Origin of the sequence: Clostridium ragsdalei P11, assembly GCF_001675165.1 — a bacterium.
Lineage (GTDB): Bacteria > Bacillota > Clostridia > Clostridiales > Clostridiaceae > Clostridium_B > Clostridium_B ragsdalei.
Map to the genome: position 1 here is coordinate 1 of NZ_LROS01000012.1, position 57671 is coordinate 57671.

General features: G+C 30.6%; 48 protein-coding genes (1 of these 48 running past the window's edge). 5 read left to right on the forward strand and 43 right to left on the reverse strand.

Going from position 1 to position 57671, the window contains the following annotated elements:
- Positions 1 to 480: 480 nt before the first annotated feature.
- The 5 genes from CLRAG_RS06895 to hflX form a co-directional block, all read right to left on the reverse strand.
- Positions 481 to 1221: a YebC/PmpR family DNA-binding transcriptional regulator gene (locus CLRAG_RS06895; protein WP_065077738.1), complete on the reverse strand. Its 741-nt coding sequence runs from the start codon at positions 1219 to 1221 to the stop codon at positions 481 to 483.
- 124 nt (positions 1222 to 1345) lie between these two features.
- Positions 1346 to 2002: a YigZ family protein gene (locus tag CLRAG_RS06900; RefSeq protein WP_065077739.1), complete on the reverse strand. Its 657-nt coding sequence runs from the start codon at positions 2000 to 2002 to the stop codon at positions 1346 to 1348.
- A 54-nt stretch (positions 2003 to 2056) separates the two neighbouring features.
- Entirely contained in the window at positions 2057 to 3478 is a 1422-nt protein-coding gene (pdxR, locus tag CLRAG_RS06905) for a MocR-like pyridoxine biosynthesis transcription factor PdxR (RefSeq protein ID WP_065077740.1), read from the reverse strand.
- A gap of 142 nt (positions 3479 to 3620) precedes the next feature.
- Entirely contained in the window at positions 3621 to 4517 is an 897-nt protein-coding gene (locus CLRAG_RS06910) for a nucleotidyltransferase domain-containing protein (protein ID WP_065077741.1), read from the reverse strand.
- 155 nt (positions 4518 to 4672) lie between these two features.
- Positions 4673 to 6460, reverse strand: coding sequence for a GTPase HflX (gene hflX / locus CLRAG_RS06915; RefSeq protein WP_065077742.1), 1788 nt, complete (start codon positions 6458 to 6460; stop codon positions 4673 to 4675).
- 336 nt (positions 6461 to 6796) lie between these two features.
- On the opposite strand from hflX, the gene hpt reads away from it, so the two are divergent.
- Complete coding sequence (hpt, locus tag CLRAG_RS06920; protein WP_065077743.1) at positions 6797 to 7318, forward strand: hypoxanthine phosphoribosyltransferase; 522 nt, start codon at positions 6797 to 6799, stop codon at positions 7316 to 7318.
- 51 nt (positions 7319 to 7369) lie between these two features.
- Here hpt and yunB read toward each other — a convergent pair whose 3' ends face one another.
- The gene (yunB, locus tag CLRAG_RS06925; protein ID WP_242872103.1) at positions 7370 to 8083 is read right to left on the reverse strand and encodes a sporulation protein YunB; all 714 of its coding nucleotides are present in this window, start codon (positions 8081 to 8083) and stop codon (positions 7370 to 7372) included.
- Positions 8084 to 8164: 81 nt separating this feature from the next.
- Between yunB and CLRAG_RS06930 the strand changes: the two genes are divergently transcribed.
- Positions 8165 to 10516 (forward strand): transglycosylase domain-containing protein, encoded by a 2352-nt coding sequence (locus tag CLRAG_RS06930; protein WP_065077744.1) that lies wholly within the window; start codon positions 8165 to 8167, stop codon positions 10514 to 10516.
- Between the two features lie 78 nt (positions 10517 to 10594).
- Here CLRAG_RS06930 and sigF read toward each other — a convergent pair whose 3' ends face one another.
- The 4 genes from sigF to CLRAG_RS06950 all read right to left on the reverse strand — a co-directional run bounded on the left by sigF (position 10595) and on the right by CLRAG_RS06950 (position 14338).
- Positions 10595 to 11350: an RNA polymerase sporulation sigma factor SigF gene (gene sigF / locus CLRAG_RS06935; RefSeq protein ID WP_065077745.1), complete on the reverse strand. Its 756-nt coding sequence runs from the start codon at positions 11348 to 11350 to the stop codon at positions 10595 to 10597.
- 9 nt (positions 11351 to 11359) lie between these two features.
- Positions 11360 to 11788, reverse strand: coding sequence for an anti-sigma F factor (spoIIAB, locus tag CLRAG_RS06940; RefSeq protein ID WP_065077746.1), 429 nt, complete (start codon positions 11786 to 11788; stop codon positions 11360 to 11362).
- 14 nt (positions 11789 to 11802) lie between these two features.
- A complete protein-coding gene (spoIIAA, locus tag CLRAG_RS06945) occupies positions 11803 to 12138 on the reverse strand; it encodes an anti-sigma F factor antagonist (RefSeq protein ID WP_065077747.1) in 336 nt (111 codons plus the stop codon).
- Positions 12139 to 12574: 436 nt separating this feature from the next.
- Positions 12575 to 14338 carry an Eco57I restriction-modification methylase domain-containing protein gene (locus CLRAG_RS06950; protein WP_065077748.1) on the reverse strand — a complete coding sequence of 588 codons (1764 nt, stop codon included), beginning with the start codon at positions 14336 to 14338 and terminating at the stop codon, positions 12575 to 12577.
- 154 nt (positions 14339 to 14492) lie between these two features.
- Between CLRAG_RS06950 and pdaA the strand changes: the two genes are divergently transcribed.
- Both pdaA and CLRAG_RS06960 read left to right on the forward strand, forming a co-directional pair.
- A complete protein-coding gene (gene pdaA / locus CLRAG_RS06955; RefSeq protein ID WP_065077749.1) occupies positions 14493 to 15359 on the forward strand; it encodes a delta-lactam-biosynthetic de-N-acetylase in 867 nt (288 codons plus the stop codon).
- 134 nt (positions 15360 to 15493) lie between these two features.
- The gene (locus CLRAG_RS06960; RefSeq protein WP_065077750.1) at positions 15494 to 15907 is read left to right on the forward strand and encodes an RrF2 family transcriptional regulator; all 414 of its coding nucleotides are present in this window, start codon (positions 15494 to 15496) and stop codon (positions 15905 to 15907) included.
- 65 nt (positions 15908 to 15972) lie between these two features.
- On the opposite strand, the gene CLRAG_RS06965 is transcribed toward CLRAG_RS06960, so the two are convergent.
- The 21 genes from CLRAG_RS06965 to CLRAG_RS07065 all read right to left on the reverse strand — a co-directional run bounded on the left by CLRAG_RS06965 (position 15973) and on the right by CLRAG_RS07065 (position 41624).
- Entirely contained in the window at positions 15973 to 16686 is a 714-nt protein-coding gene (locus tag CLRAG_RS06965; protein WP_065077751.1) for a WecB/TagA/CpsF family glycosyltransferase, read from the reverse strand.
- Between the two features lies 1 nt (position 16687).
- A complete protein-coding gene (locus CLRAG_RS06970) occupies positions 16688 to 17341 on the reverse strand; it encodes a sugar transferase (protein ID WP_065077752.1) in 654 nt (217 codons plus the stop codon).
- Positions 17342 to 17446: 105 nt separating this feature from the next.
- Positions 17447 to 18454: an acyltransferase gene (locus CLRAG_RS06975; protein ID WP_242872104.1), complete on the reverse strand. Its 1008-nt coding sequence runs from the start codon at positions 18452 to 18454 to the stop codon at positions 17447 to 17449.
- Between the two features lie 25 nt (positions 18455 to 18479).
- Positions 18480 to 20030 carry a murein biosynthesis integral membrane protein MurJ gene (gene murJ, locus CLRAG_RS06980; RefSeq protein ID WP_065077753.1) on the reverse strand — a complete coding sequence of 517 codons (1551 nt, stop codon included), beginning with the start codon at positions 20028 to 20030 and terminating at the stop codon, positions 18480 to 18482.
- 14 nt (positions 20031 to 20044) lie between these two features.
- Positions 20045 to 21148 carry a glycosyltransferase gene (locus CLRAG_RS06985; protein ID WP_065077754.1) on the reverse strand — a complete coding sequence of 368 codons (1104 nt, stop codon included), beginning with the start codon at positions 21146 to 21148 and terminating at the stop codon, positions 20045 to 20047.
- Between the two features lie 205 nt (positions 21149 to 21353).
- The gene (locus CLRAG_RS06990) at positions 21354 to 22613 is read right to left on the reverse strand and encodes an O-antigen ligase family protein (protein ID WP_065077755.1); all 1260 of its coding nucleotides are present in this window, start codon (positions 22611 to 22613) and stop codon (positions 21354 to 21356) included.
- Between the two features lie 34 nt (positions 22614 to 22647).
- Positions 22648 to 23700, reverse strand: a complete 1053-nt coding sequence (gene wecB / locus CLRAG_RS06995; protein ID WP_065077756.1) for a non-hydrolyzing UDP-N-acetylglucosamine 2-epimerase — start codon at positions 23698 to 23700, stop codon at positions 22648 to 22650.
- A 20-nt stretch (positions 23701 to 23720) separates the two neighbouring features.
- Entirely contained in the window at positions 23721 to 24470 is a 750-nt protein-coding gene (locus tag CLRAG_RS07000; protein ID WP_065077757.1) for an acyltransferase, read from the reverse strand.
- Positions 24471 to 24539: 69 nt separating this feature from the next.
- The gene (locus tag CLRAG_RS07005) at positions 24540 to 25643 is read right to left on the reverse strand and encodes a Gfo/Idh/MocA family protein (protein WP_065077758.1); all 1104 of its coding nucleotides are present in this window, start codon (positions 25641 to 25643) and stop codon (positions 24540 to 24542) included.
- Between the two features lie 36 nt (positions 25644 to 25679).
- Positions 25680 to 26996 carry a nucleotide sugar dehydrogenase gene (locus tag CLRAG_RS07010; protein WP_065077759.1) on the reverse strand — a complete coding sequence of 439 codons (1317 nt, stop codon included), beginning with the start codon at positions 26994 to 26996 and terminating at the stop codon, positions 25680 to 25682.
- An 81-nt stretch (positions 26997 to 27077) separates the two neighbouring features.
- A complete protein-coding gene (locus CLRAG_RS07015) occupies positions 27078 to 28283 on the reverse strand; it encodes a sugar ABC transporter substrate-binding protein (RefSeq protein ID WP_065077760.1) in 1206 nt (401 codons plus the stop codon).
- A gap of 40 nt (positions 28284 to 28323) precedes the next feature.
- Complete coding sequence (murJ, locus tag CLRAG_RS07020) at positions 28324 to 29865, reverse strand: murein biosynthesis integral membrane protein MurJ (RefSeq protein WP_065077761.1); 1542 nt, start codon at positions 29863 to 29865, stop codon at positions 28324 to 28326.
- Between the two features lie 180 nt (positions 29866 to 30045).
- Entirely contained in the window at positions 30046 to 31026 is a 981-nt protein-coding gene (locus CLRAG_RS07025; protein WP_065077762.1) for an acyltransferase family protein, read from the reverse strand.
- A gap of 51 nt (positions 31027 to 31077) precedes the next feature.
- Positions 31078 to 32367 (reverse strand): O-antigen polymerase, encoded by a 1290-nt coding sequence (locus CLRAG_RS07030; RefSeq protein WP_065077763.1) that lies wholly within the window; start codon positions 32365 to 32367, stop codon positions 31078 to 31080.
- A gap of 38 nt (positions 32368 to 32405) precedes the next feature.
- A complete protein-coding gene (locus CLRAG_RS07035; protein WP_065077764.1) occupies positions 32406 to 33407 on the reverse strand; it encodes a glycosyltransferase family 2 protein in 1002 nt (333 codons plus the stop codon).
- A gap of 32 nt (positions 33408 to 33439) precedes the next feature.
- Positions 33440 to 34552 carry a glycosyltransferase gene (locus CLRAG_RS07040; protein WP_065077765.1) on the reverse strand — a complete coding sequence of 371 codons (1113 nt, stop codon included), beginning with the start codon at positions 34550 to 34552 and terminating at the stop codon, positions 33440 to 33442.
- A gap of 7 nt (positions 34553 to 34559) precedes the next feature.
- On the reverse strand, positions 34560 to 35741 hold the full coding sequence (locus tag CLRAG_RS07045; RefSeq protein WP_065077766.1) for a glycosyltransferase: 1182 nt from the start codon (positions 35739 to 35741) through the stop codon (positions 34560 to 34562).
- Between the two features lie 18 nt (positions 35742 to 35759).
- On the reverse strand, positions 35760 to 37598 hold the full coding sequence (locus CLRAG_RS07050) for a nucleoside-diphosphate sugar epimerase/dehydratase (RefSeq protein ID WP_065077767.1): 1839 nt from the start codon (positions 37596 to 37598) through the stop codon (positions 35760 to 35762).
- A gap of 239 nt (positions 37599 to 37837) precedes the next feature.
- On the reverse strand, positions 37838 to 38755 hold the full coding sequence (gene galU, locus CLRAG_RS07055; protein ID WP_065077768.1) for a UTP--glucose-1-phosphate uridylyltransferase GalU: 918 nt from the start codon (positions 38753 to 38755) through the stop codon (positions 37838 to 37840).
- A 35-nt stretch (positions 38756 to 38790) separates the two neighbouring features.
- Positions 38791 to 39873 carry a tetratricopeptide repeat protein gene (locus CLRAG_RS07060; protein ID WP_065077769.1) on the reverse strand — a complete coding sequence of 361 codons (1083 nt, stop codon included), beginning with the start codon at positions 39871 to 39873 and terminating at the stop codon, positions 38791 to 38793.
- 23 nt (positions 39874 to 39896) lie between these two features.
- On the reverse strand, positions 39897 to 41624 hold the full coding sequence (locus tag CLRAG_RS07065; RefSeq protein WP_154104956.1) for a phospho-sugar mutase: 1728 nt from the start codon (positions 41622 to 41624) through the stop codon (positions 39897 to 39899).
- A 264-nt stretch (positions 41625 to 41888) separates the two neighbouring features.
- On the opposite strand from CLRAG_RS07065, the gene CLRAG_RS07070 reads away from it, so the two are divergent.
- A complete protein-coding gene (locus CLRAG_RS07070; protein WP_065077771.1) occupies positions 41889 to 43349 on the forward strand; it encodes an aminotransferase class I/II-fold pyridoxal phosphate-dependent enzyme in 1461 nt (486 codons plus the stop codon).
- A 487-nt stretch (positions 43350 to 43836) separates the two neighbouring features.
- Here the strand turns inward: CLRAG_RS07070 and CLRAG_RS07075 are convergent, their stop codons facing one another.
- The 12 genes from CLRAG_RS07075 to pheT all read right to left on the reverse strand — a co-directional run.
- Positions 43837 to 44736 (reverse strand): permease prefix domain 1-containing protein, encoded by a 900-nt coding sequence (locus CLRAG_RS07075; RefSeq protein WP_275507571.1) that lies wholly within the window; start codon positions 44734 to 44736, stop codon positions 43837 to 43839.
- A gap of 352 nt (positions 44737 to 45088) precedes the next feature.
- Positions 45089 to 46690, reverse strand: a complete 1602-nt coding sequence (locus tag CLRAG_RS07080) for an FtsX-like permease family protein (protein WP_065077773.1) — start codon at positions 46688 to 46690, stop codon at positions 45089 to 45091.
- On the reverse strand, positions 46680 to 47450 hold the full coding sequence (locus CLRAG_RS07085; RefSeq protein WP_065077774.1) for an ABC transporter ATP-binding protein: 771 nt from the start codon (positions 47448 to 47450) through the stop codon (positions 46680 to 46682). The genes CLRAG_RS07080 and CLRAG_RS07085 overlap by 11 nt, the downstream gene beginning before the upstream one ends.
- A gap of 118 nt (positions 47451 to 47568) precedes the next feature.
- The gene (locus CLRAG_RS07090) at positions 47569 to 48396 is read right to left on the reverse strand and encodes a sensor histidine kinase (protein WP_167351558.1); all 828 of its coding nucleotides are present in this window, start codon (positions 48394 to 48396) and stop codon (positions 47569 to 47571) included.
- Between the two features lie 175 nt (positions 48397 to 48571).
- Complete coding sequence (locus tag CLRAG_RS07095) at positions 48572 to 49243, reverse strand: response regulator transcription factor (protein ID WP_065077776.1); 672 nt, start codon at positions 49241 to 49243, stop codon at positions 48572 to 48574.
- Positions 49244 to 49448: 205 nt separating this feature from the next.
- Positions 49449 to 49994, reverse strand: coding sequence for a GrpB family protein (locus CLRAG_RS07100; RefSeq protein WP_065077777.1), 546 nt, complete (start codon positions 49992 to 49994; stop codon positions 49449 to 49451).
- Positions 49995 to 50380: 386 nt separating this feature from the next.
- Complete coding sequence (locus CLRAG_RS07105) at positions 50381 to 51397, reverse strand: alpha-hydroxy-acid oxidizing protein (RefSeq protein WP_065077778.1); 1017 nt, start codon at positions 51395 to 51397, stop codon at positions 50381 to 50383.
- Between the two features lie 140 nt (positions 51398 to 51537).
- Positions 51538 to 52002: a 2-thiouracil desulfurase family protein gene (locus tag CLRAG_RS07110; RefSeq protein WP_065077779.1), complete on the reverse strand. Its 465-nt coding sequence runs from the start codon at positions 52000 to 52002 to the stop codon at positions 51538 to 51540.
- A gap of 14 nt (positions 52003 to 52016) precedes the next feature.
- Complete coding sequence (locus tag CLRAG_RS07115; RefSeq protein WP_065077780.1) at positions 52017 to 54377, reverse strand: endonuclease MutS2; 2361 nt, start codon at positions 54375 to 54377, stop codon at positions 52017 to 52019.
- Positions 54378 to 54433: 56 nt separating this feature from the next.
- Positions 54434 to 56803 carry a U32 family peptidase gene (locus CLRAG_RS07120; protein ID WP_065077781.1) on the reverse strand — a complete coding sequence of 790 codons (2370 nt, stop codon included), beginning with the start codon at positions 56801 to 56803 and terminating at the stop codon, positions 54434 to 54436.
- Positions 56804 to 56885: 82 nt separating this feature from the next.
- The gene (locus tag CLRAG_RS07125) at positions 56886 to 57485 is read right to left on the reverse strand and encodes a cell division protein ZapA (protein ID WP_065077782.1); all 600 of its coding nucleotides are present in this window, start codon (positions 57483 to 57485) and stop codon (positions 56886 to 56888) included.
- 163 nt (positions 57486 to 57648) lie between these two features.
- Positions 57649 to 57671: the 3' portion of a phenylalanine--tRNA ligase subunit beta gene (gene pheT, locus CLRAG_RS07130; RefSeq protein WP_065077783.1), read on the reverse strand. 2359 nt of this gene lie beyond the right edge of the window; only the last 23 of its 2382 coding nucleotides appear in the window; its start codon lies off the right edge, out of view; the stop codon is at positions 57649 to 57651.

The following is a 57671-nucleotide window of genomic DNA, read 5'->3' on the forward strand; positions in this document are numbered from 1 at the left end:
CTTAGTTGTGAGATTATAATAATTGATATGGTACTGAAAATCAGCACCATATCAAAAATGAAATTTTAAGAATTAGCTAGTATTTGAATGAATTATTCCCATTTGCGGGGGCCAATCCGATAGTGAAAGATGATTTTTAGCTATCGCAAAAAATCTTTAAACTTATATAAATAAGCAATGTTTCGCTTTAGCGAAACGAGTGATGAAAAGCTTAATCAAAGATTTTTTGTAGTATAACGGAAAAAAATCTACATTAACTATTAATTCTTCATTCTTAACTATTAATTAAAAATATTGCTTCGCATTATTCTTAAACTGCGAAAGCTAAGTTAATAACAAAAAACCACTCCTCATGTAAATTTCATATATATCACACGAGAAATGGTATCCTTAATCAAATAAGTATTAAAACTTGAACGTTCATATGTAGTGATGGAATATATACGGAATTTTAAGCACACTTAAATGCCTTAAAATCCTTTATTCCTCAAATTCCTCCGGGAATTCAGCGTTGTGGTACACGTCCTGAACGTCATCGTCTTCTTCAAGTTTATCTACAAGTCTTTGAACCTTTCCTGCAGTTTCCATATCAACGGCTACAGTATTATCTGGTATCATTGTAATATCTGCAGACAGGAATTCAAAACCCTGTTCCTCTAATTTTTCCCTTACTGTACCAAAGTCTTCTACAGCAGTAATTACCTCAAAGACTTCTTCTTCAGCAGTAAAATCTTCAGCACCTGCATCCAATACCTGCATCATTATTTCGTCTTCATCCATGTCTTCTTTTCTCTCTATTACTATCTGGCCTTTAGCCTGGAACATCCATCCTACACAGCCGTTAGCACCTAAATTACCACCATGTCTTGAAAATGCTGCCCTTACATTGCTAGCACTTCTATTTTTATTATCAGTTAAAGCTTTTACTATCATAGCAACTCCACTTGGTCCATAACCTTCATAGGATATTTCCTCGTAGTTTACTCCTGTAAGCTCTCCTGAACCCTTTTTAATTGCTCTCTGTACTGTATCCTGAGGCATATTATTTGCCTTAGCTTTTGCTATAACATCTCTTAATTTTGAATTGGAATCCGGATTTGATCCGCCTTCTTTAGCAGCAATTGCCAGTTCCTTACCTATTTTAGTAAATATCTTACCTCTTTTTGCATCTGCTTTACCTTTTTTTGCTTGTATATTATGCCATTTTGAATGTCCTGACATACAAATTTCCCCCTAACTTACGGTTATAATTATTTATATTAATTATGCAAATTGTATTATATCATATAAAAGCTGTTAAACACAAATGTACCCTACTTGCAATTAGCCATTTAGGAGTCCAATGTTACTTCGCTATTTGTTCTTTAATAAGCCTTGAATCCATCTTAAAATAAAACTCCTCATCTCCAACTATCACTTCACATTTTCCATTTGTCAGTTCTATAATCTCATTTATTAATTTATCTACATCTTCCGAAATGTAGTTTATCGACACACAAATCTTCTCCGTATATTCTATATTTTCTATGTGAATCGACTTTTGTTCAAACATGTATTGTAATTTTCCCAAAGTATCATACTCTATAAATATATCCAACTGACATCCTTTTACTTTCTCCACTATTCCAGATTCATCAATTGAGAGAGCAGCAGACTTTGTGTAAGCCTTTACTAATCCTCCTTTACCTAGAAGGGTTCCTCCAAAATATCTAGTAACTACTATTACCACATCTGTTATTCCCTTTTTCTTTATGACATCTAGTACTGGTATTCCTGCAGTTCCCTGAGGTTCTCCATCATCACTGTATCTTTGTATATTCATTTTTTCTCCAATTACATAAGCATATACATTATGTGTTGCTTTAATATTTTTTTCCTTTACTTTACTTATAAATTTTTTAGCCTCGTTTTCAGTATAAACTCTTTTTATACTTCCTATAAATATAGACTTTTTCTCCTCAAATTGACAACTAGCTTCATCCTTTACTGTAAAGTAACTCACAGATAACCCACCTTTCAAAATATCCCTCTAAACTATTTTAATATATACTACAAATTACATAATTATAAGTTCACTTAATATTTGAATTCCACTTTCTATATTCTTTTCATCCACATGTGAAAAACCAATTTTAAAGTACTTTTTACCTTCTGAAGGTACTTTATAAAACAATGTACCTGGTGTAATTAGAACTCTTCTATTTTTTGATTTTCTAAAAAGCTCTATAGAATCTATAACTATGTTCTGGTTTATTTTTAAATAAAAATGCAGTCCTCCACCTGGTTCTACAAACTCTACCTGATTTTTTAAATATTTATCTATACATTTTTTCATATATACATATCTTTTTTTATAGACTACATTTAAATCATTTATATAATTTCGCCACAAACCTTTTCTTATATATAAATCCAGAGCCCTTTGCATAAGACTGGATGTAGATATATCTGTATTTATTTTTGAATTTTGAATACTTTCTTTAAATTTCTTAGGAGGTATCAAATATCCAATTCGTATTCCTGGCAAAAATATTTTTGAAAAGCTTTTTATATAAACAACCCTGTCACTACTATCTAAGCTTTTAAAACTATTATATTTTATGTTATCATCATAAATTAACTCTGAGAGATAATCATCTTCTATTATATAAAAATCATATATATCGGCTAATCTAAGTATTTGCCTTTTCTTTTCATTGCTATAGCTTATCCCAGTAGGATTTTGAAAATAACTCATTGTATAAAAACATTTCACTTTGTTTTTTTTAAGTATTTTTTCAAGGTTGTCTATATTAATTCCATCTTTTTCAATAGGAGTTTCGATTATTTCAGTTCTCCTCCATTTAAATACAGATAGTGCCCCACTGTATGTTGGTTTTTCGACTATTACAGTATCATTTGTATTTAAAATAGCCTTTGAAACTACATCTATACCTTGCTGCGCTCCTGAAACTATAAGTATATCATCCTTATCTATATTTCCATTCCAGAACACATCACTTATACTATTTCTGAGTCCATCATATCCGAGGGATTCTTGACATATCAAAGCCGATGAGCCATCCCTATCCAGAACCTCATTTAAAACACCTTTAAAGAAACTTATTTGAAAAAATTCACCACTTGGAGTTTCTCCGGTAAAATCTATATAATTTTCTACTTCATTGCTAGATATCTTTTTCAGAACCTTTGAGTATTCTCTACTAAAGTTCTTATTTATATCCCTCTTTTTAGCATAAGTTCCACTGCCAATTTTTTGAGCAGCATAGCCTTCAGCTTGAAGTCTTTTATAGGCATTTACCACAGTGATTTTATTTACATTTAAAAATTCTGCCATTTCTCTTATAGAAGGTAGTTTCTCCCCGTCTTCAATTTTATTTGTATCTATCAACTTTTTTATATGTTTTTCTATTAATAGATATTTAACAGTTTCTTCTCTATTTAGATTCACAAAATATTTATTAGAAATAAAATTCACTTCCCTGCTATAATTTACAATAGATAATTGACAGTTGTCAATTGTTAATTGTCAACTGTCAATTATCACAAAACATTCCTAGTGCTAAATTCTATTTTATAACAATAACTGCATTATGTTAATACAAATTTAATTTATCCAATTAAATAAAATATACATTTTCCTTAAATAATACAGTTCCATCCTTTAACTTATAGTTTCTCGTTTCTTTTTTTAGTATATTCCTTTCCCATAACTTATTTAATATTTCTTCCATATTTATGTTGTAATGATAAAATAACTCATCATTTTTTATATCTTCTGAACTTAAAAAACAATCCTTTTCTCTCATATAATTTAATAATAACTTAGTCGTATTTCTTATATCTCTATTTACATTTTCTGTTAAATAGTCTATAGTGCTATTTATAGAATCAACTATATTTTCATTTTTAAAAAATAATTTGTCTACACATTTTTTAAAGTTGTCATTTAAATTCATAGAAATAGTCATAGAATCTTTACTTATCATATGTCCTGAAGAATTTACATATAATTTAGAAAACTCTTCAACAGAACGTACTGCAGCAATATATGCAGTATATACATTGTCATTTTGAAGATATTTTTTACATATGCCCATACTTTTAAATAACTCTCCAATATAATACATATTCCATCTTTCTCTATCTAAATCTGAATAATATCTTCCAGTATCATATTTTGAAGTTATTTCCTTATCCTTTGAAAATACCAGTCTGGATGAAGATATTATTCTAGATATAAATCCACCCTTTAAATTTTTTTCAGGCATCTGCAGGAAGTTACTCTTGCTTACAAGTTTAACATGAATTTGAATTCCCTTTTCCTCAGTGTATATGTTTTTAATACTGCCCCTTTTATTATCAAACACTACAAGTAAGTCGATATCAGATTCATCCCACAAATCGCCAGTGACCATACTTCCAAAAACCATAACTGCAAGGACAAAATCATTTGCTTTAAGTCTATCAATGGTACTGTTAAAAGCCTTTTGATATTGTAATATAGTTTTTTCCAATTTAGTGTCCCCCTTTTGAACTTTATCAACTTGAATTTCTATATATTATATAATATATTTTTATAAAAATACAATGGTAAAATTATTTTTTTGCTATTTTACCAAAAAAGAGCATCTAATATTTTCATACTAATACTCTCTTTTTAAATGTGCAATTATTTTTCGTTAATTATAAACTTCTTAAATTTATTGTATGTTTTTTCATCTACAAGTGCATTTACATAGGTACCATCTTCCCTATAATCTTCGTTCTTTACCTTACAATGTTTGTGAATAAATGACACTGCAGACTGTTCTGTATAAGGAATTAAATATTCTGCTTTTTTTATGCTGTTAGGAAGCATTTCCAATATCTTTTTCAAAAGCTCATTTAAATTCATACCATATTTAGCTGATATAAATATTGCATTTGAATTTTTATATTTATCTTTTATACTGCTCAATTTAGTATCTTCCAATTTGTCAATTTTGTTTAGCACGATAAGTACAGGTTTATCATTTACTTCTAGTTCGCTCAGTACTTCATTTACTGCATCTATCTGTTCTTCTGCATAATCGGATGATGCATCTACTACATGTAATAATAAATCAGCATATTGTACTTCTTCTAAAGTAGATTTAAATGCTTCTACCAAATCATGAGGAAGTTTTTTTATAAAACCTACGGTATCTGTCACTGCAATTGTTCTGCCATCTTCCAATTCCACAGCCCTAGTAGTAGTGTCCAAAGTAGCAAATAACATATCTGCTTCAAATACCTTTTCCTTATTTACATTTTCTCTAGTGACAGCTACTTCACACAATTTATTTCTTAAAGTAGATTTACCTGAATTAGTATACCCCACCAGTGATACCTTGTTTATCTCATCTCTCTTCTTTCTTTGAGTTTTTCTAACCTGCTTTATTTTTTTCAGTTCTTTACTAATTTCATATATCTTTTCTCTTATATGCCTTCTATCAGTTTCTAACTTCTTTTCACCAGGTCCTCTAGTACCTATTCCTCCTCCAGTCCTTGAAAGAACTATACCGAGTCCTGAAAGCCTAGCTAACCTGTATTTTAGCTGTGCAAGTTCCACCTGTAACTTAGATTCCTTACTCCTTGCCCTTGAAGCAAATATATGAAGTATGAGAGTAGTTCTATCTATTACTTTTATTCCTAGGTTTTCTTCTAAGTTTCTAACTTGAGAGCCAGATAATTCATCATCAAAAATTACTATATTTGCACCACTGAGCTGTGCAATTAATGCTATCTCACTTACTTTTCCCTTTCCTACGTAAAAAGCAGTATCTATAGTATCTCTTTTTTGAAGTATTTTTTCTAATGCAGTGACATTACAAGCTTTTGCCAATTCTTTTAATTCATCCAAGCTATCTTCAGTATCTGTGCCTACAAGTAATGCTCTCTCTCCTTCTTGTTGCAGTACATATTCATCATTCATCGACTTTTCTATTTCATTTACTTTTTGTACTATATTAAAGTTAACTGCGTCCTCTAAAGTAAGCTTTTCTGAAATTTCACTTATAACTTCTCCATCTTTTACCTTACAAAATCCTATGGTAATACCTGTAATGCCATCCTCGTCAACCCCTATAGCTGCTATGCAATCCAATCTTAATTTTACTAAGGCTGAAATATCAATTTCGGAAAGTCTCGAATCTCCATTAGGATGGGTATGTACTATCCTAATACCACAGAGTTTATTTTGGTTTCCCTCAATTTCAGTAATACTTACAGTACTACTATCTCCAACAGATATGCTTACAATTGTTCCTCTTTTATCAATTGCTAGGCTTAATTCTCTATTTAAATAAGTAGTAATTCTAGAAAGCATTTCTACAATCTCCCTGCTGCATATGCTTTCTTTTGAAACTCTTATATCATAAATCTTTTCCAATTCATCTAATATCGAATTTTTTATTCCTTCTGTATTTCCATATATCAAAATATCATCTCCATATCTATCAATTCACAATTCACAGTTTGCAATGCACAATTTCAGTAGATTTTCTGTGACAACAGAAAATCGTTCTTAATTATGTATTATGAATTGTACATCGTGCATTACAAATTGATTACTTCATATTATTTTTATATTGAATCAAAATTTCGTATACACAAAAATTGAGTTTATAGCTATCGTATAATTCTATACTAAATAAAAAACATTGTAAACACATTACTCCAAGTCATTGAAAATTTACAGAAATCTTGCTAATATTGATAATATAATTTTATATTATGGCAATCATTAATTTAATATACACCATGGAGGAATATTATGGAAAATAAATCAAAAAACATATTGATAACTCAAGAGCGAATTGGAAAGAGAATAGAAGAAGTAGGTAAAATAATAACCACTAAATATAAAGATAAAAATTTATATGTATTATCACTTTTAAGAGGAAGTTTCATATTTACAGCAGATTTAGTAAGACAAATAAAACTTCCCGTAAAAATAGGATTTATGACAACTTCAAGTTATGGAAATTCTGAAACATCATCTGGTAAAATAAAAATTGTAAATGATATATTAGACGACATGAAAGGGTATGATGTTTTAATTGTAGATGACATAACAGACACAGGTATTACTATGGACTTTGCTATAGACCATGTAAAATCTCTAGGTGCTTCCAGTGTAAAATGCTGCGTTCTTCTAGACAAGCCTGATAGAAGAAAAATTTCATTGACCCCAGATTTTTGTTGTTTCGAAATTCCCGATGTATTTGTTGCAGGTTATGGATTAAATTATGGAGATTATTATCGGAATGTACCTTACATATTTAACTGGGAATAATTTTGTTTAAAAAATGGCAAAGCTCTTTTTAACATTGAGCTTTGCCATTTTTTAATTACCGGATTTTAACTTAACTCCAGTTTTATCAAGGCCTAAATCTATGGCCGTTTCTGGTACTTTTCCCACTATAATTGTTTCTGATATAGGTACTTCATTTTTTACCTGTATATCTTCACTTCCAAAGGGAATCATCACCCTCATGTTTGTCTTTACCTGTACACTTATTTTATGTCTAGATTGATTTATACCTGCACTTTCAAAGCTTGACAAATATTTAGTCTCTATGTAACCTATAGGCTGCATCCTAATTGTAATGCTAGGTCCAAAAAACGCTAGCAAATTGTTTTTCATTATATATCCCATGGGAATCTTCAAGCCAACTTTTCCTACATTTCTTAGCTTGTTTTGGGATTCCAATGCCACATCACAAGCTATTTTATTCATTTTTAGTGTATCTGCTCTAACCATAACTATATTATCTTCCTTATCTTTTTCCACCTGTATAATGTCTTTATAAGTAAATTGTTTTGAATACTCCTGCATTATAACTGAATTTATAGTTTGTGTAACTACAGCTCTGATTTCTACATTTGAAGCTGCAATTATAGCAGGGGTTATCCTTGAATTTACAAAATAAAGACACATTACTGTGGATAAAGTTATAACAGATATTATTAATACAATTTTCATTTTCTTAATGGGAACTTTAAATTTTTTTATCTCTTCCACATCCTTATGATTTGATACATAATATATATATGACAATAACCTCGTGTATTTACCTAAAGATTTAATTTATGTTATAATAATTTAAAAAATGTACACTTCAAAATAAGGAGGAAATTTATGGTCAAAAAGCGTAAAAAGGCTCGAAAAAAGGTTTTTAAACATGGAGCTGCAATTTTATGTGGATTATTAGCATTGGTATTTGCTGCAGCATTGGGTTTAACTGCAGCTGTTATAAAAAATTCTCCTCCACTAGACATAAGCCAAATATCGAATTTAAACGAACCTTCCGTTCTATATGATGATAAAAATAATTCAATGGACGTACTAGTTACCCCACAGCAAAGGACGGTAATACCTTTTAGCAGTATGCCCCAAAATTTAAAAAATGCTTTCGTAAGTATAGAAGATGAACGATTTTATAAACATAAAGGCATAGACTTAAAAAGACTCATAGGTGTAGTATTTATAGATATTAAAAGCAAATTTAGTGGAAATACTGGAATTCAAGGTGCATCTACCATAACCCAACAATTGGTTAGAAATATATATTTATCTTCTCAAATATCTTATAAGAGAAAAATGCAAGAAATATATCTTTCCTTAAAACTTGAAAAGAAATTGAGTAAAACTCAAATACTTGAGGCTTACATGAACACAATTTATTTAGGAGGAAGAGCATTAGGTGTTGAAGCCGCTGCCAAACAGTACTTTGGCAAATCAGCAAAAGATTTAAACTTAATTGAGTGTGCTTTTATTGCAGGTATGCCTCAAAGTCCTTCTGTATATTATCCTTATTCTCCTACAGCTAAAAAAAATCCATCTATATATTTAAATAGAACTACTACTGTAGTAAAAAAAATGTATGAGAATGGATATATATCAAAGGATCAGTACACAACTGCTGTAAATGACATTGCAAATGGTAAACTGGATATAATGTCTCAACCTACTGTAAATAATGGATATAACAATGAATGGTTTACTGTACCTGTTATAAATGCAGTAAAAAAAGATCTAAAATCTAAATACAAATATACAGATGAGCAGATTGAGAATTTACTTATGTATGGTGGTTTAAAAATACATACTACTATGAATAAAGACTTGCAGGAAAAAACTGAAAATACCTTAAATAACGACAGTATTTTTAATTCTTCATCTGCAGATAAAAATGGAATAATTCAACCTCAGGCTTCTGCTGTAGTCATGAATTATCATACAGGTGAGGTAAAAGCGTTAATTGGTGGAAGGGGAAGCCAGCCTGCCAGATCTTTTAACAGAGCTGCATCTGAAAAATATTTAAGGCCTTCAGGTTCCAGCATAAAGCCTTTAACTGTATACAGCCCTGCTGTAGATTCAAAGCAATTTACTGCAGCTTCTACAGTAGATTCTTCTCCATTATCACCTGAACTTGCAAACAAATATGCTTCTAATGGAGAACCTTATGACCCTAAAAATGATGAATCTACTGATTTCGGAACTGTAACTTTAAGAACTGCCTTAACTAAATCCTTAAATACAGTAGCAGTCAAAGTAGAAGATAGAATGGGTTTAAAAACCGGAGCTGATTATGCAGAAAAATTTGGTATAACTTTAGACGAGCATGATAGATCCAGTATAGCAGCACTTTCTCTTGGAGAGCTCCATCACGGTACAAATACACTTTTGATGTCTGCTGCTTATGGAACTTTTGGAAATTCTGGAAAATACACTACTCCAAAACTTTATACTACAGTAGTAAATAGAAATGGTACAGTTTTACTTGATAATAAAACCCAAACTAAAAAAGCACTTTCTCCACAAAGTGCATATGTGCTATATCAGATGTTAAAAGGCCCTGTAAGTGCAGAAGGAACTGGTAGCAATGCTAACTTAGGAGGCATGCCTGTAAGTGGTAAAACAGGTACTTCTGAAGATAGAAAAGATCTGTGGTTTGTAGGACTAACTCCTTATTATTCCGCTGCAGTGTGGATTGGTAATGATGATGATTCTGTATTAGATGGCTCCTTAAGCAGTAACTCTGCAGCCCAGCTTTGGGCTAACATAATGTCTCCTTTCCATCAAGGTTTAGAGGCAAAAGATATTGAAATTCCAGATGGAGTTGTAACTTCTTCTATATGTTCCAAATCAGGAAAACTTCCTGTTTCAGATTGTCATACAGATCCTACAGGTAATAAAGTTTATACTGAATATTTTATAGATGGAACAGTTCCCTCAGATTATTGTAATGTATCTCATTCATGGAATGCACTTGATAACTTACCTGGGAGCAAAAGTAAAAAAAATAGCGCTACTAATAAAAATAACTGGAATTCTGATAGTAATACAAATGATAATCCTAATAATACTAATACAAACAATGATGCAAATACTGATACAAACACTAAAGATAAAAAAGACACTACCAACGATGAAAACTCAAAGGATGTTAACAATTTACCTACTAAAGTTCCTAGTACAGGAAATTAACTTTATATTAATTTAATTTAAAGGGGATGTTGCAAGGCAATTTTTTAAATTGCTTTGAACATCCCCTTTTATCTGATGTTAACCTGTTAAAATTTCTCTCATAGTTTTTAACACTTTTTTTTCAATTCTAGAAACCTGTACTTGATTTATACCTAACATCTTTGCTACCTGTACCTGAGTTTTATCTTTAAAATATCTCAGCATTATAATTTGTCTCGACTTCACATCTAAATTATTCAAAGCTTCCTTAAGTGCAATTTTATCCACCATCTCTACATCTTCCTTTGGATTTTCACTTATCTTATCTATCAAAAGCACTGGTGAACCATCATCTTGATGTATAGTATCATACAGATACTGCAAACTGCTAGCAGACTCTGTGGCAAAAATCAGTTCTTCTACTTCTACTCCAGAATACTCTGCTAATTCTTGTATTGTAGGTTCTCTATTTAATTTTTTAGTAAGTGCTTCTCTGTCATAGTGGAGTTTTTTTGCAGTATTTTTTACACTTCGACTTACTTTTATCATTCCGTCATCCCTTAAGAAGCGCTTTATCTCCCCTAATATCATTGGTACAGCATATGTAGAAAATTTTACATTGTATTCTTCATTGAAATTATTTACTGCTTTCATAAGTCCCATGCAACCTATTTGAAATATATCTTCATACTCGTATCCCCTGTTTAAAAATTTTTTACTTATAGCCGCCACCAATGGTAAATTCAATTCTACCAATTTATTTAGGGCATCCTTATCTCCCTTTTTTGCATATTTAATCAATTCCAAATTATCATTATAACTATATTTTAATTTTTTTGCTGTTTCCTCACTCATATTATTCACCTAACTTAATGAATTAAAAACTTTTTTCATAGTTAATCTTGTCCCTTTGTTTTTTTCAGATTCTACTTTAAGGGAATCCATAAAGGTTTCCATTACAGTAAATCCCATGCCTGATCTCTCAAGATCAGGTCTTGAAGTATAAAGGGGTTGTCTAGCGAGTTCTATATTTTCTATACCTACACCTTGGTCCTCTACTATCAATATAAGTTCTTTTTCTTTAATAAAGGCTTGAATTTTAACTACACCTTCTTTATTTTCATAACCATGAATAATAGAGTTTGTAACTGCCTCTGAAACTGCAGTTTTTACATCTGCCAATTCCTCCACTGTAGGATCAAGTTGTGATACAAAAGCTGCTACTGAGACCCTGGCAAAGCTTTCATTTTGTGATTTACTAATAAACTCTATTTTCATACTGTTATCGTACATAATTTATCCCCCCATTAAATATTCTGAACTGCTTCCGCAACGTTGTCATAAAGTCCTATAATTTTAAACATACCTGAGATTTCAAATACTCTTTTTACTGAATTGATTGCACCTACAATACATACGCTACCATCTGCAGAATTTAGTTTTTTATACCTTCCTATTACCACCCCTATTCCAGAGCTATCCATAAAACTTACTCCTGAGAAATCCATTATCAGCTTGTTTAAACCCTCTCTATCCAATCTATCATCTATTTTATTTCTCACTTCTTCTGCACTATGATGATCTAGTTCTCCTCTCATATAAACTATAAGTTTATTGTCCTTTACATTAAATTCCAAATTCATATATTATCTAAAGCTCTACTAAAGCTATACTAAATAAGATACCTGCCATATATAGCCTCAGCGTTAAAATCTCAATTTTAACTTTAATTTACCATATAACAATAAAGGCATATTGTTATATGACTGAAATTCATACTAAGAATTTTAGTCATATGCATAATAATGCATAGTCCGAGCCAGACACTTTTACCCCCCTTCTTTCATTTTTAATCTAGAGTTACAATAAACCAAAAATATGTAAATATAGTTGTAATTTTTAATTAGTAACCCTCCATAAAGTCAAAACCTGTACTTTAATACTATTCTCCGTTTGGAATAATTTTCCTTCTTTTTTTATTAGTAATTTTATTATTTATTTTTACCACCTATTATATTTTTAAACACATATTGATAATTTTTTTAGTAAAATTTAAAAAGATAATTGCCAAATATGAACTCAGCAATTATCTTTTATTTTTTCTACAATCTGAATTTCCTTATCTGTCAGCCCAAAAAAATCATACAACCTTTTTTCTACATTATTTTCTTCTCGAAAACCAATAGAAGGAATACACAATTTCATCAGATTATTAGGATAATACTCATATAGATTTTCTCCTAATTTTTTCCCGAAAGTTTTAAAGTAAAATTCATACAAAGAACTATTTAATATATTTAAAAGCATTTCATAGGTAAAAGGTACATTTTTTTTTAATACTAAAGAATATATATCTGCACTAAAATAGCTTCCCTTATCAAGAGCAAATCTATTATCACACGATTTGTATGGGAATACAATTTTCTTTTCTTCGAAAATTTCCGGTTTTCTCCCCCATTGAAGCTCATACCACTTTCTCGTTCCTTTTTTACATTCTCTTCTTTCCATAAGCTTTTTTTTGTACTGCTCTATATACTTTATAGCATTAGGACATTCTATCTCATTTTCTATTAAATTTGAGTATATAATAAATTTTTCACCTTTAATTACTTCGTTTTTTCGTATATGGCTGCTTTTCACCCAGGGTTTTATTAACCTTAATTCAATTTTTCTACTATTTATTGTGTCTCTATCAACTATAAAAGCCCTATCACATCCCGTTATTATACCCTGATAACTATGGCATATATCCTTTAAAATAAATTCACTTTTTGCTTCTATTTTATCCATTATATTTTTCTCAACTTCATTAACAAATACCCATCCATCACTATTTATAGACTTTTGAGGAATAGAAAATTTTTTGTATTTTTCAGATTTATCTAAAAGCAAAGAATCAAGGAATTTATTTTTTTCATCTTTTCCACTTTTATTGGGTCTTATGATTTCTATATTATTGTCCCAATTTTTTGTTCTTACTAAAAATATTATCATTGGATCTATACCTACTCTTTTAAAAGGTCTTATACCATAAAAATCTATAATTTTATAAATAGAGGTATTTTCAATTAAAAACTTTCTAAGTTCTTTTCCGCTGCAAGATTCGCAAAAATATCTGGAGGTAACAAAAAGTAATTTTCCTCCCTCTTTTAAGCACTTTAATGATTTTTGAAAAAAACAGTAAGATATGTCTCCTTTATCTCTATATATACTTCCATATATTTTCCTTAAAATATATGAATAACTGGAATCTACAGATTTATGTCCTATATATGGGGGATTTCCTATAAACACATCAAATTTTCTATCTATATTTTCCACTAGAAAATCCTTTACTTGAAAATTTTTTTCACTAAACTGATTGCTAATCAAAAATAAGTCTATTTTTAAAACTTTTATTGCAGTTTCATCTACATCAAATCCAAATAGATTGTTATGTACTATATGGTAACTTATATCTTTTAGTTTCAAATTTAAATTATTTTTACTATTTATAACTTCAATATTTTTAATGAATATTTGATTTAAGTATAGAAAGCACTTACAAATTAAATTTCCAGATCCACAGGAAGGATCTACTACTTTTATAAATGGATTTTCAATTACATCATTGACATTTATCAAGTTTTTAACCATAAATGCTGCCATTTCCGGAGGAGTATACACTACTCCGTTTTTTCCATTCATAATTTTCTGTTTATAGTATTCTTCTGAAAAGCTAATTTCTTTCTTCATATTAAGTCTTTGCCTATAAGTTTCTATAAAATGAATATTCTCTTCTACATCTGTATTTTTTTTAATAAAATTATAAATTTCTTCAATATCTTCAATAAAATTATTCATATTCCTATCTCCGTGCTGAATATATGCATTACAGGGAAACATCGCTATACAACGTTTCCCTGCTATAATTTTCTTACAATCTCTATTAATCTCAAGTATAAATTATTAAATTAAGTATACCATAAAATATATCTTATAAGGTAGGTGATTATATTTGAACAAAAAATTTATGTCTATATTTCTCCTATGTACAATTTTTCTATGTCCTTATAGTGTTAAAGGCTACCAGGTAGGAAAAACTACTTTAACAAATGCAAAAAACATAACTACTCTAGATGATAATAATGCTTCTTCTAGGTTAAAAAATCTAAATACTCAAAACTTAGATAGAAGAGAAAAAAATTGGTTTTTCAAACCTAATAATTCTGGTATGCCTTCAGAGGAACCTGCAGATATACTAAAACTCCTAAACAAATACTCTGGATATTATTTAGGAGATACCTCAAAGAAAATACTTTATCTTACTTTTGACGAAGGTTATGAAAACGGATATACTTCTAAGATCTTAGATATATTAAAATCCAACAACGTTAAGGCCGCTTTCTTTGCTACTACCCCTTATATAAAAGATAATGCGGAACTTGTAAAAAGAATGGTAAATGAAGGTCACCTAGTGTGCAATCATTCAGAAAAACATCCTTCAATGGCAGATGCTGCAAAAGATCCTATAAGATTTGAAAGAGAATTTACAGTGACAGAAAATACTTATAAAGAAATTACAGGTAAAGAAATGCCTAAATTCTTTAGACCCCCTATGGGGAAATACAGTGAGTTATCCTTATTTTATACCAAGCAATTAGGATATAAAACCATATTTTGGAGTTTTGCCTACAATGATTGGAATAGACAAAAACAGCCCTCACCTGTGGAAGCAAAAAAAATGATAAATCGCAGGACTCATAATGGCGCCATTATTTTACTTCATGCAGTATCAAAGACAAACTCTGAAATACTGGATTCACTTATAAAAGACTGGAAAAATGAAGGGTATGTTTTAGAAAGTTTGGATAAATTACCTTAAAAATATCTTTTCCAAAACATTATACTTTATAATGTTCTGTAAATTAGGTATAATTAACTTGTATATAACTGTATGTTATACCTAATTTGCGTTATTTTGAACTAGGTAAATATATTTATGTTTGGGGAGATATTATGAAAATTACACAGGAATCAGATTATGGATTTAGAGTTGTACTTTACTTGTCAAATTTAGGATACGGTAAAAAAATTGAAGCCAAAACCATAGCTAAAGATCAAAATGTACCTCTAAGATTTCTTCTTAAACTTTTAAGGAAACTGACTCAGGCAGGTATAGTAAAATCTTTCAGAGGAGTTAATGGAGGCTATGCTTTAAATCGTATGCCTGAAGATATTACTTTAAGACATATTATTGAGGCCATAGACGGGCCTATTTACTTAAACAGATGCCTATACGATACAGAGCATTGCAATGCCCATAAAAAAGGACATTGTGGTGTGCACAATGCTCTTTCAAAGGTACAGGGCACTCTAATTAAGGAACTAGAGAGTATTAATTTCAAAGATATAATGGAAGATAAAATTTAAAATTTTAAGGCCATTGATAACTAAATATCACACAGCCTTAAATATAACTTTTCATAATTTAACATTTACTTTTTATTATATTCTGCAACCTTCAATAAAAACTTGGGTATAGAAGAAAGTCTCTTTATTCTATAAGGTTCCTTGCAAACTCTGTACAACCATTCAAGTCCTAGTTCTATCATCCATTTTGGAGCCCTTTTAGTTTTTCCCGCCAAAACATCAAAACTTCCTCCTACACCCATATACACCCTACACGGAAGTATGTCCATATTCCTTGCTATAAATATATCCTGTTTGGGAGCACCCATAGCTACAAAAAGTGCATAAGCATTGCTTTTCTTTATATCACACACTATATCTTCGCAATTTTCTAGATCAAAATATCCATTATGACTTCCGGCTATGTTAATCTTAGGATATTTCCGTTTTAGATTTTCTTTACATCCTTCAAGTATTTCCTGCTTAGCACCTAAAAGATATATAGGTTTATTTTCCATACTACATTTTTTTATTACTTCTTCCATTATTTCTATACCTGCTATTTTTTCTTTTATAGGCACTTTCACCATTTTAGAAGCCAAAAGTGTTCCAACTCCATCTGGAATTATTACACTTCTACTTGCCGTAAAACTAGTCAATAATAAATTATCCTTAAGTCCATTATAGAGTACTTCTGGATTACCAGAAACTATGTTTACTTTAGAAAACTTCTCTATATACTCCATGAGCTCCATCTTACTTCCATTAAATACATTATATTTTAACAATCTTGTAAACATATTAAAATGCACCTTCACTTTTAAATACAGATGAGACTGTCCTTAGTAAGATTTTTATATCCATCCACAGCGAAAACTTTTTTATATACATCAAATCATAATATACGGTCTTTCCAAGTTCTATTTCTCCTCTTCCGCTTACTTGTGCCAATCCCGTTATTCCTGGTGTTACAAGTAATCTTTGTTTATACGAATCAGGATAAAATTTAACTACATCTGGTATTTCAGGTCTTGGTCCAACCAAGCTCATATTTCCAATAAATACATTAAAAAGTTGTGGAATTTCGTCCAAACTTGTTTTTCTTAAAAAAGCTCCTGATTTAGTCACTCTATTATCATTTTTACTTTGAAATACAAAATTTTCTAAGTCACCGGGATCAATGTCTAATTCTCTCTTTTTTTCCGCATTTACTACCATAGTTCTAAATTTATATATGGTAAAATTCTTTCCATTCTTACCCACTCTAACCTGTTTGAAAATAGCAGGGCCCTTCGAATCCAATTTAATCCATATAGCCAATATTACAAATACTACGCTAAGTATAATTATTCCTAGAAGAGATAATATAAAATCAGCTATTCTCTTGAGAAATAATTGAAAGGATTTACTTTTTATATCTTTATCCACATCTATTTTTATATCTTCTGTCTGCATAATTTTATGATCTGTAAATTTAAACCTACAAATCAGTTACTTCACCTGCCTTATTATATTTTTACTTATTATATCATATTGCATATACTTTATCCGTCTATCTCTTTATAAAAGTTTTTTTATCTCGTTGAGTGCTATGGATCCTATCAATGTAACTGCAAAAGCTTTTACACCAAAGCTTAAATTATCCACATGCACATATCTTCCTATATAATATTGAGTATACAAATATAGTATACCTGCCTGGGATAAATAAATATCATAAGAAGTATTTGATATATACCTTATAATTTTCATAAACAATCCTTTCTTCCATTCAAAACTGAATATAAAAATCACAAAAAATGTAGAATAAAAAATTACTGAGGGGCGCTGAAAAGTCGTAATGTAGTCTATACTTTTACCGTACTGATTTCCCGTTATAAAACTATACAGCAGTGTAAAAATTGAAAGTAAAAACATAACACACACTATAGGTCCAATTTTCTTTAATTTCTGGGATATATTATCTAGATTTTTTCCCATATATCCTCCTAATGAGAAATAAAAGATCCAGTAAAATAAATTTTTTTTATTCCAAAACCACTGATCTGGAGTCACTACTTTAAAGTAATAGGTATATATAATGAAAAATGATGTCATTAAAAAACTAAGTAATAGCCACCACTTTTTTTCCATGAATTTGTATATGAAAGGAAATATTATGTAAAGCTCAATAATTAAAGGTACAAAATAAAAGTGATAAAATACATTTCCATATACTATGTTGTTTAAATCAGTATGTATGTTAAAATCCTTAGTTATAATGATTATATATAGTAAGCACCACACTATATACTGTGGTACTACTTTTAAAAATCTTCTAATTATAAATTTAAAGTAGCCGCATCCTTCTTTATAACTTATAGTGAGTCCCATTCCAGAAATAATTATAAATGCAGGAACGGAAAACCTTGAAAACTGATTCAATATAAAGTTAGCATTGTAAGTGATAGAATAAGGTGTGCTCCTATACAGTATAGTTGCAGAAACATGTAATACTATTACTGCAACTATAGCAAGTGCTCTTATTACATCCATCTCCAAAACACGTCTTTTTGTAATGTCTGCCACCTTCCTTGTACAAAATATTTAATACCTACCTTGTAATTTTATTTTTAAGCCCATTTATTAGGTTCCTATACTCTTCTAATCCAGTAAAATACAAACATATAAAGTAGACTACACTGCCAAATACAAAAGATATGAAAATTGAAATCATACTTTGCTGCATAATAGATGAAATCTTATTCATACAGAAATTATTTATAACATATATAACTATTCCCATAATAGCAGAAGAACAAACTATTTTAACAAAACTTAAAACAAGTTTTCTAATATTCATTCCTTCCAATTTTTTATTCAAGTTCCACATCATAAGCAAAGTAGTAATGACTGCAGAGATAGTTGTAGCTAAAGCAAGCCCTGAAACCTTCATATATTTTATTATAATTATATTTATAATTATATTTATAATTATGCCCACAAAACTGTTTGACATAGGGGTTTTTGCATCTTTAACAGAATAAAATGCTTTGTTTAAAATATCCCTTACTCCATAGGCAATCATTGCAGGGCAGTAAAATAATAAGGCACTGGAAGTTAAATTTGCAGCTTGTGCTGTAAATGCCCCTCTCCTAAAAATTAAGTTTATAAGTGGATCTCTTAAAACTCCTATAGCCACTGATGCAGGTATCATTATTATCATTATGGTATTTATAGCACTTATAAGGGATTTCTTATACTTTACAACATCCTTTTTAACTGCTAGTTCAGATAAAGTAGGATATACAATCATAGCTATGCCTATGGCAAAAACTTCATAAGCCAAGGTACTTACTTTATTTGAATAGTCCAGGACTGTAACTGCTCCAAAATATATATTATTTGCAAAACACCTATTTACAAACAAATTTAATTGAACTACTGAGGTACTTATAACTATAGGTATCATTAGCTTAAACATCTGATGTACATCACTATTTTTAAAGTCCAATATAAATTTATATCTATACTTAAGTTTCCTATACCTTGGCAAATTTATTACAAATTGAGCGAAAAATCCTATTACTGTAGCTACTGCAAATCCCTTTATACCATACCTGGAAGTTAAGAACACTAAATACACTATATAAACTAAGTTAGATACAAATGCCATAGCAGCAGGTTCATAAAACCTTTTATGGGACTGAAGCACTCCTGTAACCACACTCCCTAAAGTTACAAATATAAGTGATAAAAACATTATCCTTATTATTTCAACAGACTGAGCAAATATTACACTGTTGGAGGTAAAACCATGTCCAAAAACATATATTATCTGCTTTGAAAATATTATGAGTACAGCTGTGAGAACTATTGTAAAAAGGGAAGCTATGTTTATTACATTGTTTACAAATTTATTTCTCTCACTTATAGTGCTATTTTCGATATGTTCCGAATTAAGTGGTATAAAAGTAGTAGTAAGTCCATAACTTATAGTAGTTAAAAGGTATACCATACCCAATGCAAAATTATATATATCCGTAACATAGGTAGCTCCAAATTTTGCAGCTATAAGGGAATCCCTTACAAGTGCCAAAACTTTTCCGCCAATTATAAAAAGCATTACTATAATGGAACTTTTTATTAATTTCTTTTCTGCCATATTTTTCACTCCAACTATTTTTCTGAAAGTATTTTAGTATAAGCATTGTAATATTTTGTGCAAAAGCTATCTATGGAAAATTTCTCAACTACAGCATCATATAATTTTTCTCCTTTTAGGTATATCTCATTTCTTTCCTCATAAATTTCTCTCATTTTTTTGTATATATCTTCTACAGAATTAGGATTTATTAATGAAATTAAATTATCACCTAAAACTTTCCCTATGTCTCCTACATCTGGCGCTATGAAATATTTTTTCACTGCTGCACTTTCAAGCAAAGTCATAGGAGGTGCTCCACCTTCACTAAAGGAGGTTAAAATTCCTACTTCACCTGCATTTGCAAAATCCAATGCATTGGGCTTATATCCTGTAAATATTACTCTATTCTCTAAATGAAGCTGTGCTACTTTTTGTCTCAGAGTCTCTTCCATAGGCCCATCTCCAACTATTATAAGCTTAGCGTCTTTAACTTGCTTTTTCAGCATATTAAATGCCTCTATAAGGGATAACTGATTTTTTATAGGATGACATCTTGCTACATTTACATATACAAAATCATTTTCTAATATATTGTATCTTGCTCGTATACTTTCTCTACTTTCCTTTATAACTCTATTATTAAAATCCATTCCGCTATTTACTACAAATTTCTCTCCTATAAATTTTTGCTTATCCAACAGTCTTTTTATATAATCCGATACACATATATATTGTTTAAAGCTGCCTAACCCTAGTGCACTAAGTGGAGTGAAAAACAGGTATTTAATCCTATTATTTAAAAAATCTCTCCTATAATCACTATGTACTGTGGCTACTGTAGGAACACCTATTTTATTTTTTAAAAAATAGTGGATAAAAAATGCTTTTGCTCCATGAAAGTTTACAAGATCAATATGATTTTCTCTTACATAATCTATTAAGTATCTATCATAGGTAGCAGCTCTTTTAAACTTTACTGTATCTATATTCATACTTTTACTTTTATCATAAAGGCCTCCACCGCCTATTGTACCTATAATTGAATGAAATTTATCCTTTGAATAAAAACTCAAATTCAACACATAATTTCCACCGCCGCCTATATCATTTCCTGATATAACCTGTAGCACCTTCATATCTTTCACCTCCACTTTAAAATAGTTAAGAGTTAAAAATTAAGAGTTAAGAGTTATGGTTGATTTTCTTCCGCTAAAACTACAGAAAATCTAAATCTAAAACATAGCGCTATTGAAGCAATGCTTCAATAAGCTCTATATTTTAGATTTTCGCAGCATAGTGGAGAAAAATCCCCATTCATTATTCACTCTTAATTATTAATTATTAACTCAAAAACATGCCTTCGTTTTTCTTATCCCTGTACATCATTCCTTGAGATACTGCTAAGAGTATCCAGAAGTAAGTTGTAGTCTTTGGTACGAAGAATAAGTTGTCAACTAAATTCATAACGTAAAAAGCTACCATAGAAGCTAAAAATCCTATATAGAAATGCTTATAAAATTTACTTTTTGTTGTATCTACAAAAGATTTAACTTTTATTAATGAAGATAAAAGTACTGCAACAAAAGATACTCCTCCTATAATTCCAAGCTCTGTCTCCATTTTCAAATAGGAATTATGGCAAGGCCACTCACTGTAACCATAAAATTTATACTGAGGATATATATTCGTATATTTGTCATACAAGCTAACGTAGTTCCCATTTCCAACCCCAAACAAAGGATGATCTTTTATCATCTTTTGTGCAATTTTCCAAAGGTATATTCTAGATTGATTTTGAACTGGATCATTTATAGCCATTATTCGTTCCCTTATTTCTGGTATAAATAAAGATGCCCCTGCAATTACACAAAGAGGTAGTACAAACTTAAGACTACACATAATCACTAATATAACCATTCCTATTGCCACTCCAACAATAGCATTTCTAGAACCTGTAAATGTTAGATTCAAAAACATCAAAGCTGCCAGCAAGGAATAAAACAACTTTCTTGCCTTTTTCTTTTCATATATAGCTAGCATAATCATTGGAAATATGGCTAATATCAAGAAAGCTGCCAAATTATTAGGATTATCCATAGTAGCAGTTATCTTAAACTTTGTATATCCATAATTTTTAAATTTATCACTAAGTCCAAACCCTGTAAAATTTTGATATATGCCATAGATACATATTATGACATTGGTGCATATATAAGAACCTAAAATTCCATTTAAAAGTTCTTTTCTATTCCACTCATATTTGATCATAAAAAACAATATAATATAGGATATAAATCTAAAGCTTTCACTAAGTGCAAGTTTCTTATCTGCCGCATAACTTACTGAAACTAACATCATAAGTGCCAGTATGCTCATAAAAACAGTAAGATAATTAGTGATAAAATCTCTTATTCCAGAAAAAAACCTACTTCTGCACTCTTTTGATGTAAGAAGTTTTACAAAGTATCCAATCAAAATAAATGCTAGTATACAATCTGCAGGAGGAATATTTATTCTTCCTAGTGCCATCTTATTCGGCAAAAGCGGAAGCAGTACTATATAAGCACAGATCAATAAGTACAAAAATCTATCTAAAAACAAAACTTCACCTCCATATGAAATGCTGCCGTAGAATTTATTTATCTAATATTTCTAGTATTTTTCCAGAAGCATTTCCATCTCCAAATATATCTTTTTGTTCCTTATTAGGTATAAAATTCACTATACTATCCAATATCTTTTCCTTATCAGTTCCAACTACTACGTTCCAGCCATTTTTTACGGTTTCTACCCATTCAGTTTCATCTCGCATAGTTATACAAGGTTTTTTCATGAAAAAGGCTTCTTTTTGTACTCCACCGCTGTCTGTTACTATCTTCTCAGAATTCATTTCAAGATTTATCATCTCTAGATATCCCACAGGTTCTATAACCTTTATATTCTCATTAAATTTAAGTCCGTAATCTGTCATATATTTTTTGGTTCTAGGATGAAGTGGAAGTATTACAACTTTGTTACATTCATTTAAAGCCTCTACTATATTTTTTAATCTACCTATATGATTTGTATTCTCTGCTCTATGTATAGTAGTTAGTATATAATCCTTACCCTGAAGTCCAATCTCTTTTATAATCTGATTCTTGTTTTCTGCTAACTTTTTAAAATTAAGTACTGCATCGAACATTACATCTCCTACATTATGCACACCTTTTATAATTCCCTCACTTTTTAGATTTTCCACTGCTGATTCTGTAGGAACAAACAAAAGATTAGACAAATGGTCTGTAAGAACTCTATTTTGCTCTTCAGGCATATCTCTATTAAAACTTCTAAGTCCTGCCTCAACGTGAGCTACAGGAATTAAAAGCTTACTTGCACACAATGCTCCAGCAAGAGTTGAATTTGTATCTCCATATACAAGTACAAAATCTGGCTTTTCCTTTTCATATATCTCTTCTAATTTTATAAGCATCATTCCAGTCTGTCTTCCGTGACTTCCAGAACCCACTTCCAAATTGTAATCTGGTTTTGGTATATTGAGTTCATCAAAAAATACCTTTGACATATTTTCATCATAATGCTGACCTGTATGAACCAATATTTCTGTATGATGTTTTCTTATTACATTTGATACAGCAGCAGCCTTTATGAATTGAGGCCTTGCCCCTACAACTGTTAATACCTTCATGTTTTTCCTCCCTGCAAAGTTTACTGTTGATTTTTAAGAAGTTGATCTTCTGGAACTTTTCTAAATTGTTTAGCAGGATTACCTGCTACTATAATTTCCTTTTCCACATCTTTTGTAACCACACTGCCTGCTGCTACAAAACCATCTTCATTTATTATCTTACCTGGAAGTATAGTAGCTTGAGCTCCGATTCTTCCACCTTTCTTTACTGTGACACCCTTGAAATGTTTATATCTTTCTTTGGATCTAGCCGCAAAGTTATCATTTGAAGTTACAACTCCAGGTGCAATAAACACATTGTCTTCTACTTCTGAGTAAGCTGTAATATATACATTTGTTTCAATTTTACAGTTAGAACCTATCTTAGAGAAGTTCTCTATAGCAGCTCCCCTACCTATTATCGTTTTACTTCCTATAGTTACATTTTCTCTGACTGTAGCCAAATCTGCAATAAGTGTATTTTCACCTATATCACAGCCGCAATATACTATAACTCCTGCCCCTATCAAACATCCATCCTTTATTAGAGCTGGATCAAATTTTTTCTCATCTTTAAATATGCTGTTCACTGATCTCATAGGCTCTTTACCTACTACGCTGTTGTCATCTATCCTTACATTAGCTCCAATTTTACTTCCTTTATGTATAACTACATTATGGCCTATCATGCAGTTATCTCCTATTGTAACATCGTCTTCAACAACTACAAATTTCCCCATACTTACATTATTGCCAACTTTCGAAGTATTCGATATATAATTTTCAGACATACTTATTCTCCTTTTCCTGCATATTTAAGAATTGAGAATGAAATCTTCTCCATTCTCAATTCTTAACTGCTACTTGTTTATTTTTTTCACTCCAACCATATCCATAGTTGAGAAATCTCCCATAGGGAATTTCACAGGCATACCTGTAAGCCTTGATTTATAAGCCGCCAAAATTATAGACATTCCCTTTTTGCCTTCTTCTCCATCTATAAGAGGCTTTCTATTATTATTTATTGCATCTATCATATCTTTGAAAAGAGGTATATGTCCAAAACCATATACAGTATCAGGATCTCCCTCTTGTGATTTTAATATTTCATCGTCTAAATCCTTGTGATCTTCGAAATTCCAGGTTTCTATCTTATTTACTGCAAGTCCACCTATGCATACTGTTCCCTTTTCTCCAAAGACGCTTAAGGTTTCTTCTAAGTTCTTAGGATAAACACAAGCAGTACCTTCAACTATACCTATAGCTCCATTTTTAAATCTTATAACAATAGCTCCAAAATCTTCAGCTTCTATTTCTCTTAGGAAAGTATCGCATTGAGCATAAACAGTGTCTATCTCTCCTCCCATCATCCACTGAAGTAAGTCTATATTATGTATACATTGATTCATCAATGTTCCACCGTCTAGCTTCCAAGTTCCTCTCCAAGGTGCCTGATGATAATATCCCATATTTCTATTCCATAGTATTCTAGCTGTACCATTTACAAGTCTGCCAAATCTATTTTCCTCCACAGCAGATCTAAGCTGCTGCACTGGTTTATTAAATCTATTTTGATGGCTTACGCACAATTTTACATTGTTCTTTTTAGAACACTCTATCATACCATCTGCATCTTTTATTGAAAGTGCCATAGGTTTTTCACATATTACATGCTTTTTGTTATTCATGCAGTACATTGCTATTTCAGGATGATATCCACTTTCAGTAGCTATAGTAACTACATCTATGTCCTGCTCTTCAAGCATTTTCTTATAGTCAGTATAAACTGCTACTTTAGCATCTCCAATTTTTTCTATGTACTCACTTTTTCTTTGCTCTGCTTTTTCTTCTACCAAATCACAAACTGCTACTAAAACAGCTTCATCTTTATTAGCTGCTAGAGCTTCTACATGTTTGTAAGAAATTCTTCCACATCCTAAGATGGCAAATTTCAATTTACTCATAAAAACACCTCTTAAAAAGTAATATTTGTATATAACTTATAGTTTATGAATTTTTTCTCTGTTATTCTTTACATCTTTAGTAGCATTTCTTGTATCGTAAACTATTTTAGCTCTTTCTGCTATAGCCTCATAATCATAAGGGCTGTGATCTGTAGTTATAATTACTATATCAGATTCATCTATTACATCTTCCCATTTTACTGTATGGTATACTTTTCCATTACGTTTGAATTCAGGAATAAATGGATCACTTACAATTACCTCTGCTCCATTTTTCTCCAAGTGATCTATTACTTTAAGGGCTGGTGACTCTCTTAAATCATCTATATCCTTCTTATAAGCTACTCCAAGAAGAAGTACTTTTGCACCATTCATAGCTTTTTTATGTCCATTTAAAAGCTTCATAGCATTATCGACTACGAATTCTGGCATAAAATCATTTATTTCTCCAGAAGTCTCTATTAATTTTGTATGATAATCATATTCTTTTGCTTTCCATGAAAGATAAAATGGATCAAGAGGTATACAATGTCCTCCAAGTCCTGGTCCTGGATAAAAAGCCATAAAGCCATAAGGTTTTGTTTTGGCTGCATCTATTACTTCCCATACGTCTATTCCCATTCTTTCACAAAGTACAGCCATTTCGTTTGCAAGACCTATGTTTATATTTCTGAAAGTATTTTCAAGTATCTTCTCCATTTCTGCTACTGCAGGACAGGATACAGTATATATTTCACTTTCTAATATATTTCTATATAATGTAGCTGCCACTTCTGTACATTCAGGAGTACATCCTCCTACTACCTTTGGGGTATTTTTTGTCTTATACTGTTTATTACCTGGATCTACCCTTTCTGGTGAAAATGCAAGGAAAAAGTCTTTTCCACATTTAAGTCCGCCTTCTTCTAGTATAGGCTTTAACACTTCTTCTGTAGTTCCTGGATAAGTAGTACTCTCAAGTACTATGAGCATTCCTCTATGCAAATATTTTGCAACACTTTTAGTAGAACTAACTACATATGATATATCTGGCTGTTTATATAAATCTAATGGAGTAGGCACACATATAGAAACTGCATCTACATCTTTTACAAAACTAAAATCTGTAGTAGCTTTAAGTCTTCCTTCCTTAACTAATTTCTCTAAATCTGAATCCACTATATCACCAATATAGTTATGTCCTTCATTTACCGATTCAACTTTTTTATCCTGAACATCAAATCCAATAACTTCATACCCTGCTTTAGCTTTTTCTACTGCAAGTGGAAGTCCTACATATCCTAATCCTACTACTCCTAACTTAGCTTTCCTATTCTCTAATTTTTGAATTAATTCATCTCTCAACTGCGACATCTTTTTACCTCCTAGTTTAGCATCATTTCTACTTTTTTCATTATAATACAACCCAATTTCTTTGTCATCTTCATATACATACTATTGCTTTTCTTTTACAATAAAATCAAGTATATCCTTTTCTATTTTTTGTCCACATTCCTTTGGAGTTATCTTCCCCGAAGTAAGCTCTGTCATTACCTTGTTTGCATTTTGAAGAGCCTGAACCTCAGATACATTTGGCAGTATTTGACCATATTCAGACTGCTGTACAAAAGTTCTTTCCTTAGGATCATTTTTCACTTCTTTTATGTTGTAATCCACTTTATATGGAGGAATTCTTCCTGTTATTTTAAAAAGTGGAATACTAGAATGATTAATGAGATATTTCATAAGACTCCAATCTTCTTTTTGATGCTTAGACTTAGAACTTACATAACCTACCTGTGCCGTTACAAAGGATGTCATCTGTTTACCATTGTATTTTGGGAAAGGTACTACAGAATAATTAAGTCCTGATGCATCTAGCTCTTGAAGATCCCAAGATCCACTTACATAGAAACTTGTTTTTCCATTTTTAAAATTGTTTCTTGCAGTTATACTATCTATCTTTTCAGGCATCAACTTATACTTTTGCACCATATCTTGAACCATGGTATATCCCTTAATTGCAGCTTCATTATTAAGGCCTATATCTTTTACGTTGTAATCACCATTTTCCTTTTTAAATATATAAGCACCGTTTGCTTGAAGAATTGGGAAACTTAAATAAAAGTTATTTATATCATACTGAAATCCCTGTTTTTCTCCCATGGAAATCAGCTCTTCCAACGTCTTAGGTACCTTTTTAACTTTATCTTTATTATAATAGAGTCCATATGTTTCCACAGATATAGGTACTCCGTACATCTTATTCTTAAAAGATATAGTTTCAAGTGCCGATGGTATATATTTATTTTTATCTATAAGGTTATCTGGAACCTGTGCTAGTAATTTTTCATTATGAAGTTTTTCCATTCTGTCATGGGATACTCCAAATTCTATATCTGGTTCCATATTACGTAAGGATGCTTCAATATAAGCCCTGTTGTCTCCTTTATCTGAGTGAATTATCACTTTGTATCCCGAGGTTTTGGACCACTGATCTGCTAAAGTCCTAAGTTCTGTTATTTCAGGATCTGTAAGATGTGACCAAATTACTATTTCCTTGTCATTTTTACCTGTACCTGCAGTCTCTGCTGTGGTGCAGCCAGTTAAAAAAAGTGCAGATACTAAAACCACAGATATAAGTTTATAAAATCTCTTCATTAGAACTTTCTTCTCCTTTTCACTGCATTAATTAGCAAATTTATGCAATTTTTAATTTCTTTTTTACCAAATCTATTATATTAGCAAGTTCTTGTACTTTTAGCACAAGTAGCATAATCACATATACTGCGATACCAACTACAATGCAAATAAAGAGTGTCAAAAGCTGTCCCTTAAATCCACCTAGTAAATTTCCCAGGAAATTATTTATTAAAAATATGCACACTCCCATAGTACCTGCAGCTGCCATTATCTTTATTCCAACTTTAAACATATTGACTCCATTTATATTTCCAACTCTTTTTCTTAAATCCTTAGCTAAAAGTACGCAACTTACAAATGCAGAAATTGTTGTAGCTAAAGTAAGTCCTCCTATACCCATCTTTTTCACAAGTACTATACTCATAACTATATTTACAGCTACACCTAAGGCACCATTTATCATAGGTGTGGTTGTATCCTGGATAGCATAAAAAGCTCTGTTAAATACATCTCTTATACCCCAAAATACCAGTCCAGATACCAAGAAAAGTAGTGCATCAGCAGTCATATTAACTGCCTGCCTATTAAAGGCACCGTGCATGAAAAGTGCACTTATTACAGGAACTCTAAGTATCAACATTCCTACTATAGCTGGTATTACTATGATATTGATATTATTTACTGCTACGCTTATATGTGATTTAAAATCATCATAATTTTTAAGACTTCCATCCCTGGATAAAGAAGGATATATAACTGTAACTATTGCAGATGCAAAAGTGAAATAAACAAGCATATTTAACTTATTTGCATAATCAAGTGCCAATATACTTCCCACTACAAGAGTAGAAGCCATTCTCTTTTGAACTACTTCATTTACCTGATTAACACCAGTTCCAATCACAACTGGAGCAATCAATGAAAGCATTTTTTTTATCTTAGGATCTTTTAAATTTATTTTAGGACTGTATTTATACTTATTCTTTATGAGCCATGGAATTTGCACCACTATCTGAAGTCCATTTCCAAGCATAGTAGCTGCTGTGAGCCCTACAATTCCATAATGGCTTCCCATTAACACATAAGCTATTATAGGTATATTCATTGCTATTCCAACTAATGCTGGAGCTGTAAAATCATCTAAAGTTTGAAGCACTGCCGTATAGCCGCTGTTTAAACTCAAAAAAAGTATATTTATCATACTCATCTTAGTTAACAATATGGTTAAATTATACCTTTCCCCTTTAAAATTAGAAATTACGTTAACTATATCTGTAGTAAATATCCACCCTAAAACACATAAAAACAGCGAAATAATCATTAAGATGTTCATTATGCAATTGGCGAATTTAAACATTTCCTCTTTACCATGTTTACTATATGTTTCACTGAGTATTGGAATAAAAGTAGTAGTAATTGCAATTCCAAACAAATTGAACATCAAATTTGGTATTGTAAGGGACATAGTATAGGCATCTGAACTAGCAGATGCTCCAAATGCACTGGCAATAAGTGCATCCCTTACAAATCCTATTACTCTGCTCGCCATTGAAATTACCATTACTACACCAGCAGCTTTAACAAGCCCATCTTTCTTCATATCTTCCTCCAAAATTATCCTACCTGCATCTAAGCACTGCCTAAAGCATCCTCAAAGAAATAACCAGTTAGTACGCTAGCCTATTCTATTTCAAATGCCTAATGTGTAAATTATATCTTCAAGTATTTTATCACTAATCAATTTCATATACAACGAATTGAAAATAGCCTGTTAACATCTTTACTTATGTCCTAAAAATACTTTACTTAGTATAGGTATTTTATTAAGTATCCATTTACATATTAAAATAGGTATAAATCCTACTAAAATCATTATTACAATTACAAAGCTATAATTTAATTTCAACATTTGATAACATAAAACCCTGGCTCCTGTTTGTGAAAACCAGGACAAGAGGTAAATATCATAGCTGTATCTTCCTACTTTTCTAAACAATTCTCCACCTGAAGTATTCATTATGAATTGGGATACCATTAAAAATATACTACTTCCGAGAAGAGATGTAACTAGGTTGTAGTAAGGATACGCTCCCTTTCCCACATCAAATACATTCATAGCCATAAGAACTATAGAAAATACTAAAACTATAGCGTACTTATTTTTAATACTCTTCCATTTATCGTAAGTATTTTTTAAATATACTCCGAAGAAAAAGTAAAACAAATAATGAATTACACCATACACATAGAATAAACCTATTTGCTTTGTAAACAACAGATTTAAAAGCAAAGTTATTACTAAGGTCAAATTTATAGGTAATTTTTTAAAAATTGGTGCGACTGCAAATATGAAAAATAATGTATATATAAACCAAAAATATTGTATTGGAATATCTAAAGGATAAATCAATATATTTGTTATGAGACTGTTTAGCTTTACCGGTCTCGCAGCATAGTTATTCATATATAATTTTATGGGCACCGCCACTAGTGACACTGCAAAATATGGAACCATAAGTCTTTTAAATTTTCCATAAACAAAACTACCATAATCTCTTACAGTCTTTATACTATATATCTTATAGGCAAAAAAACCTGATATAACAAAAAAGAAAGGCATATGGAATGAATATATGAGTTTATATATATAGGCATAAAACATACTGCCATTAAACTGTGAATCAGGAAACGAATGTCCCAGCACTACTAAAAATATACCTATTCCTCTAGCTATATCCATATCCTTATAATACTTCTTCATCACTCTTTACTCCTTCACAAGCAATCAATACTAAAAATTTAGCAAAATTAATTATATTTCCTTAGGCAGCAAATATGCCAAAAGTACTCCAAGACCCAATCCATTAGTAAGCAGTGTAGTAAGTATAGGTCCATTAAATAGCGCCATTATGCCTCCAAAGAGGAGAGTAGATACTAAAAGTATATTTTTACTTTCTACAGATCTTATGACTATCATTATAAAATAAAGCAGTATGGCAAATATGACTATACCTATAATTCCAAAATTCATATAGGCATCCCCATACCAGGTTACATTTAGCCTCATATCCGGTCTTCCATAATAAACTGTAGCCATATAAAAATTAGGATCCATATTGTATATATTTTTAAAGAAATGTCCTAGTATGCCCTGAGCTAACTTCATCTTAGGGTACATAGAAAAGAAATCAAAATACTCTAGTGCTATAAGTGACGGCCATAAGAACACTCTTATTATTATGAGTAAATATATTGATAATTTTTTTAGGTACAATGCTACAATTCCGAGTGCTACGGCAAGTGCCATTATTTTTTCTATAAAGCTTCTCTTTATTCCGTATCTCAATATCATTCCAAAAAACGGTGCTAAAAGTAGAACTGCAAATTGACTCTTATATGCAGCATATCCATATAGTATAATTTGCAGCACAAAAGGTATGAATACAAGTTTATATTTTCTCTTGTATATTAAAAATGCAAGTATAAATGGATTTATTATATTTCCAAGCCACTGTACAAAATAATCTACAAATCTTCCTGCGTGGTCCCTGTAATCCAGTCTTACTGTATATACATCTTTAAAAGCCTGAATTATTTTAGTAGGCATTCCAAGCTTATAGATTATATACCCATAACCAACTACCATAAATGCTATTAAGCCTATCCAGAAAGTTTTAGGACTAATATTTATTTGAGGTATTTTAAAATCAAACTTACTAGTAAGCAAAACACCTATTAAGCCTACTGCAGCTATTGTATATATAAATACTGGTGAATTTTTACTATCCCCAAGTCCGCTCATAATATATACTATTAAAAGTGGAGTAGTACTTAAAATTAAAAACAAAAGCCAATACAAACTTGTCAGTTCTTCAACTCTATGAGGTAGTAAAAAAACAGCCGTATATATTATGACTACAAACAAAGGCAGCATAATAAGTGACCTTTTCAAAATACCCTGATTTATTATAAAATTAAAAGATTTATAGTACTCTATTGAATGTATGTATCCAAATGTTAGTGCAGCTATTATGAATAAATATAGGATAATAGATAATATCTTGCTATCCTTATTTATCATATTGTAAATTTTATGTATCATCCAGAAACCTCCTATTTTCACTGATCACTTATGACTTATCATTTAGATATACCAAGCACAAGTGACTTAAAAAATCCAACTGCAGTTCCTGCGCCATAGGCAATATGCAGCAAGAAAAATAATATAAACATAAGTGGCATATACTTTATGCCATTCTTTGAAGCTATCTTTATACATTCCAGTATATCCACAAGGAAATAACTCCCCAGTGCTAAAATTTCTATAACTTTGCTGAGTAAAAATAATCTATATGTTGCACCAAACAGCAGTATGGTAAGAAGAAAAATTAAAGGTACAAGATGCCTTATTCTAACTATTTCCCTGTTCGTAATTAAAGAACCTCCAATTTCCTTCCCATTTGCAAAATTTTGAGATATTATCTTTTTTACACTACTTCTTGGTTTATAATAGGATATTATGTCTTTATTCTGGTATATTTTATATCCAGCTTTTAATATTCTATTATTCATGTCATTGTCTTCACTTCTAGCTAAGCTTTCATTGTAAAGTCCTACTTTATCAAATACCCATCTCCAAAAAGCTCCATTCCAAACCGTATCTACAAATCCCTCATAGTCTTTTTGTCTAAATTTAGCTACACCTATTCCAAATTTACTTTCATGTAAAAATACAATACAATTTTCTATATAGGATTTTGATGTTAAAAGATAAGTAGGTCCTCCTACATTTACTACATTTTGTGATTTTAATTTATTTAAAGTGTTTACACATTCACTTACATAGTTTTTGTCATAAAGTGCATGACCATCTACTCTGACAACTATATCTCCTTCTGCCATTTTTATTCCCTTATTTAAGCCTGCAGATTGTATTTTTTTAGGATTATCTATTATTTTAATCTTCTCATTTTCAAATTTTCCTATTATATCTCTAGTTGAATCAGTAGACATACCATCTAAAACCAATATTTCAATAATATTATCATAAGTTTGATTTATTATGGAACTAAGGCACTTTTCTATATGTATTTCTTCATTGTACACAGGAATTATTATTGAAACTGTATCCTTATTATACATACAAATCTCCTTTTCAATTCTATGAAAATAGTTTACTTTTCATATATTTTACTTAATATCGGTTCATTGGCTTCCCAGAAATAATTATTCTTCAATCTTTTCATATTGTCTACTATACTCTTCTTTTCTTCCCGATCTTCTATAAGTTTTCCTATGATATGCTCTAGTGTATCCTTAAGATTACCACCATCTATTCCATATCCAAAATTGTTTTTGCAAACTTCATATCCAAATTCCGTAACCTTGTTTGCAATAACAGGAGTTTCAGTTATTATACTTTCATAGAACTTATTTGGCATAGATATAGTAGCCGTATCTCCAGGATAAAAAGCATAAGTTACATCTATGTTCCTGTAAAGTTCTTCTAATTGATCTATATGATAAGCTCCTCTTATATCTACATTTGAAAATCTTTTTGAATATTCAGCAAGCTTTTCAGAGTATATTCCCCTTCCACAAACAACTATTTGCACAAACTTGCTATATTTTTGAGAAGCATCAATTAATGCTTTCATCTCATCATAATATCTGACAGATCCTATAAAACCAATTCTAAGTTTATCGCTTGGCGTTTTTTCTATATTATTAAATAGATTTTTATAAGGAGCATTGTTGACTATGTAAATATTTTTACTTATTTTACTGTAAACTTCCTTCATTTTTGGGGTAACTACTATGTGAATATCTACTTTTCTTAGCATATGTCTTTCCATTAAAATTATTAAATTATAGATACATTTGTTTAAAAATCCTTTTCTGTTATAAAAGTACAGATAAAAAAGATCATGTTCGTCATATATTAATTTTAACTTAAGTTTTTTGTTTATACCAAAACCTATAAAAAGTCCATCAAAATCATGGCAGTGAAGTGCCTGAAAATCTTTATTTTTTAAATAGTTATATACATCTCTTTTAAAATTAAGAAATTTAAAAGCCTGCTTATATCCACTCCCATACTGGGCATTTCCAAAGAATCTTATTATTTTTATACCATCCAAATTTTCTTCAGGCTTATCAATATAAGTTCCTTCCCTATCCCAACATAATATAGTAATTTTATGTCCAAGTTTTGCCAAAGACTTCGCCTCTTTATATACCCTGGGGTCAGGATCAAATCCATTTGTAAGTATCATTGCAATATTCAATATTCTTTCACCTCATAATCTCATTGTATATATGAATAGTTTTCTGAGCATTTCTAAGCCAGGTAAATTCACTTAATACTGTCTTCTTCCCATTTTCACCTACAATTTTAGCCTTATCCTTATGACTCAATATGTAATCTATAGTACAAACTAAATCATCTAAATCATGAGGTTCAACCAAAAATCCATTTTTTTTATCCACAATAACATCCTCTATTCCCTGACCTTTAACACCTATAACGGGTATACCACTATTCATTGCTTCTATATACACTATTCCAAAACCTTCCTGCCAACTTGGAAGTGCAAATACATCACATTTTGGGGACATATATTTTATTACTTGAGAATGAGGTAACTTTCCTAAAAAAATCACATTTTTATTTAAACTCAAATTATCTACAAGCCTTTTTAAGTTCCTGTATTCCTCTCCATCGCCAATTACGTAATATTTTATAGTAGGATATATATTTACAAGCTTTGAAACAGCTCTTATATTCAAATCTATTCCCTTTGTCTTTATTAACGCAGACACACTGAGCATTACATAATCTCCCTCTAGCTCAATCTGCTTATCTGCTACACATTCTTCTGGGTTAATTCCATTATTTATTACTACTGTTTTATCTAGAAGCTCCTTCTTTTCTATAATATTTCTCAGTTTATTACTGACAGTTATTATTTTGTCTGCATTTTTCAAAACTTTAGTCACATTTTTTCTACACATATTATTCTTTTTTATAGTATATTGAAAATCCTGCCCATGAATTGTCACTACAAAAGGCACTTTATACTTCTTACTAAGACTTATACTTGCAAATCCTACAGGTATAGCTGTATGTGCATGTATTACATCGAATTTAAACTTTTTATACAATTTGCTTATAACTTTCCTTATACCTAAATACATAAAAAATCCTGAGTATTGAAGGAATAACCCTCCTGGAAATTCTATATATCTAGGATAAAAAACTTCCACACCATCAAGTACCATTTTAGATGGAATATCAATGTAGGCTTTATACTTCTTTATGTTCCCTAAAAAAGCTGGTACATAGGGAACAGGGCACACAACCTTTACCCTACAGCCTTCATTTATGAGTTTTTGCACTTGTTTGTGGACAAAAATACCTAAAACGCTGTTAGAAGATGAGGGATACATATGTGAAATAACTAGTACATTCTTCATGGCTTATTCATCCTTTTGCTATTTTTTTCTCTTATAGGTTGGTACTTTTTCCTCTATAAGTTTGATTATTTCCTCTTTATCTTCATTTACCACTTCTCTAAACTGTTTTATAGACTCCTCCACAAAAGTCATATCTATTTTACCTGGTTTTTCAACAAATATCTTATCATGTTCTGTGGAAGTTAAAGCTACTTCATTCATAAGAAGTTCCTCATATAATTTCTCTCCTGGTCTTAAACCTGTATATTCTATTTTTATATCCACATCAGGTTCATATCCAGATAAAGTTATAAGATCCTTAGCCAGATCTACTATTTTTACGGGTTTTCCCATATCAAGTACAAAAATTTCTCCACCATGGGCTATGGCACCTGCCTGAATTACAAGCTGTGCTGCTTCAGGTATAGTCATAAAAAATCTATTTATTTCAGGATGGGTTACCGTAACAGGTCCCCCATGGGCTATTTGCTTTTTAAAAAGTGGAATTACCGAACCATTACTTCCTAAAACATTTCCAAATCTTACAGCTACATACTCAGTCTCACTAACTTCATCAAAAGCCTGCACCATAATTTCACAAAATCTCTTTGAAGCTCCCATAACATTAGTTGGATTAACTGCCTTATCCGTACTTATTTGAACAAACTTATCAACTTTAAATTCATTACAACATTTCAGTACATTATAGGTACCAATTATATTATTCTTTACAGCTTCTGCCGGATTACCTTCCATAAGTGGAACGTGCTTATGAGCAGCTGCATGAAAAACTACTTCAGGTCTGTATTTATCAAATATACTTCTTAATCTATCTTCATCTCTTATAGAAGCTATAATTATGGCTTTATTTAATTTTGAATAATTATAGTTTAATTCCATCTGCACGTCATAAACGTTATTTTCATATATGTCTAGTATCAAAAGTTGCTTTGGACCAAATCTAGCTATCTGCCTGCATAATTCAGATCCTATAGATCCTCCACCACCTGTGACCATTATAACCTTATCTTTTATGTACTTATTTATATTTTCATTGTTAAGCTTAACTTCGTCTCTTCCAAGAAGATCTTCTATGTTTACATCTCTTAATTTGCTCATATTTAAATTTCCATCTATCATTTCATATATGCCAGGCAAAGTTTTAAGCTTGCATTTTGTACTTTTACATATATTTATGATTTCCCTTTTAGTCTTGATATCTGCAGAAGGCATTGCAATTATTATTTCTTCTATCCTTGTTTCTTTACATATTCTCGGTATGTCATCTCTTCCTCCTAAAACTTTTATACCATTTATCAACTTTTTTCTTTTTGTTGCATCATCATCTATAAGTCCAGCTACATCATAATTAAAATTTCTATTTTTCTTTATCTCCTTTATAAGTACTGCCGATGCATCTCCTGCACCAATTATAAGTAGCCTTTTATTCCTTATTTTTTTATATTGTCCTACACTTTTATCTTGGAGTAACCTGTATATAAATCTTATTCCGCCTAATGTTAGAACAGATAATATCCAAAAAATTATATGTACGGTATATGGAAATCTATAGTACCTATTTTCAAGAAACTTATAATTTATAAAATAGCTGTAAATTACAAATATAATATTGGATACAGAAACAGAATATACAATAGAAATTAACTCTTCTACCGATGCATATTTCCATATACTATCGTATAAATTAAAAACTTTGTTAAATACTAAAGTTATAATTACCATAGGAATAACTGAAATTTTTAAAAATATTATATATTCCTGCTGTATATTAAAATCAAATTTAAGTAATAAGGCAAAATATAAGGAACCTATAAGAAATAATATATCGTATACTATGAGTTTTTTGTCTTTTTGCATTTCAACACTTCCTAAATTATTGTAAAAATTTTATATAAAAACTCCCTTTATCTATTTTACATCATAAACAAAATTATTCAACACATTTTTTAACAGGTAATGTCATACATCACACAATTTAATACTGCTGTTCTATTTCACCAGCAGTATTGATAAATTAATTAATTTTTTGTTACTAAATAAATTGCACCTATAATTTCACATAAATTCTAAAATTATAGATGCAGCTTTATTAAACTCTATTTCTTCTGAGAATTAGAAGTTATATCATCATAAACTTCTTTAAATATCTTTTGTTCTTTTAAATCTAAAAGATATTTCATAAAAGGCTTTTTTAATTCATCCCTCTTCAGGGCATATTCCACAGTGGCTTGTAAAAATCCAAGTTTGTCTCCCACATCATACCTTCTTCCCTCAAAATTATATGCATACATAGCTTCATTTTGAGCTAAAGTTCTCAGGGCATCTGTGAGTTGAATTTCTCCTCCCTTTCCTGGAGTAGTGTTCTCTAATATTTCAAATATGGATGGTGTTATTATATATCTTCCAAGTATGGCTATATTAGACGGAGCCTCTTCCACTTTAGGTTTTTCTATTAAATCTTTAACTTTGTATACCTTATCTTCTATATACATTCCTTTTACTATACCATATCTATCTACATATTCTTTAGGAACCTCCTGTACACCTATAATTGAGGTTTTATATTCATCATAGCATTTTATAAGCTGTTTTAAACATGGCTCTTTACTATCTACCACATCATCGCCGAGCATTACCGCAAAAGGTTGATTTCCAACAAAAGTTTTTGCACAACTTATTGCATGTCCAAGGCCCTTTGGTTCCTTCTGTCTTATGTAGTATATATCTGCCATATTTGATATATCCTGTACCATTTTCAAAAGATCTTTCTTGTCTTTATTCTCCAGTTCCTGTTCCAATTCTACGGATTTATCAAAGTGATCTTCTATTGCCCTTTTATTTTTTCCTGTTATTATTAAAATTTCTTCTATTCCAGATGCTACTGCTTCTTCTATAATATATTGGATGGTAGGTTTATCTACTATAGGCAGCATTTCCTTAGGTTGAGCCTTCGTGGCCGGTAAAAACCTTGTTCCAAGACCAGCAGCTGGTATTATAGCCTTTTTTACATTCACCTTAAAATCTCCTTTCGCATTCATGTTACATAGGATTACTTTTTTTCAACCTTCTTAATAAAGTTATCTATTTCAATAACTACTTCATCTTTAGGATCTATTTTCTTTGCGATTTCCAGATGTTTTTTTGCATCTTGTAAATTTCCAGAGTCCAAATAGCACATTATAAGATTAGTGCATATTTCTACGGATCTAGTAGCTTCAAATGCTTTTCTCAAATAAGCTATAGCCTTTTCATAGTCTCCAATAGATGCATAATTTATACCCATTTCGTTTACAATTTCTACTATACTGCTGTCTATATTAAGTGCATCATTTAAGTAATAAATTGCCTTTTCATAATTTTCTAGTTTTCTATATCCAACTGCTATGTAGTAATATAAGGAAGCATTATCTCCAAAAGTATCCATAAGAGGTATTAACAATTTTAGTGCCTCTTCAGGATTATCTTCTAAAAGCTCTTTTCCCCTGTCATAGTGTACAATGGATTTAAGTTCTTCTTTCATATCTGTTATCTCTAAGGTTTCTTTTCCACCTTTTCCTACATAGTTATTTATATAAAACAATGCTTTCTCATAATCTCCGTCTTCTCTTTTAATAAGGGATTCATAAAGATATGGCAGTGCATAATTTTCTTTGGATTCGGCTCTTTTTAATATCTCCAATTCCTCTTCCTTATAGATTTTATTGGTTTTTCTAATCTCATCTACCATGGATATAAGTTTGTCATATATTTCTGTAGAATCTTCCATAATAGATAACCCTTTTAACAATATATAAGCATCTTCATATTCTTTATTTTTAACATTCCTCGCTATTATGCCTTTTATAAATCTAATATATTCATTATTTCCAGCTATTATACTTTTATAGTGATTACTAAACCTAAAATTTTCATCTGCACCTAATACGTAAAACATGCCTTCAATAAAATACCCTATTGGTATTCTATCCATATTGTTTTTAATTTTAACATTGTCAACTATATTTTTAGAATTTAAAGGCAAATATATATCTCCTGGAAAAGTAACTTTAAATATTTTTTCTAAACTTTTTTCATTTACTTCTACAAATAATAATTTAGATAATTTTTCTGCAAAATGTGATTTTATATCCATTAATTTACCACCTACACAATTTATTAGCAATTTACATCGTCTATTATTTTCATAACTCTTTTCTCAAATACATTCATTTTTTCTTCAGCATCTTTCAAACTGTTTCCTATTATTGAAAGATAAATTTTTATTTTAGGTTCCGTTCCCGAAGGCCTAACTACAAACCAGGATTTATCTTCCATAATAAATTTCAGTACATTTGACTTAGGTAAATGTATTATATTTTCATTTATATTTATTAAATCTTTTTCTACACTTAACTTATAGTCTAACTTTTTAACTATTTTTGTATCACCAAGTGTTCTTTTCATGGAATGCCTCATATACTGTAGAATTTTTTCTATTTTTTCGTGACCTTCTCTTCCTTTAAGTTCTACTGAAATCAATTTTTCTTTATAAAACCCATATTTTTTATAGAGATTTAATAGAGCTTCGTAAAGACTTATGCCCTTCGTTTTATAGTACAGCGTCATTTCACATATAAGAGTAGCTGCAATTACAGCATCCTTGTCTCTTACAAAATCTCCTGCCAGATAGCCGTAGCTTTCTTCAAATCCAAATATATACTCTTTATTTTCCTTGCTTTTAAATTCTTTTATTTTTTCTCCTATATATTTGAATCCAGTTAACACATTTACTAATTCTACCCCATATTCTTTTGCTATATCTTGAACCATCTCTGTAGTCACTATAGTTTTTACCACAGCACCATTTTTGGGCAACTTATCAATTTCCTTTAGTGATGAAATAATATAATGGGTTAAAAGAACACCTACTTGATTTCCAGTAAGTGTTTTATACTGGCCTTCTACATTCTTCACTACTATCCCTATTCTATCACAATCTGGATCTGTTCCAAATATTATATCTGGCTTTATAGTCTGTGCCATATCTAAAGCCAGTTCAAAAACTCTAGGATCTTCGGGATTAGGATATTCTGCTGTTGGAAAACTTCCATCTGGGCTTTCTTGTTCTTTTACTATATTCACATTTTCATATCCAAGTTCTTTAAGCGCCCTTCTCACTGGAATATTACCAGTTCCATGCAGCGGAGTATATATTATTTTTAAATCTTTTGCATGCGCTTCTATAAGATCTTTCCTTATAGCCAGGCTCTTTACCTTCTCTATATAGGATTTATCTATATCTTCTCCCAGCATATGAAGTATACCTTTGTTTTCAGCTTCTTTTAAATCCATATGTTTTATTTCTGAAAAATCACTGATACTTTCTATACAAGATAGTATTTCATTTGCAAAATCATCTGTTACCTGTCCACCATCTTCCCCATATACCTTATATCCATTATATTGCTTTGGGTTATGAGATGCTGTTATAACAATACCTGCCTTGCTTTTAAGTTCTCTTACTGCATAGGAGAGCATTGGTGTTGGATGAAGAGTTTTAAAAAGATTTACTTCTATGCCATTCGCACATAAATTACTTGCAGCAGCCTCTGCAAATTCCTTGGACATTATTCTACAATCATAAGCTATGCATACGGAAATATTTGTATTATATTTTTTTATAAGATATTTTGATAATCCTTCTGTAGCTTTTCCCACAGTATATATATTCATTCTATTACTGCCTATACCTATTACGCCTCTAAGACCTCCTGTGCCAAACTCCAAGTCCTTATAAAATCTATCTTCTATTTCCTTTTCATCTTCTATATTTTTTAGTTCTATTTTTCCATCGTCATCCACATAAGGTGAACTCAACCAATATTCATATTTTTCTCTATACATTATCTTTACCTCCTATATGCAATATTTAACATTTACTATTATACTATAAACTATATCTAAAAACATGTATACAACCATATTTTTACCTCATAATATATATATATAACTTATTTCTTAATTTTAGGTTAATTTATTTATATAAATTGGTATTATTGAATCTCTATATGAATTAACATATAATGATATTAGTTTTTACTAAGTATGATTATCCCTTTAATTCCAAGAGTTAAAGGGTATTTTTTTTGAAGGAAGGTGTTTATCAAGGTGTATAAATTAGATCAAAGTGAAACTCCACTATTTGACGCATTAATGGAATACGTAAATAGGAATACCATTCCTTTTCATGTGCCAGGTCATAAAAAAGGGAACGGTATAGACGAAGAATTTAAAAAATTTATGGGAGAAAATCCCTTTAAAATTGACGTTACTGTATTTAAATTAGTGGATAGTCTTCACCATCCTACTGGTCCAATAAAAAGGGCACAGCAATTAGCTGCAGATGCCTATGGCTCTGATGCCGCTTTTTTTTCAATACATGGAACATCTGGTGCTATACAAACCATGATCATGTCTGTAGTGAATTCAGGAGATAAAATAATAATTCCAAGAAACGTACACAAATCCGTTACTGCTGGAATTATATTAAGTGGTGCAATACCTGTATATATGCAGCCTGAACTAGATAAAACAATAGGAATTGCCCATGGTGTTACTTCTGAAACCGTAGAGGATACTTTAAAACAAAATCCTGATGCAAAGGCCGTTTTAATTATAAATCCTACCTATTACGGAGTTGCTGCAGACATTAAAAAAATATCAGATATAGTACACAGTTATGATATTCCTTTAATTGTAGACGAGGCCCATGGACCACACCTTGGTTTTAACGATAATTTACCAATATCAGCTATGCAAGCTGGTGCCGATATGTGTTCCCAAAGTACTCATAAAATAATAGGAGCCATGACTCAGTGTTCGCTGCTTCACGTTCGCTCAGAACGTATTGATATACACAGGGTTCAACAAGTTTTATCTCTACTCCAAACAACTTCACCTTCTTATGTATTAATGGCTTCACTGGATTGTGCCAGGAGACAAATAGCTCTCTATGGAAAAGAACTGCTGAGTAAAGCTATTGACCTGTCAAGTTATGCCAGGTATAAAATCAACAATATACCAGGATTATACTGTTTTGGGGAAGAAATAGTTGGTAACCCTGGCGTAGTGTCCCTTGATCCTACCAAAATAACCATAACCTGTAGAGATTTGGGCATTACAGGCTATGACTTAGATATGATTTTATCAAATAAGTATCATATACAAATGGAACTCTCAGATTTATATAATATTTTAGCTGTTGGTTCTTTTGGAGATACTAAAGAAAATATAGATGCCCTTATAAATTCTCTAGAAGAAGTCAGCAAAGAATACTATGGGAGAGGAAATAGAAAATCAGACTTTCTGGATATACCTCCTATACCAGTACAATTAAAAATTCCAAGAGATGCTTTTAATTCTGAAAAAACGCCGGTGCTGTTAAAAGACAGCATAGGTATGATAAGTGGAGAATTTTTAATGGCATATCCTCCTGGAATACCAGTGCTTTGTCCCGGTGAAGAAATAACAAAAGAAATTGTAGACTACGTACAAGAGCTAAAAGATACTGGATTGTATGTTCAAGGTACAGAAGACCCTGAAGTTGAATATATAAAAGTAGTAAAATAATTTCTCAAATAAAAATAGAATTACACTGCAGATATGCTGACAAATTTCATTACAATAAAAACTTTTAATAAGTCTAAAGCTCGCTATTTTGAAAATCTAAAAAAGCTTATATAAACTCGTACCTCAGACATATATAAGCTTTTAAGATTTTCTAAAATACCTCGCTAAGACTTATTGAAAAAGTTTTTAAATGTAATTTCAATTTTGTCAGCATATTCCTAAGTATAAGTTTAATTTTTAGTTAGAAATATTATTTTAGGCATAAACTGCTTATAAATATATAATACAATGATCTCTAACTTAAAAATCATTACATAACTCAACTTATACACATACAAAATTTTAACTTAATATCAATGAATCTTACTTAGTGTGAAAAGCAGAGAACTTAAATCTTTGATTTGGCCATAGTCGCTTTCGCTGTGTGTGGAGGTATTACAGTAAGTAGCCATCAGATAAAAAGAAAGTCTATCATAAATTCATAAACCTAAAATACTTGCCTTGAATTTGTCTTTTTATATAAGATTGCAGATATTAATCCAGTAATAAGTATTGCTGCTATGGTGTATCTTGACATAAATCCCATCAAACCGTGTTTATTATCATCAAAGAGTATGTAAAATAAACCGCAAGTTTCTAGAAAAACTAATACTATAAAAAATATAGGTAATTTTCTTTCTGAATAAATTATACCTAAAAATGCTATAGCAAATACTATCCATGATGCAAGGTATAATATATAGCTATAATTTCTAAATTTACTCCAAATGCTCTTATAATACAAATCTTCATACTCAGCCATTCCTTTATCGTCTAGCTTATTTTGACTATTTGTATACTTGAAAGTAACACTATATTTTAAAGTTTTTTTATCCTTAGCATAAATATAGGATACTTCAAAATCAGAATTCTTTTCTGACATTGGAATTTTATTTCCTCTATAATATGAAAATAATTCTTTATGATCTTTCCATACAGAACAATAATAAATGCCATTATTGTTTTGAGAATTATATTTATCAAGTTTTTCAGTTATTTTTTTTTCAGTGTCTTTACTAAAGTTATCTTCACTTTTTAAAATATCCGCTAGTTCATGCGTAACTATGTAGGAAGACTGTTTATAGTAATGGGTACCAAAACCATTTTTAGAAAAAGTAATCTCATTTTTATTATATATTAAACTTAATGCAGCACCAATTAAGTAAATAACTATAGCACATAAAAACAAATACTTCCAAAACTTTTTCTGTTTTGAAATAATTAATGATAATTCAGCGTCTACTTCCTTTACTGATCCGAACTCTTTTATGGCAATATCAATACTATCATCTTCATTTAATCCCTTACTCTGGAGCTCTTTTGTTCTTTCATTCAAGTGAGTTTTCATTTCTTCTTTTTTAACGCACCCCGAATTTTAAAGCTTTTTGCTCTTTGAAAAAACTCCAGTTTTAAAAAATATTTTCTATTTTCATTTTCTAAAATAATAGGGTTTCTCTAATGATGTTTTACGTATATATTTTTCGATGCGTTAATGGGCATCCTTTTGTTCTTTATAATTAAAAATCTATCTATCATAAATTTATAATACATCAACATAATATTTGAAATGTGACCCAAAAATACTGCAGAATTCAAAGTTGAATAATGCAGTATTTATAAAAATTGTTCGATTTTTTGATTGTTTTGTTAGCGGTGAATTTAACTTCCCATATTTAGCTTGCCATACTTTACTATTGCAATCAATTAATGATTTTATAATAAATGTTTGATGTAATCTTATATGCTGCAACATAAACAAAAGAGAATGCTATAATTACAATTAATATGCATTTGAAAATTAATAGTGTATCTGATAAGTGAAATCCTGCTAAAACCCTGCATATTAAATTATATCCAACAATCATATGGAGAATTGTCATTCCAATAGGTAAGAAGAACATCAATTTTATTTGCTGGTTAATGGTAGACTTTATTTCATCCTTATCCATTCCAACATCTTGTAGAATTTGAAACTGTTTTTTGTCCTCTATTCCTTCTGAAAGCTGCTTATAGTAGAGTATCAATATAAGTGCAATCAAAAATAGGACTCCCATAAAGACGCATAAAAATAATCCACCACCAAAGTAATTATACCAATCAAGGCTCTCTAAATCTCTGCTTGCAAAGTAAGTAATAATTGACTTTTCTTTTATAGAATTCTTTATATTCTTTGCAAATGCAATTCGGTTTTTTTCAGTTCCTTCTGTATTAAAAGACAGAGTGTACTGATTATCGGCTTCTGAAAAGTCACCTTGCTTATCACTTAAAAGTATATTGTTGTTTTTTGCAAGAAGATGAATTTCATCATAAACCCCATCAAGATTTTCAGTTGCTTTTATTTCAATGGAATTTGGGAATCTTGTTCGGAGCATACTATCCTTACCAAAATATACAGAAGAAACAACGGAAAGTAAGAAAATAATAGCTGTACTAAAAATACAAATGCTAGCTAACCCCACACCATTCTTTTTCATACGATACATAAGGTTTGAAACTGATATAAAATTTTGTGGCTTATAATATAGCTTCTCATTCTTTTTAATTGCTTTTAAAATAGCGATACTTCCCGCTATGAATACTAAGTAGGTAGCAGTCATTAAAATTGGTGCAAACAGAATTAAATCCGAAATCTTGCTGGCAGAGAGGGCATAAAGATAAGAAAATATCAGTAATATAAAACCAACAATTGCAATTAAACTATGGCCTTTAGGTTCTTTCTCACCAACCGAATTGCTTTTCAAAAGAGAAATAGTTTTGGTATGATGTATCTTAAAGGTATTAATTCCAAAAACAATTTCATAAATAATTACAAGTAACGAGAGTGTTCTTGTAATTGCTCTTGCTCCAATAAAAAAATAATTTTCTCCGTTAAGATTCATAATATTGACAAATAATCTAAAAAAAATATTTCCAAACACAAATCCAATTATCAGTGAACAAACAAAAGATGTTATAGCAATAAAGGTTGTTTCGAAAAATAAAACAAGTATCATATGCCTTTTTTCAAGTCCAAGAATAGAAAATAATCCAAATTCCTTCATTCGCTGCTTCATCAAAAAACTGTTAGCATAAATTAAAAAAAATACACTAAATAGCCCAATAATAATCGTTCCTACTTTAAAGAAAGTCTGAACAAATTCTGATTGAAGTGGCAAGCTTGTCATTGTGCTTGTAGTTCCAATTGCCACATACACCAAAAAAGTAAATATGGTGCTAATACTTGCAATAAGGTAAGGAATATAAATTTGTTTGTTTCTTTTAAGATTATTTATTGCCAGCTTAAGGCAAAATTTAGTTTTCATGATTGATACCCCCAGATATAAGCAGGGTAAGTGTATCGTATATTTTTTGAAAAAACTTTTGTCTTGCCAAATCTCCTCTATAAAGCTGGTGAAATACAACACCATCTTTAATAAAAAGTACACGACTAGCATGACTTGCTGCCTGTGTGCTATGTGTCACCATTAGAATTGTTTGTCCGTTCTTATTAATTTCTTCAAACTGTGCAAGTAAATTACCAGCAGACTTAGAATCAAGTGCTCCGGTAGGTTCATCAGCTAAGACCAATTTGGGCTTTGTAATAAGGGCGCGGGCAACTGCTACACGCTGCTTTTGTCCACCGGAAATTTCATAAGGATACTTATTTAAGAGTTCAGTTAGTCCAAGTTGTCTAGCAAGCAGTTCTAGCTCTTGTTTTGATTTGTCAATTGAAACATTTGAAAGAATCAATGGCAAAAGAATATTGTCTTTTATCGAAAAGGTATCTAAAAGATTAAAATCTTGAAATATAAATCCGAGATTTTTTCTTCTAAATGAAGAAATTTCTTTGTCTTTTAACATGGACATGTTAATTCCGTCGAGAATTACTTGTCCATCTGTACTCTTATCAAGTGTACTGATTATATTAAGCAAAGTTGTTTTTCCTGCTCCAGACTCACCCATAATTGCAACATACTCTCCCTTTTTCACAGAAAAACTTACGTCTTTGAGCGCTGTATACTGTACATTTCCCAATTTTGCTTTATAAACTTTTTTTAATTTTATTACTTCTAAAAATGCCATAACAATTCCTCCAATTACTAACTTGTTTTATAAGTTAATTATATAGTAAAAGAAGTTTCTATATCTTAAGCCTAGATGACATTTTTGTATCTAACATTACATCTTTGTCATGTAAAAATTATACTTTATATTTATCAAAACGCAGCTTGATTGTTGTTCCTTGTCTCAATACAGACTCTGCATATATTTCAATATTTAGTGCACAAGCTACTTTTTTGCAGAGATATAGACCCATTCCCGTTGACGTCCTATCGCTTCTTCCATTGTAGCCTGTAAAACTTTTTTCAAAAATTCTTTCCAAATCTTCAGAAGCAATACCGATACCTGTATCTGAAATTCTTAGTTCGTTCAAACATGCATCAAATTCTATGGATATCCATCCTTCTTTTGTATATTTCAATGAGTTAGATAATATTTGTTCTAATATAAAGGAAAGCCATTTTTCGTCTGTAAGTATGGTTGTCTCAAATTTAAGTAACTTAACTTCTATGTCTTTGTTGATAAAAATTACACTATGCTTTTTTACAGCATTTTTTACGATTTTATAAAGAGAATATTGCTCAAACTTGAAATCGTCTGTAAGACTTTCAATTCTTAGATATTGTAAAACCATTTCAGTATATTGTTCGATTTTAAACAATTCTTGTTTAAATTTAAGTATAGTATCAGTGTCCTTAATCTTATTTTGGACAAGAAGATCTAGTGCAAAAATTGGAGTCTTAATTTCATGCACCCACAAATTAAAATAATCAGACTGTTCCTTATTTGTTCGTTCTCTATCATCTAACAAACGCTTTGACTGATTATATAATTTAAGTACTAAGTTTTGGTAATCTGTTTCAATAAGATTATCGCTAAAATTTTCTTCTTCTATTGTGATCAAGTCCTTGTTAATTTCATTTTGCAAAAATATATGTTTACGATAAAACCTTATAAATTCAACCACAAAATAAACAACACCAAGAAATGTAAGTACACAAATGGTGTAAATGACTGATGAAGCCAGACTTCTATACAATATCGCGGACAAAACATAAAAGCTTATGCACAAAATAAAAAAAATAATCTGTCTATAAGCTAATTTTAAAAATTCTTTTAGACAAAAAATAAGTGTTCTCATACTATTCATTTACCATATATCCAATACCTTTCTTTGTGACTATCAGCTCAGGTAATCCTATATTCTCAAGCGTCTTTCTTAAACGAGCAATATTTACAAACAAAGTATTATCACTAACAAAACAGTCGTCATTCCATAGCTTCATCATCAAATCTTTTTTTGAAATGGGACACCCCTTATTTTTCAGCAAAAGTTCCAGAATCCTAAATTCGTTTTTTGTTAATTCTAACTTTTGACCATTGTATGAAATTGAATTTTCATCAATCAATAAAATTAAGCCGTGGTATTCAATCATATTATTTTGTTTTTGAAAAGTATAGGTTCTCCTAAGCAACGCTTGTACTTTTGCCACAAGCACTGAAATATCAAAAGGCTTAGTGATATAATCATCAGCCCCCATATTCATTGCCATTACTATATTCATTTTGTCACTGTTTGAAGATATAAAAATAATTGGCATATTAGAAATATTTCGTATTTCTTTACACCAGTAAAATCCGTTGTAAAATGGTAACTTTACATCTAATAGCAGCAAATGTGGTACTATTCTCGCTATCTGTTCTGTAATATTCAAAAAATCTCTTATATAGTCAACTTCATAACCCCACTCTTGTAATGAATCACAAAGCAACTCAGCGATAGAAATATCATCTTCAACAATTAATATTTTCATAGTTTATATTCCTCATTTTTATGAAAAAGTTAAATAAAGTAAATAAATATACTAAATTTATGCTTAGACTACTTAAAATTTCTCATTCTTATAACTAAGGTTCATAATTTTTTACAGCTGCGATTTAATTATTATAAAAATTATACCATAACATCTATATATTTTCATTATTTTACAGAAAGCGTAAAATAATTTCTAATTATGCTTATTTGATTATGTCACTCTTGTATTTTTTGAGATCAATTTTTTGATATATCATTTTTACAAAACTTTCTTTTTTATCTGTATATATAATCCTATCATCTGGGTATTGCTTTGCTAAAGATATTTTCAAATCATTATACTCTTTAGCATACTCTTCATGCCCATTTAGGAAATCTCTGAATCGTGTCATAAAATAAAAATCAACATTGTTTGGTTCATAACAATGAACATGCCTTAATGAAATCTCTTCTTCACCTCTTAAAACAAAAAGATACCTATTCTTTTTGTTGTTTTGTGGACCACAATAATCATAACCTGCCCTTTTCATTCCTTCTATGTTCATATCTTCAAATGATTTTAATACTATGGCAATGTCAAGTATTGGCTTGGCATAGATGCCATTAATTGAGGTGCTGCCTACATGCTGTATGTCATTTACGTTATCCCCGAAAATTTCTTTCAATTGTTTTTTTGCTTCTTTAAATTCCTCTTTCCATTCTTCACAATGAGGCAATAGTCTAACCTTATAACGCTCAACTCCTTGCATTGTTACTCCTCTTAATGTTTCATATTTGAAATAGATTTATATAACTAAAAGTTGACTTATATTCGGAAAATATGAGGACAAAATTCAAATTCCGTTTGAAAACTTTAAAAATATACTACCTATAAATATATTATATAATAATCTCTAACTTAAAAATCAATTTATACGCAGGCACATTTTACAATAATGAAGTTCTTTTAAATATTTTGCATATAAGTCTTAGGAAAAAATTCGTAAAATCTTAGAGATTTTGGATTGTTTGAGGTGCGAGTTTCCAAAACCTCTTAGCTTTTTAGAATTTTTTGCTTAGACTTATCAAAATATTTAACGAGCTGAAGGTTGTAAAAATATTTTAAGAGTGTAATTTTATTTTTTCTTTAGAAGCTCTATTTATAAAGTATTCTATCATCTACATTTTTAACAGACTTACAACCTGTTAAAACCATAGCTGACTTTAGTTCACTCTTTAAATTTTCTATGTAGATCTTTACTCCTTCTCTTTGTCCTCCAAAGGATGCAGTTACAAAAGGTCTTCCTATAAGTACAGCATCTGCACCTAAAGCTAACATTTTAAGTACATCAACACCAGTTCTCACGCCACCATCTGCAAGTATTGTAACCTTGCCTTTAACTAACTTCGCTATCTCTGGAAGTACCTCTGCCACTCCAGGAGTTTGATCTAAAACTCTTCCACCATGGTTTGAAACAACTATGGCACTTACTCCAGCTTTAACTGCAAGTTCTGCTTCGTCTGGAGTCATTATTCCCTTTAATATAAAAGGAAGTTTTGCACTTTCTACAACTTCTTTTATTTCTTCTAAAGTCTTAGGTCCCACAGGCTTTCCATGAAGTGCTAAAGTTATTAGTCCTGCAGCATCTATATCCATTCCTACTGCAAAAGCTCCTGCTTTTTCAGCAAGTTTTATTTTACTTATAACATTTTTATTTTCCCAGGGTTTTATTACAGCTATGCCTTCTCCATTAAATTCTTTAAGCTTTTCAAGATTAGTTATAAGAAAAGAATCTACTGCTGTATCTCCTACCATAGGATATATTCCTGCATCCAGACATCCTCCTATAACCGAGGAAATATACTCTTCTTCAGTAAACTTTCCACCCATATTCAAAGTAGTTCCTGATACAGGTGCTGCAAAAACAGGTATGTCCATCTTTTTTCCAAATAACTCTATTGAGGTGTCAGGATCTTTAGCATCATGTATAACTCTCATATTTAATTTACATTTGCTCAGAGAATTAAAATTTTCTTTAAAAGAATCTCCTGTTCCCTTTCCTCCCATACCTGGCACTTCTCCAGCACAGGCGTTTCCATTACAGGCAGGGCATACCCTGCAGCTTCCATTTAAATTTTCCCTTGCATTTTTTAATACATCTTTATAATTCATAATAATGCCGCCAAATATTAAATTTCTTAATATTTAGCAGTTCTTCACCCCTTTCAAGTAATATTTTATTAAAAATAACTCATTTTATTTAAATATTAAGTTTAGACATTTTCAAAGAAATAACTAATCCATATGCCAGCCTATTTTCTTTCAAATGCCTTATTAAAATCATTTTCTCCATATATCTTTATATGGTTTTTGCTTAAAAGTTCTGCTGTTACTCCGGCACCCTCTATAATATTTCCACTAAAATTTCCATCATAAATTTTACCAAAACCGCAGGATGGACTTTTAGACTTTAAAATAGCTTCTTTTATATTACATGCCTTAGCTACTTTTAAAGTTTCATAGGCTCCTTTTAAAAATTCACTTGTAAAATTTTCTCCATTAGAACTTATTACAGCAGCTTTTCCATCTATCACATCTTTACCTGTACCGCCACATATTTCGCAAGGGTTTCTAGGAGTCTTCAATCCACCTAACTGTTCTGGACATAAGGGCAGCGCCTTTCCTTCTTTCACAAGACTTAGTACTTTCTCACAAAGATTATTTTGCCCATTATATTTAGTATTAATGCCACACAAGCATGCACTTACTAATATCACTCCAGCCACACTCCTTATTTCAATTCAACTATTGTAACTCCTGTGCCACCTTCACCATATTCTCCAAGCCTGTGATTCTTTACATGAGAATGCTTCTTTAACATATCAGTTATAGAATTTCTAAGCACTCCGGTACCCTTACCGTGTATTATAGTAACTTCTTTAAGTCCTCCCATGTATGCATCATCTAAATATTTGTCTACAGTATAAGTTGCCTCTATAGAGTCCATTCCCCTTAAATCCACTGAACTTGAAACATTTCTTAAATTTAATTTAGCTTCTCTTTTTAACTTTTTCTTTTCACTTTTTGAATTGCCACTAGAAGTTCTCAATTCTTTCAACTTCACACTTATTTTCATGATTCCTGCTTGAACCTGTACTTCCCCCTTACTGTCAGGTTTAGATAGTACCACTGCTTTTTGATTTAATGAAGGTATGAATACTTCCTGCCCTTCTTTTACAGATTTAAGCTCTTCTCCAACATCATTTTTATTATCATACAACTTTTCTTCAGTTTTCTCTAATCTATCCTTAAGTTTTTTTCTATTTTCCTCTAATTTATGTCTTACAGAAGAAGTGTATCCCATTCTTTCTAGTTCTCTCATATCCTTTAGAATTTTATCTGCTTCTTCTTTAGAACTTCTTATTATTTCTTTTGCCTCTCTCTGCGCTCCAATGATAGCCTTATCTCTTATATTTTGAAGTTTACTTGCTTTTTCTTCATACTTTTCTTTGATTTTAGCTGCCTCACTTTTTAGTATTTCTGCTTCTCTAGCAAAAGTTTCAGCTTTTGATTTCTTTTCCTGAAGGCTTTGAATTAAATCTTCAAATTGTAAGGCATCGCTAGCTATATTTTCTCTAGCATCTTCTATTATAAAATCTGGCAGTCCAAGCCTTTTAGATATTTCAAAAGCATTAGACTTTCCCGGTACTCCTATCATAAGCCTATAAGTAGGTCTCAAAGTTTCTATGTCAAATTCTACAGATGCATTTTCCACTCCCTCATTTTTTAAAGCATACACTTTTAATTCACTGTAATGAGTTGTAGCTACTATAGTGCATCCTCTTTTTCTTAAGTTTTCAAGTATGGATACTGCAAGAGCTGCACCTTCTGTAGGATCAGTACCTGCACCTAATTCATCAAACAACACAAGAGATTTTTCATCAAACTTTTCAATAATATTTACTATATTAGTCATATGTGATGAAAATGTAGATAAATTCTGCTCTATGCTCTGTTCATCTCCAATATCTGCAAATACCTCTGTAAAAAATCCTACAGTAGAATTCTCCCTAGCAGGTATCATAAGTCCACTTAGCGCCATAATATGTAAAAGCCCTATAGTTTTGAGAGTTACAGTTTTTCCTCCTGTATTAGGTCCTGTTATAACTAAACAGCTAAAATTTCTACCTATATATACATCCATAGGTACTACTGTTTTTTTATTTATAAGTGGATGCCTTCCTTCTATAATATTAACTACTCCATTTTCACTTACATTTGGAATGTTTCCATTTAACTCACTGCCAAATTTAGCTTTAGCAAATATAAAATCAAGTTCCCATATTATATCTGCATTTCTTTCAACTACAGTTATATTATCATATATTTGCTGAGACAGTTCAGCTAATATTCTATCTATCTCTGCTTTTTCCTTTAGTTTTAGTTCCTTTATTTCATTGTTCAAATTTACAAGTCCCATAGGTTCTATATAAAGAGTTGCCCCACTTGAACTTTGATCATGGACAAGTCCTGGTACGGATGACTTATTTTCCGCTTTTACAGGAAGCACGTATCTGTCCCCTCTCATAGTATACAAATTATCCTGCAGGTAATCGGAATAACTTCTTATAAGTGAATTTACCCTATCCCTTACTGAAGCATTTTTATCTTTTAAACTTTTTCTGATATTGTAGAGAAGAGAACTTGCCTTATCAGATATTTCATCTTCGGTTTCTATAGCTGTAAAAATTTCATCTTCTAAATTTTTTAAAGGAACAATACCTGCACATATGTCTTCTATAATTTTAAAATGTTCTTCATCTTCTGCCACAGTTATATACTTCTGAATTCTCCTAGCAGCCCTGAGTATTGCTCCTATTTTAAGAATTTGCCCTGGCATTAATGTAGAACCTTTTCCTGCCATTTTTATACCCTGTCTTACATCATAAACCCCTTCAAAAGGAGGGTTGCCTTTAGTTACAAGAAGTTTTAAAGCTTCTTTTGTTTCCTGTAAATGTTCCCTCACTTCATACAGGTTGTCATAAGGGCTTAATTTTTCTATTAAATCTTTAGCTGCTCCAGTATTTGCATAATTTTTTAATTTTCCCTTTACTTTATAAAATTCTAAAACCTTTAATGATTTTTCGTTCATTTAAATTTACCAATCCCTTCAGATCAAATGACTTTAATTTTGTGTTACCCATAATCTTACTCTATACTATTTTTATAATGTCCTCTGGTAAACTCACTAAAATCACCATGAAATTCTTCTTTTTCAAAGCATTCTAATATTTTTTTAGTCTTGCTATAATCTTCATCAATAAAATCTACTCTAAAACTGTCAATTCCTATATTTCTAAGTTCTTCTATATTCGATATAAGGTTAGTTGCAACAGAATTATATATGTAGCTTCTGCAGAATTCATCCGTGTTTAATGGAAACTCTTTTTTCTTTCTGTCTATAAGAAAGAACTCCCCTTCTTTACAAGCACCTTTACAATTTTTAGAAGTAGTTTTACCTCCAAAAGTGCTTCCTACAGCACAGTACTCACTTACCATAAGCTCCACTTTTCCATATACAAACATTTGAGCTTTAAAATTACTATTTCTAATTAGCTCATTTATTTCATGTTTACTTAGCTCCACACTTAAACAAGATCCATTCATAATTTTGCTATAAAAATCCAGTGCACAGCTGTTTGTTATGTTTAACTTATAATCACCTAATATATTTAGCTTATTTCTAAACTTACTTATTATACCTAAATTTGCAGTAACTATGCCTTCAATTTTATTTAAGTTTTTATCTATAAATTTCTCTATATAATTAAATTCGTTTTTAACTATATTGGGAACTTTAATATATATTTTTTTAGATTCAAGATTATTTAAATTATTTATTTTAATTTGTTTAAATGGATTTATGCATATGTGTTCAAAACTTGATTCCATCACTGCCTTCAATTGCTCATTAGTATTTACAAATACCATTTTAGGTGGTAAATATACTTTATCAAAATTGTTTTTTAGCACAGGTACTTCATATACTTTTTTGCTTGAAATACTACTTTTTTTATTTTTATTTAGTATATATTGCTTGATTTCATCTAAAAGCCTTCTTCTAATTTCATTTAAATCAGATATAGGCAAAAATCCAGGTTGAAATATTTCAAATTCTATGCTATCAAATTTAAATATATTATTTCCAGTTTTATTTAAACTTTTATATATTCTCTCTTTGCTCAAAGGCTGCTTTAGAGCCTCTTCTACTATTTGTCCTTCTACCCTAAAATCACTTTTATCGTAATTGCAGTACAAAGTAACTGGCTTTCCAACTTCAAATTGTATTTTTAAACATAAGTTAATTTTCTTGCCATAATGATCTTCATATATCTTTTCTAACTTTTGAAGCTGAATTAAATCAGAGGTTTTATATATCCTATCTCCTGCTTTATAATTTGCTGGAAAGATTTTGACCCTTTCTCCCTTATAAGCCCTTGCAGTTTCTTTTCCGGACTTCACCAGTTTAGAAATAGTAAAACCACTAGTTCCAATTCTCACTCCATCTCCTTCTGATATATCTTCAGTAAGTAGAATGCTTTTATCACTATTTACTTCACCTATTTCTATACCTGTATTCTTAGGGAAAGAATACGCCATCATATCTTTTCCAGTATTTTTATGCAAGTAAGCCTTTGAAAATCCCTGTCTGTTAAATAATTGCAAAAGTCTTTTTTTACTACCTTCTATATAAGACAAATCCTTTAATTTTTTACCTTCTTGGTAGAAATTATCAATGGCATTTCTATATTCCGATACAACTCCTGCCACATATTCCGGTCTTTTCATTCTTCCTTCTATTTTCAAGGAACTTGCTCCACTTTCTATTATTTCCTTAATATCTTCAATAGTACACATATCTTTTGGACTTAAAATATACCCCTTATGTTTACCTTTATCTTTCTTATTTACAATTTCATAGGGAAGCCTGCAGGGCTGGGCACATCTGCCTCTATTTCCACTTCTCCCCCCAATCATACTGCTCATAAGACACTGTCCAGAATAGCAAACGCAAAGAGCACCATGTATAAATACTTCCGTTTCTATATCAAGAATTTTAGATATATACTCTATTTCTTTTAATGAAAGTTCTCTAGAAAGTACTATTCTTTTAAAACCAAGTTTACTTAAAGACAAGGCCGCCTCTGCATTGTGTACTGTCATTTGAGTAGATGCATGAAGCTCAAGTTCAGGAAGCCTTTCTCTTAAAAGACATGCCAAACCAATATCCTGTATTAGAAGGGCATCTACTCCTACATTATACAAAAATTCAGCATATTTACAAGCTTCTTTCAATTCCTTTTCTTTCATTATAGTATTTATAGTAACATATACCTTTACATTATATAGATGGCAATATTCCACTGCCTCTTTCATAGTCTTGTCATCAAAGTTAGAAGCATAAGCCCTTGCAGAAAACTTATTTCCTCCAAGATAAACAGCATCTGCCCCTGCTTGAACTGCCGCATATAAACTTTCTAAATTCCCTGCTGGAGCCAATAATTCCACTTTTTTCATTATTCCATCTTCTCCTATTTAAATATTTAAATTTATTCACTCACTAATAAAATCCGAACCAAGACCATCGTCAGTTCGGATTTTATTTTACCCCATTATTTAAAAGAGCATTTTTCCTTTTTCTCTCTTTTGCCAGACTTATCTGGTTTTCTTCTAGTTTATGTTGAAGATCTATTATCTTATACTTACCAGATTGGACTTGAAATTTGAGTTCCTTATTTTGTGCCGTCATTTTGGTATTTTCATTCATATACTTTTGAGCTTCTTCTTTTATAATTTTTATTTCTTCTTCTAATTTGCTTATTTTTTTATCTTTTTCTTTTAAAGACTCACTACTACTGCTATTCTTTAATTTTATTTTAAATTCAGCATTGAGCTCCTCCGTATACCTAAGCTGCTTTCTCAAAGATTTAATCTGATCCTCGTATACTTTCCCTACTCTTTCTAGCTCATCCACTCTTCCCGACAACTGGTCTTCTTTTTCCTGAGCTTTTAACATATCGTCTGCTACATTAAGTGCCGATAAAACAGCTGCTGAGGAAGTGCTTAATTTACTATTATTTTTTATAATACTCTTAACTTTTTTATCCACATAACTTGCTACCTTATGTAGATATTCTTCTTGCTCGTCACCTTTTAAATTATATTCAACTCCATTTATAAAAACCGTCACCATACTCATTTAAACACCCTCTTAGATCATGCTGTTTCCAATTCTTTATAACAATATTCTATCACAAATCTTCCACATATGAAATATTTTATTTTACCTTAAAGAGCTAAAGTATCATAAAAAGAAGCTGAATGAACATTAAATTCATCCAGCCTTATTGATCAATTAATCCTTACTGTCTAAGTTGTGCTCCTA

Coding starts and splice junctions, on each gene's coding strand:
- CLRAG_RS06895 (WP_065077738.1), bottom strand. CDS start 1,221: ATGTCAGGACATTCAAAATGGCATAATATACAAGCAAAAAAAGGTAAA.
- hpt (WP_065077743.1), top strand. CDS start 6,797: ATGGAAAATAAATCAAAAAACATATTGATAACTCAAGAGCGAATTGGA.
- CLRAG_RS06930 (WP_065077744.1), top strand. CDS start 8,165: ATGGTCAAAAAGCGTAAAAAGGCTCGAAAAAAGGTTTTTAAACATGGA.
- sigF (WP_065077745.1), bottom strand. CDS start 11,350: ATGAGTGAGGAAACAGCAAAAAAATTAAAATATAGTTATAATGATAAT.
- spoIIAB (WP_065077746.1), bottom strand. CDS start 11,788: ATGTACGATAACAGTATGAAAATAGAGTTTATTAGTAAATCACAAAAT.
- spoIIAA (WP_065077747.1), bottom strand. CDS start 12,138: ATGAATTTGGAATTTAATGTAAAGGACAATAAACTTATAGTTTATATG.
- CLRAG_RS06950 (WP_065077748.1), bottom strand. CDS start 14,338: ATGAATAATTTTATTGAAGATATTGAAGAAATTTATAATTTTATTAAA.
- CLRAG_RS06960 (WP_065077750.1), top strand. CDS start 15,494: ATGAAAATTACACAGGAATCAGATTATGGATTTAGAGTTGTACTTTAC.
- CLRAG_RS06965 (WP_065077751.1), bottom strand. CDS start 16,686: ATGTTTACAAGATTGTTAAAATATAATGTATTTAATGGAAGTAAGATG.
- CLRAG_RS06970 (WP_065077752.1), bottom strand. CDS start 17,341: ATGCAGACAGAAGATATAAAAATAGATGTGGATAAAGATATAAAAAGT.
- murJ (WP_065077753.1), bottom strand. CDS start 20,030: ATGGCAGAAAAGAAATTAATAAAAAGTTCCATTATAGTAATGCTTTTT.
- CLRAG_RS06985 (WP_065077754.1), bottom strand. CDS start 21,148: ATGAAGGTGCTACAGGTTATATCAGGAAATGATATAGGCGGCGGTGGA.
- wecB (WP_065077756.1), bottom strand. CDS start 23,700: ATGAAGGTATTAACAGTTGTAGGGGCAAGGCCTCAATTCATAAAGGCT.
- CLRAG_RS07000 (WP_065077757.1), bottom strand. CDS start 24,470: ATGTCTGAAAATTATATATCGAATACTTCGAAAGTTGGCAATAATGTA.
- CLRAG_RS07005 (WP_065077758.1), bottom strand. CDS start 25,643: ATGAGTAAATTGAAATTTGCCATCTTAGGATGTGGAAGAATTTCTTAC.
- CLRAG_RS07010 (WP_065077759.1), bottom strand. CDS start 26,996: ATGTCGCAGTTGAGAGATGAATTAATTCAAAAATTAGAGAATAGGAAA.
- CLRAG_RS07015 (WP_065077760.1), bottom strand. CDS start 28,283: ATGAAGAGATTTTATAAACTTATATCTGTGGTTTTAGTATCTGCACTT.
- murJ (WP_065077761.1), bottom strand. CDS start 29,865: ATGAAGAAAGATGGGCTTGTTAAAGCTGCTGGTGTAGTAATGGTAATT.
- CLRAG_RS07025 (WP_065077762.1), bottom strand. CDS start 31,026: ATGAAGAAGTATTATAAGGATATGGATATAGCTAGAGGAATAGGTATA.
- CLRAG_RS07030 (WP_065077763.1), bottom strand. CDS start 32,367: ATGATACATAAAATTTACAATATGATAAATAAGGATAGCAAGATATTA.
- CLRAG_RS07035 (WP_065077764.1), bottom strand. CDS start 33,407: ATGTATAATAAGGATACAGTTTCAATAATAATTCCTGTGTACAATGAA.
- CLRAG_RS07045 (WP_065077766.1), bottom strand. CDS start 35,741: ATGAAGAATGTACTAGTTATTTCACATATGTATCCCTCATCTTCTAAC.
- CLRAG_RS07050 (WP_065077767.1), bottom strand. CDS start 37,598: ATGCAAAAAGACAAAAAACTCATAGTATACGATATATTATTTCTTATA.
- CLRAG_RS07060 (WP_065077769.1), bottom strand. CDS start 39,873: ATGGATATAAAATCACATTTTGCAGAAAAATTATCTAAATTATTATTT.
- CLRAG_RS07065 (WP_154104956.1), bottom strand. CDS start 41,624: ATGTATAGAGAAAAATATGAATATTGGTTGAGTTCACCTTATGTGGAT.
- CLRAG_RS07075 (WP_275507571.1), bottom strand. CDS start 44,736: ATGAAAACTCACTTGAATGAAAGAACAAAAGAGCTCCAGAGTAAGGGA.
- CLRAG_RS07080 (WP_065077773.1), bottom strand. CDS start 46,690: ATGAAAACTAAATTTTGCCTTAAGCTGGCAATAAATAATCTTAAAAGA.
- CLRAG_RS07085 (WP_065077774.1), bottom strand. CDS start 47,450: ATGGCATTTTTAGAAGTAATAAAATTAAAAAAAGTTTATAAAGCAAAA.
- CLRAG_RS07095 (WP_065077776.1), bottom strand. CDS start 49,243: ATGAAAATATTAATTGTTGAAGATGATATTTCTATCGCTGAGTTGCTT.
- CLRAG_RS07100 (WP_065077777.1), bottom strand. CDS start 49,994: ATGCAAGGAGTTGAGCGTTATAAGGTTAGACTATTGCCTCATTGTGAA.
- CLRAG_RS07105 (WP_065077778.1), bottom strand. CDS start 51,397: ATGAATTATAAAGATGTATTAAAAAATGCAAGGGAAAATTTAAATGGA.
- CLRAG_RS07115 (WP_065077780.1), bottom strand. CDS start 54,377: ATGAACGAAAAATCATTAAAGGTTTTAGAATTTTATAAAGTAAAGGGA.
- CLRAG_RS07120 (WP_065077781.1), bottom strand. CDS start 56,803: ATGAAAAAAGTGGAATTATTGGCTCCAGCAGGGAATTTAGAAAGTTTA.
- CLRAG_RS07125 (WP_065077782.1), bottom strand. CDS start 57,485: ATGAGTATGGTGACGGTTTTTATAAATGGAGTTGAATATAATTTAAAA.